The sequence below is a fragment of the Rathayibacter sp. PhB152 genome (assembly GCF_003751395.1).
In the GTDB taxonomy this organism is placed as follows: Bacteria; Actinomycetota; Actinomycetes; order Actinomycetales; family Microbacteriaceae; genus Rathayibacter; species Rathayibacter festucae.
Genome location: NZ_RJUT01000011.1, coordinates 1 through 57,170, shown reverse-complemented (window position 1 = coordinate 57,170; position 57,170 = coordinate 1). Strand labels below are relative to the sequence as shown.

The following is a 57,170-nucleotide window of genomic DNA, read 5'->3' as shown; positions in this document are numbered from 1 at the left end:
CGACACGTCGGTGAGGTCACCGGTGAGCAGCGTCACCTCAGGGACGGTGCGGCGGACGAGCTCGTACTTGGGGTTGTTCTGCCCTCGGACGAGCCCGAAGACCTCGTAGCCCTTCTCGAGCAGCAGCTCGGCGAGGTAGAGGCCGTCCTGGCCGGTGATTCCGGTGATCAAAGCGCGGGGCACGTGGTGGTCCGTTTCGTCGGGGTCGGTGACAGCGGGCTACATACTACCCACCGGCCTCCGCCGCGCCGCGGAGCACCCGCCGGGGGCGCTCCGCGGCGCCGAGGGCGGGCGCGGGTAGTCTGACCCGGCCCTCACCACGAGGGAGCCTCGATCCGATCGGACGCCATGCCGGAACGCCTCCCCGTCACGCTCGCCGTGCTCACCGTCGACCCCGGCGGGATGGGCGGCGGCGAGACCTACGCCCGCGCGCTCACCCGCCTCCTCGTGACGCGGCCGGGGGAGGAGGGGCTGCGCGTGCAGGCGCTCGTCCCCGAGAACGCCCGCGGCTTCAGCGAGGGCGTGCCCGAGATCGTCGCCGAGGGCGTCGTCAGCGGGGCCGGCCACCGGCGCCGGGCGATGGGCATGCTGCAGGCGCTGCTGCGCACCGTCCGGCTCCGGCACCTGCTCGGGCCGGACGAGATCCTCTACTTCCCCTTCACCGTCCCGCTGCCCTGGCCGTCGCGGCGGCAGGGGCACGTGCAGATGCTCTTCGACCTCCAGCACCGGGACCTCCCGCAGCTCTTCCCGCGCGTCGAGCGGGTCTTCCGGCGGATCGCCTACGAGGCCACTGCGCGCCGGGCCGACGCGATCATCACCATCAGCGCGTTCACCAAGGGGCGGATCGTCGAGCTGCTCGGCATCCCGGAGGAGCGGATCCACGTCTCCCACCTCGGCGTGGACACCGAGCGCTTCCGCCCGCACCTGGGCGCGCGCGAGGACTTCGTCTTCTACCCGGCGCGCGCCTGGCCGCACAAGAACCACGCGCGGCTGTTCGAGGCGATGCGCCTGCTCCGCGCCGAGGGCCACGATCTGCGGCTCGTCCTGACCGGTGGCGACCTGGAGAAGCTCGGCCCGCTGCCCGACTTCGTCGAGTGGCGCGGGCACGTGGGCACCGAGGAGCTGGCGGAGCTCTACCGGCGCGCCGCCGTCCTCGCCTTCCCGAGCCTCTACGAGGGCTTCGGCTTCCCGCCGATCGAGGCGATGGCCTCCGGCTGCCCGGTCGCGGCCGCCGACTCCGGCTCGCTGCCCGAGATCTGCGGCGACGCCGCGGTGCTCGTCGATCCGCTCGAGCCGCGCTCGATCGCGGACGGGATCCTCGAGGCGATCGAGCGCTCCGCCGAGCTCGGCGCGAAGGGCGTCGAGCGCGCGGCCCGGTTCAGCTGGGAGCGCTGCCGGGAGGAGCACCTGGCGGTGCTAGGGGCTGTCGCGGCAGCCCGCCGGGCCGGTCGCCGGGGTGCAGGAGCCGCCGCCAGCTGAGCCCCTGCGCGGCGCGCATCGCGCAGATCACCAGCAGCAGCCAGCCGGCGTCGACCAGGAGCGAGCTCTCCGCGAGCGAGGTGACGACGAGGACGCTGAGCACCAGCACCGGCCAGACGTGCACGACCGCCTTGCGCTCGGAGGCGATGAGCCACGAGCGCCAGAGGGCGAGGCCGACCAGCACGAGGAAGAGCGCGACCCCGACGACGCCCACCTGCAGCGCCAGGTCGAACACCGCGTTCAGGCTGGAGGAGTGCGGCCGGCCGGAGAGGAAGTCGATCGCGTTGAACGGGTAGAGGTCGGTGCGCCAGTAGCCCACCCAGCCCCAGCCGATGATCGGCGCCAGGTCGGTGAAGCGCCAGACCTGCTGCCAGAGCGTGACCCGGAACTCGAACTCGCTGCCCGCGTTGAGCAGGTCGACGATCCGGGAGCGGAAGAGCCCGGCGGTGAGCGCGGACGCCACGAGCACCGCGAGCGTCGTGTACTGCCGCCGTCGGCGCTGCTCGCCGGTGGCGCGGCGCACCCAGCGCAGGATCAGGGCGACGACCGCGGCGACGACGAGCACTCCGGCGCTGACCGCCGAGCGGGTGAGCACCAGCGTGACCGCGGCGAGAGCGAGGGAGGCGAGGGCCGGGCCGCGCGCCACGGACCGGGTCATCAGCTCGACCGAGAAGGTGACGACCGCCAGCAGGCAGACCAGCCCGAGCTGGTTGCGGGTGCCGACCAGGCCCTGGATCGGGCCGCCGGCGGCCAGGAGGCCCTCGACGCCGAGGAAGCGCAGCGGCCGGTCGATCAGGGCGCCGGAGAGCACCTCGACGGCCAGCGAGCCGATCAGCACGAACCGCATCACGTCGCCGACCGCTCGGATCACCTGGATGATGTCGCGGGTGAGGCCGATCGCGATCGCGAGGAAGGCGAGGGCGAGCTGGTAGAGCACGCTCGAGGCGGTGGCCCACTGGTAGCCGCTCCACAGCGTGCTGAGGGCGATCCAGCCGAGGAAGACCAGGATGCTGGTCGGCAGCAGCCCCTCCCAGTCGAGCAGCTCGCGCCGCAGCACGAGCATGACGGCCGCGAGGGCGGTGAGCGTCGCGATCGCCGCGATGTAGCCGGGCCAGCCGATCATCCCGCGCACGGCCGGCGCGCAGAGCACGACGACGAGGGAGGTCTGCGCGAGGGCCGCCGCGAACTGCGGGGACGCCAGGGCGTCCGCGAGGGCGGCCGGCAGCGCCGACGGCCGTCCGCCCCTCATCGGACGGCGCGCTGGCCGGCGAGGGGGATCGGCTCGGCGGTGAGCGCGTCCTCCTCCTCGTTCGCGGGCTGCTTGGTCAGGACCGCCAGGGCGGCCAGCAGGAGCCAGCCGCTCTCGATCAGGAGCCGGCTCTCGAACAGCGCCTGCGCGAGGAGGGCGGCGAGCAGCAGCAGCGGCGCGAGCGACACGGCAGAGTAGGGCAGCGCCGTCGTCGCGCTGCGGCGCGGCCGGTCGACGGCGCGGAACCAGGCGCGCCAGAGGGTGGAGACGACGAGGGCGGTGAAGAGCACGAGCCCGACGAGGCCGAGCTGGAACCAGACGTCGAGCCAGGCGTCGTGCGCCTGCAGGTAGAGGACGCCCTTGCGCTCGGCGAGGGTGTCGAACGGGGCGGCCCAGGGCGCCCAGTAGCTGACCCAGCCCCAGCCGAGGACGGGCCGCTCGGCGGCGAGCGCCCAGACCGAGCGCCAGATGTCGAGCCGGCCGGTCGCGTCCTCGCTCTTGCCGAGCAGGCCGAGCAGGGCGCCCCAGCCGGCGATCGCGCCGCCCGCGAGCACGACGGCGGTCGCCGCGGCCGTGACGTAGACGGGCCGCCGCTCCGACTCGCCGCGGCGCCGCGCCCAGAGCGCGAAGCCCGCGGCCGCCGCGACGGCGACGACGCAGAGCAGCACGGTGGCGGAGCGGGTGAGCAGGAGCGTCGCGGCGAACAGGACGATCCAGACGACGCCCCAGCGGGGACGGAGGCTGCGCGCGGCCAGCTCGATCAGCACGACGATCAGGCCGAGCAGCGCGAGGAAGCCGAGCAGGTTGCGGTTGCCGACGAGGCCCTGAATCGGCTCGCCGGTGAACAGGGCGGCCTGCGACCAGTAGAAGGCGTCCGGGATGCGGCCGGCGGGGAGGTCGATGACGAACGGCAGCACGGGCGCGCGGACGACGACCGCCACGACGAGCTCGAACAGGAGCGAGGCGCCGACGGTGATCCGCAGCGCGCGGCCGAGGGCGGTGACGAACTGCGCCGTGCTGAGCGTCAGGGCGAGGGCGACCGCGCCGAGCGAGGTGGCGAGCTGCGCGACGACGCCGATCGCGCTCGCCCCGGGGTACGCGGACCAGAGCAGCGAGAGCACGGCGAGGGCGAGGAAGGCGACGAGCGCCTTGGGCGTCCGGCTCCAGCGCAGCCGCGGCCGCACCCGGACCAGCAGCACGACGACGCCGACCAGCAGCGCCGCGACGACGACGCCCCAGCCCCACCAGCCCGCGAGGTTCCGCAGCGCCTGGCCGCCCAGCATCACCGTGAGCACGGCCACCGCGAGCGCTCGGGGAGCGGCGGGCGCGGCGCGTCGGATCATGGCGAACAGTCTAGGGAGCGGGCGGCCGGCGAGCGGGCGGGCTGCGCCTCAAACGAACGCCGCGCTGCCCGTGATCGCGCGTCCGACGATCAGGGTGTTCATCTCCCGGGTGCCCTCGTAGGAGTACAGGGCCTCCGCGTCGGCGAAGAACCGGGCGACGCCGTAGTCGAGGACGATGCCGTTGCCGCCCATCACCTCGCGGCACCAGGCGACCGTCTCGCGCATCCGCGCCGTCGTGTACGCCTTCGCGAGCGCGGAGTGCTCGTCGCGCTGCTCGCCCGCGTCGAGCATCTCGGAGACCCGGGTGGCCAGGGCGATGCTCGCGGTGATGTTGCCGATGCTCTTCACCAGCAGGTCCTGCACCAGCTGGTGCCCGACCAGCGGCTTGCCGAACTGGACGCGCTCGCGGGCGTAGCGCAGGGCGGCGTCGTAGGCGCCGATCGCGACGCCGATCGCCTGCCAGGCGACCTCGGCGCGGGTCAGGCGGAGGACCTTCGCCGTGTCGCGGAACGAGTTCGCGCCCTGCAGGCGCAGCGACTCCGGCACGCGGACGCCCTCGAGCACGATGTCGGCGTTCTGCACGGTGCGCAGGCTCTGCTTGCGGGCGATGGCCGTGGCGCGATAGCCCGGGGTGCTCGTGGGGACGAGGAAGCCCTTCACCTGGCCGTCGGCGACGTCCTTCGCCCAGATCACGGTGATGTCGCTGAAGGTCGCGTTCCCGATCCAGCGCTTCTCGCCGTCGAGGATCCAGGTGTCGCCTTCGCGGCGGGCCGTGGTGCGCAGGCCCTGCGCGGAGTCGGAGCCGGAGTGCGGCTCGGTGAGGCCGAAGGCGCCGATCACCTCGCCCGAGGCGAGCTTCGGCAGCCACTCGGCCCGCTGCTCCTCGGAGCCGGCGACGCCGACGGTCCCCATCACCAAGCCGTTCTGCACGCCGACGTAGGTGGCGATGCTCGCGTCGACCCGGCCGAACTCGAGGGCGACCCAGCCGCGGAACACCGACGAGTTCTCGATCGTCCGCGTCTCGGGCCAGGAGAGGCCGATCACGCCGGTGGCGTGGATCCCGGGGATGAGCTGCCGCGGGAACTCGGCGCGCTCCCAGTACTCGTCGGCGATCGGGCGGACCTGCTCCTCGAGGAACGCGCGGACGCCCACGAGGAGCTCCTTCTCGGCGGGGGTGAGCCGCGACTCGAAGCCGTAGAAGTCGGCGGTGAGCAGTTCGAAGGTCGTGCTGTCCATGGTTCATCGCTCCATCGCTCGGGCGCGCAGCGACTCGGCCCGCAGGAGCGGCGGCGGTGCGGCTTCCTCCAGCGTACGAAGGGGGCGGACGGCCGGCGCGGACGCTGGCGATCGGCGCCAAGCGGCGGCCGGTCCTCCGGGGCCGCTCTTGTAGATCCTGCTAGCGTCGGGCCCGGGCCGCCCCGGCAGGGTCCGGACGGCGCAGCCCCGCATCCCGCCTCGCAGCCCGCCCCGGAACGGAAGGCCTCCGCCGTGTTCATCCCGATCGGCAACACCCCCCGCGACTACGCCTGGGGCTCGCTCACCGGCATCTCGGACGCCCTCGGCACCGCGCCGTCCGGCCGACCCGAGGCGGAGCTCTGGCTCGGCGCGCACCCGGGCTCGCCGGCCCGCATCCTCGACCCCGCCTCCGTCGGCGCGTCGACCCTCGCCGAGTGGATCGCCCGCGAGCCGGAGACGGCGCTCGCCGGAGTCGCCGGCTCGGTCGACCCCGTGTCCGGTGCGCCGCGGCTGCCGTTCCTGCTGAAGATCCTCGCGGCGGGAGCGCCGTTGTCGCTGCAGGCGCACCCGTCGTCGGAGACGGCGCAGCGCCGCTTCGTCGAGGAGGACGAGGCCGGCGTCCCGCGCGACGCGGCCGAGCGCAACTACAAGGACCCGTTCCACAAGCCCGAGCTGATCTACGCGCTCACCGAGAGCTTCGACGCGCTCTGCGGCTTCCGCGAGCTCGACGGCACCCGGGCGCTGCTCGCGGAGCTGGCCGGCCGTGCCGCGGGGGAGGGGGCGGCGGCGATCGCGCGCTTCGCCGGCGAGCTCGAGGGCGAGCCGTCGGTCGTCCTGCGGCGGGCCGTCTCCTGGCTGCTCGCCGACGGCGACCGCGCGGAGGTCGCGGCCCTGATCGCCGCGGTGGTGGAAGCGTCGGAGGGCGACGACCGTCTCGAGACCGAGACGGTGCGCGCTCTCGCCGAGGCCTACCCGGGCGACCCGGGCGTCGTGCTCTCGCTGCTGCTCAACCGCGTGCGGCTCGCCCGCGGCGAGGTGCTCTACCTGCCCGCCGGCAACATCCACGCCTACCTCGCGGGGACGGGGGTCGAGCTGATGGCCGCCTCCGACAACGTCCTGCGCGGCGGGCTGACGCCCAAGCACATCGACGTGCCCGAGCTGGTCAGCGTGCTCGAGTTCTCACCGCTGCCGGTGCCGTATCTGCCGGCCGAGGAGCCCGCGCCCGGGCTGCGCGTCTACCGGCCGGACGTGCCGGACTTCCTGCTCGCCGTCGTCGAGCCGGCCTCGGACGAGCCGGTGCGCGTCGAGCTCGACGGTCCGGCCATCGCGATCGCCACGGCCGGCTCCTTCACCGTCCACGGCGCCGAGGGCTCGGTCGAGGTCGAGCGCGGCGGCAGCGTCTACGTGACGCCGTCGGAGCACGCCCTCTCGGTCACCGGCCGCGGCACCCTCTTCGTCGCCACGGTCTGACGGCCTGCCTGCCGTTCGAGCAGCCCGCGGGGCGCACCATGCTGGTCGAGTAGCGCGCAGCGCGTATCGAGACCCACCTCCGTCAGCCCGCCGTTCTTGCAGCGGTGGATCTCGATACGCCCGCTGCGCGGGCTACTCGATCAGCATGATTCCGCTCGGCGCGCGGAGCACACGCGCAGCACGGTGTACTCCGAGCAGGGAGACGTCGGCGATCGCGCCGGTCAGGAGGCGGCCGCGGCCGCCGTCGCGAAGGTGCGGCGGTAGGCGGCGGGCGTCGTCTGCAGCACGCGGGCGAAGTGGTGGCGGAGGACGGCGGCGGTGCCGAAGCCGACGCGGGCGGCGATCGCCTCGAGGGTGAGGTCGGACTCCTCCAGCAGCTGCTGGGCGCGGAGGAGCCGCTGGCGGTTCAGCCAGGCCAGCGGCGTGGTGCCCAGGTCGGCGCGGAAGCGGCGGGCGAAGGTGCGCGGCGACATCAGCGCTCGCCGCGCGAGGACGTCGACGCTGAGCTCCTCGTCGAGGTGGCGCAGCATCCACTCGGTGACGTCGGCGAGCGAGTCCGCGCGCGCCTCCGGGATCGGCGTCGGGATGAACTGCGCCTGGCCGCCGTCGCGCTGCGGCGGCACCACCATGCGGCGCGCGACGACGTTCGCGGCCGCGGCGCCGAGCTCCTCGCGGACGATGTGCAGGCACGCGTCGATCCCGGCCGCCGTCCCGGCGCCCGTGACGATCCGCCCCTCCTGCACGAACAGGACGTCCGGGTCGACCTCGACCGCCGGGTGGCGCCGGGCGAGCTCGTCGGCGTGCATCCAGTGCGTCGTCGCCCGCCGCCCGTCGAGCAGTCCCGCCTCGGCCAGCACGAAGGCGCCGCTGCAGACGCTCACGATCCACGCCCCGCGCTCGTGGGCGCGGCGCAGCAGGGCGAGCACGCGCTCGTCGGCGGGGCCGAGCGGATGCGCCGGCACCGCGATCAGGTCGGCGTCCTCGGCCGCCTCGAGGCCGTCGGCGATCATCAGCTCGAAGCCGAGCGAGGTGCGCACCGGCCCCGGATCCGCGGTCGCGATCCGGAAGTCGAACACCGGGCCGCCGTGGTCGCGACGGTCGACCCCGAACACCTCGCAGACCACGCCGAACTCGAACGGGGCGACCCCGGGCAGGGCGAGGACGGCGACGGAGCGGAGCACGACGGCAGGATATCGCGACACCGCGAGATCCCGCCACCTGCGCCGCGCCGCCCCGCCGCTAGGGTTGCGTCGGTGCGCGCGCGGCGCCCGTCATCGAGGAGGATCCACATGGCATGGCTGGTCACCGGGGGAGCCGGGTACATCGGAGCGCACGTGGTGCGCGCGTTCGCCGAGCAGGGCATCGACCCCGTCGTCCTCGACGATCTGTCGTCCGGCCACGAGGGCTTCGTCCCCGAGGGCGTGCCGTTCCACCGCGGCTCGATCCTCGACGAGGCGCTGCTGGACGAGGTCTTCGCGCAGCACGACATCGAGGGCGTCGTGCACGTCGCCGGCTTCAAGTACGCGGGAGTCTCGGTGCAGCGCCCGCTGCACACCTACGAGCAGAACGTCACCGGCACGATGCGCGTGCTCGCCGCGATGGAGCGCGCCGGCGTCCGCTCGATCGTCTTCTCCTCCAGCGCCGCGGTGTACGGCGCGGTCGACGTCGAGCTCGTCACCGAGAGCACCCCGAAGAGCCCCGAGTCGCCCTACGGCGAGTCGAAGCTGATCGGCGAGTGGCTGCTCGCCGACGCCGGCCGCGCGCACGGGGTGCGCCACGCGTCGCTCCGCTACTTCAACGTCGTCGGCTCCGGCTACCCGGACGTCTACGACACCAGCCCGCACAACCTCTTCCCGCTGGTGTTCGAGGCGCTCCTGGCCGGCCGGACGCCGCGCATCAACGGCGACGACTACCCCACTCCGGACGGCACCTGCGTCCGCGACTACATCCACGTCGCCGATCTCGCGCTCGCGCACGTCGCGGCGGCCCGCCGCCTGGCCGCCGGCGAGCCGATCGAGCCCGTCTACAACCTGGGCAGCGGAACCGGCGCCTCGGTCGGCGAGATCATGACCGCGATCGCCGACAGCACCGGCATCGCCTTCACCCCGGAGGTCGCGCCGCGCCGCCCGGGCGACCCGCCCCGCATCGTCGCGTCGGGGGAGACCGCCGCCCGCGACCTCGGCTGGGAGATGCGCCACACCGTCGCCGAGATGGTGGAGAGCGCCTGGCGCGCCCGGAGCGCCGCGGGGTCCTGACGCCGGCCGGGAGCTTCGACACGGTCGCGACACGCCGGTGTGTCGTGAACCCTCCACGGCGGGTTGAGGGTTTATGGTCCGCGACTTGACCTCAGCGAATGACACCGGTGTAATTACTGAGGCGGCCCACCCTCCGGGAGGAGCCGGTCGCCGATCATGTTCGCGGGCGGGGTAGGAGACGGTATGGCGATTCCCGACAGCGTCTCTGGCAGCGACAGAGGCTTCGGAACCGACAGAGGCTTCGGAGACGACGCAGGCCCCGGCAGCGACCGGGCCTCCGGCATGAGCGCGGTCCCCGAGGACTGGTTCGTCGATCCCGTCCGCCTCGGCGTCCCCGGCGTCCGCCAGGGCATCGACTCGGGCAGCGAGGCGCCCGGCGGCGCCCTCTCCTGGCAGGTCGACTCGCTCTGCGCGCAGACCGACCCGGAGGCGTTCTTCCCCGAGAAGGGCGGATCCACGCGCGACGCGAAGAAGATCTGCACCTCGTGCGAGGTCCGGGCGCAGTGCCTCGAGTACGCGCTCGAGAACGACGAGCGCTTCGGCATCTGGGGCGGCCTCTCCGAGCGCGAGCGCCGCAAGCTGCGCCGTCGGGCGTGACGACCGCCGCTCACCGGGGGCGGCGAGCCGCCGCGGGGCGCCGCGCGCCCATCGCTTAGGGTGGTCCGCGATGTATCCCCGAGTAACCGCCGTCCTGGTCGCCCACAACGGCGCGGCCTACCTGGAACGCACCCTCGCGGCGCTGCGGGCCCAGACCCGGCAGCCCGATGCGACCGTGTTCGTCGACGGCGGCTCGAAGGACGCGACCGGGGAGCTCCTCTCCGGCTGGGGTCCGACGCAGTTCGTCCAGGTCGCCGAGAACCTCCCGTTCGGCCAGGCCGTCGCCCGCGCCGTGCGCGTCATGCAGGCGCCGACGGGGGAGGACGAGTGGCTGTGGCTGCTCGCCGCCGACTCCGCCCCTGAGCCGGGTGCGCTCGCCGCGCTCCTCGGCGCGGTCGAGGTCGCGCCCTCCGTCGCGGTCGCCGGGCCGAAGGTCATGGACTGGACCCGCTCCGGCTACATCCGCAGCTACGGCGAGTCGATCACCAACTACGGCACCACCGTCCACCTCGTCGAGGACGAGCTCGACCAGGGCCAGCACGACGCCACGCCCGACGTGCTCGCCGTCGCCGCCGGCGGCATGCTGGTGCGGCACGCGCTCTGGGAGGAGCTGGGCGGCTTCGACCCCGGGCTGCCCGTGGTCGACGACGCCCTCGACTTCTCGATCCGCACCCGCCTCGCCGGCCACCGGGTCAGCCGCGTCCCCGACGCCCGGGTCACCACTGCGCGTATCGGCCTCCAGCGCCCCGACGGCCGCCGGATCGACAGCGGGGAGCGCCGCCGCGCCCGCCAGCACCGCACCGCGCAGCTGCACCGCCGCCTCGCCTACGCCCCGGTGGCGCTGCTCGTCCTGCACTGGCTCTCGCTCGTGCCGCTCGCCGTCGGCCGCGCGGCCGTCCGGCTCCTGCGCAAGCAGCCCGGCCTCGTCGGCGGCGAGCTGCTCGCGGCCTTCGTCGTCGCCTTCGGCGGCACCAAGGTCTTCCACGCCAGGCGCGTGCTCCGCTCGTCGAAGAACGTCGGCTGGAAGGCCATCGCGCCGCTGCGCATCCCGCTCGACGTGGTCCGCCAGCTCCGCTCGGTCCGGCACGACGCCGTCCGGGTGCAGGCCAGCCGCGAGCGCCACCCGCTGCACTTCTTCCAGGGCGGCGGCGTCTGGATCGTCCTGGTCGCCGCGATCGCCGGGCTGATCGTCTACGCGCGCCTGCTCGCGGCCACCGCCATGGGCGGCGGTGGTCTGCTCACCCTCTCGCCGTCGGTCGGCGAGCTGTGGCGGAACGCCGCGTACGGCTGGCGCGACCTCGGCTCCGGCTTCATCGGCGCCGCGGACCCGTTCGCCGCCGTGCTCGCCGTGCTCGGCTCGCTCACCTTCTGGGCGCCGAGCTTCTCGATCGTCCTCCTCTACCTCACGGCTCTGCCGCTCGCGACGATGGGCGCGTGGATGATGATCGCCCGCCTCACCGCGCGGCCGATCGCCCGCGGCGCCGGCGCCTTCGTCTACCTGCTCGCGCCGGCCTTCTTCGCCGCGCAGTCCGAGGGCCGCCCGGCCGCGATCCTGGTGCACGTCCTGCTGCCCTGGCTCTTCTTCGCCGGATTCGGCGCCTACCGCTCGTGGTCGTCCTCGGCGACCGCCTCGATCCTGGCCGCCGCCGTCGTCGCCTGCGCGCCGGTGCTCGCGATCCCGCTCGCCGTGATCTGGATCGTCGTGCTCGCCACGTCCGGTCGCCGGATCGGCCGCTTCGCCGGACTGCCGATCCCGGCTCTCGCGCTGCTCTTCCCGATCATCGTCGCGCACGCCCAGCGGGGCGAGTGGTTCGCGATCCTCGCCGACCCGGGCGTGCCGCTGCCGACCGGCGTGGTCGACTTCTTCTCGCTCGTCGCCGGCTTCCCCTCGGGCTTCACGACCGGCTGGCTGGAGCTCCTGGGCGGTCTGGGCGTCTCCGCTTCCGCGGCCGGTCTCGCGACCGCGGTGCTCGTGCTGCCGCTGGTCATCTCGGCGCTCGCGGCGCTGCTGCTGCCGAACAACCTCTCCGCCCTCGGCGGAGTGGGCGTGGCCGCCGCCGGTCTGCTGACCGCCGCGCTCGCCCAGGACGTCCAGGTGGTGACCACCGGGTCCGAGGCGGTCGCCGTCTGGAGCGGCACGGGCCTCAGCCTGTACTGGCTCGGCCTGGTCGTCGGCTTCTCGCTCTCGGTCGCCGCGCTGCCGTCCTACCGGGTCGTCCCGGCTCTGGTCGTCACGGCCGCCGCGGTCGTGGCGGTCGCTCCGCTGGCGGTGCTGTTCCCGATGGGCGGCGGGACCGTGACGACCGCCGGCTCCGATCGCTCGCTGCCGGCGTACGTCGCGGCGGAGGCGCAGAACGAGCCGCGGGTGGGCACGATCGTGCTCGTCCCGCAGTCGGACGGCGGGATCCTCGCGCGGCTCGAGCGCGGCGCGGGCGCGACCCTCGATCAGCAGTCGACCCTCGCCGCCACCGGCACCGAGCAGACCGACGCGATCGACGAGCTCGCGGGCAACCTCGTCTCGCGCACCGGCTACGAGGTCGGAACGGCGCTGCAGGACCTCGGCGTCCGCTTCGTCGTGCTCGCCCCGCCGGCCAGCGCCGACGCCGGCGACGCGGCCTCGGCCGTCAGTGCCCGCGCCGCGGTCTCGCTGGACGGGAACGCCGCGTTCTCCGCCGTCGGCGACACCCAGTACGGCCTGCTCTGGACCGCCGTCGACACCGAGGGCACCCGCATCGACGCGGCGCCGCAGGGCGTCGTCGGCCCGTTCGGCGTGGCCTACACGATCGCGCTGCTCATCGTCTTCCTGGTCGCGTTCCTGCTGGCCGTCCCCACCGGCCTCTCGCTCGAGCGCTCCCGCTCGGGAGCCGCGGTCGCGGGGATCGACGACGAGCCGGGCGAGGCCACCGGCCAGTTCGACGACGGGACCGACGATGCCTGATCCGTCCGTGCCCGATCCGTCCGTCCCCGATCGCTCCGTGCCCGATCCCGCGGTGCCCGCTCGCCCCGAGGCCGAGTCGCCCGCGCCCGGCCGCCCCGTGCCTGATCCCGCCGACCAGGAGAAGCGCATGACGCCGACCCCGCCCCGCCCCTCGCGTGCCGAGCGGCGTGCCGAGCGCTCCGCCGCGAAGCCCGGCCGGGACGCCCCCGCAGCCGCTCCGAAGCGCGACCGGGCCGTCTCGGCCGCTCGCCGCCGCAGGACCGCGCTCCGCACCGCCGCCGGCGTCGCGGGGCTCGCCCTCGCGGGCGCCGCGGTCGTCCTGCCCCAGATCCTCCCCGGGCCGCTCGCCAGCCGGGCCGCCGACGGCGTCGTGGTCACCCCCGTGGCGGCCGACGGAGCGCTCGTCTGCGCGGGCGACCTGATCGACGCGAGCGACCCCGAGGAGCTCAGCGCCCTCGGCGAGTCGGGCAGCTCGCTCTGGCCGCAGGACGCGACGGGCGACGCCTCGGCGCTCGAGGAGGCCGACGTGGCCTCCCCGGGCACCGGGATCACCCGGGTCGACGTCCCCGCCGAGTCCGATCCGACGCCCGGCGGCGTGACGACCCAGTCCATCGCGACGGAGGAGCTGTTCGGCCTCTCGGCACTCGGCTGCGCCGAGCCGTCCGCCGACAGCTGGCTCGTCGCCGGATCGACCGACGTCGGCCGGACCTCCACCCTCGTCCTCGCGAACGCCAGCGAGGTGGCGGCGACGGTCGACCTCGCCCTCTACGGCGAGAACGGCGTCGTCCCGGCGACCGGGGCGACCGGCATCGTCGTCCCCGCCGGCACCGTCCGAGCCCTCCCGCTGGCCGGGCTCGCCCCCGACGTGCTCCAGCCGGTCGTCCGGATGACCGCGCGCGGCGGCGAGATCGCGGCGAGCATCCAGAGCAGCGTCATCTCCGGCCTGACCCCGCAGGGTGTCGAGACGACCGGCCCCACGGCCGCGCCGTCCACGCTCGCCGTCATCTCCGGCTTCACCGTCGCGTCGCCCCCGGCCGACACGGCGGGCGACGACGGCACCGGAGGCGACGGCACCCCCGTCCTGCGCATCCTCGCCCCCGGCGAGGCGGACAGCACGGTCTCGATCGAGGTCGCGAACGAGGACCCGAGCGGCATCGGCACCTCGACCCAGGTCGTCGTCCCGGCCGGTCGCGTCGGCGAGGTCCCCCTCTCCGGCCTCGCGGACGGCTCCTACCGCGTCACGCTCACCTCCGATCAGCCCGTCGTCGTTGCCGGCCGCACGACGTCGACCGGCACCGCCGGCACCGACTTCGCCTGGTTCGTGTCGGGGACGGCGACCGACGTGCCCTTCGGCGTCGGCAACACCCGCGAGACCGGAGCCCTCCTGCACCTCGCGAACGGCAGCGACTCCTCGGCGTCGGTGCAGCTCGAGTCAGAGACCGGGACCCGCACCCTCGACATCGGCCCCTTCGCCTCGGTGTCCGCCGAGCTCGGCGTCGACCCCGTGGTCGTCACCAGCGACCAGCCGGTGCAGGCGTCCGTCTCGATCGCGAACGAGGGGCGCATCGCGGGCTACGCGATCGTGCCGCCCGGACCGCTGTCCTCCCCGGTCACCGTCTACTCGCACTGAGCGGCCGGCGGCGTCCCGGAGGCGCCGCCCGGCTCAGTGGGGCCGGACGCTCAGTGGTGCCGGAACCGGTCCGGCGAGATGTCCCACGGATCGCGGCCGAGCAGCTCGGCGACCGCGCGGAAGACGTAGCTCTCGATCATCATCCGCTGGTGCCACTCGTCGCGGCGGTGCAGCTTCGCCAGCCGCTCGATCGGGACGCGGTACAGCGTGATCCGTCGCGCGGCGTGGTCGACCCGCCAGCGGGCGATGCCCGTGCCCTCGAGCCGGGCCGGATCGACGTCGGGCGTGGAGGCGAGCTCCACCCGGATCCCCGCGAGCTCGTCCGGCCAGGCGTCGCGGAGGTAGTCGAAGGCGGAGCCGATGGTGGTCTCGAAGAAGTCGGCGCGGGTCTGCAGCGGCGGCAGGTGCGGGCCGGTCACGGCGCCGCGGATGCCCCGGCCGTGCCGGTCGCGCGAGCCGCCGCGCACCGAGCTCGACTGACGAGCGGTGGAACGGCGTGCGCGGGGCATTGGACCAGCTTATTGCCCCGGAGCCTCTTGCTACTGTGGCGCGATGGACCGACGGCAGTGCTCGCGCACCGGGTGCAGCCTCCCCGCGGTCGTGACGCTCACCTACGACTACCGGGACTCGCTCGTGGCGGTCGGGCCGCTCAGCCCGGAGCCCGATCCGCACGGCTACGACCTGTGCGCCGAGCACGACCGGCGGCTGCTGGTGCCCCGGGGCTGGGAGACCGTGCGCTACCTCGAGCCGCCGTCGGCCTGAGCGTCCTGCGGAGCCGGAGCGCCCGATGCAGCCGGAGCGCCCCGCGGAGCCCGAGGCGCCTCGCGCACCGGGAAGCCGCGCGGCGCGTCCGCGAGCACCGGCGCGAGCCGGCTCATCCGCCGGTCGACGAGCTCCAGCGCCCGCTCCTCGCGGCGGCGGCGCAGCGCGGCGACCGCGAGCAGGAAGTCCTCGGCGGGCGCAGCCGGCAGCGGCGAGACGAACGCGGCGGCCTCCTGCGCCAGCGAGCGGGCGAGCTGCGAGCGCGAGGGCTCGGTCATCCCGGTGCGCTGGCGGAGGAACTGCGCGAGCCGGCGCGCCAGGGCGTCGGGCAGCCGCGCCACGTCGGCGGTCGCCGCCCAGCCGGTGAGCGGGGCCGGGACCTCGACGACGAGCGGAGGCGCGGCGGGAACCCGCTCGAGCTGGCTGTGCGTGCCGGCGAGCACGTCGCCGAGCCGGCGCGAGCGGCGCGAGAGCAGGCCCACCACGGCGGCCAGCCCGCCTGCCGTCATCACGATCTCGAGCACGCCGGTGAGACCCCGGACGAGGGCGTGGCGGAAGCCGATCGCGCCGCCGTCGTCGCGGACGACCCGGGCGCCGACGGCGAGCTTGCCGAGCGAGCGCCCCCGTGTCGCGGTCTCGACGGCGACGGGCAGGAGCACGATCGAGACGACGAGCGCGGCGATCGCGACGGCGGCCGTGGCGGCGGGGTCGAGTCCGCCCTCCCCCGCCAGGACGAAGACCAGGTAGAAGAGACCGAGGGCGAGCAGGAACTCCGCGACGAGGTCGATGATCGCGCCGGCGGCCCGCAGGACGAACGAGGTGACGGGGATCTCGAGGGCGATCGCCTCGCCGGTGACCAGGCCCGCCGTGTCGAAGCCGGCGCTGTCGAAGCGGGCGTCGTCGCGGTCGTCGGACATGCAGCAGCTCCCTCGATCGTCGGCCCCGGCTATCATCTCAGCAGATGGACATCGATGCTCTCTCGGCCGCGCGCGGCGGCCAGTGGACCCGCCTGGACGAGCTCGCGCGCAAGCGCCGGCTGACCGGCGGCGAGGCCGACGAGCTCGTGGAGCGCTACCAGTCCGCCTCCGCCGATCTCGCGGCGATCTCCTCGACCGCGGGGTCGACCGCCGCGGGCACGCGCCTGGCCGTCTCGCTCTCGCGGGCGCGGGGCCGCCTGACCGGGACGCGCGAGGATCCGCTCGCCGCGGTCGCCCGCTTCGCCGTCGTCTCGTTCCCCGCCGCGCTGTACCGGATCCGCTGGCTGACCCTGGCTGTCGCGCTGGCGACCGTGCTGGTCGCCGGTCTCTTCGCGGTCTGGATCCTCGGCGACCCGCGCCTGCTCGCCGCGCTCGGCGACGACGAGCAGCTGCGCCGCTTCGCGCAGGAGGACTTCGTCGACTACTACTCCGAGAACCCGGCCGCGTCCTTCGCCGGCCAGGTGTGGACCAACAACGCCTGGATCGCGGCGCAGTGCGTCGCCTTCGGCATCGTCGGCGTCTACGTGCCGTACATCCTGCTGCAGAACGCGCAGAACCTCGGCACCTCGGTCGCCGTGATGTTCCACGTCGGCGAGGGCGACACCTTCTTCCTCTACATCCTCCCGCACGGCCTGCTCGAGCTGACGGCGGTCTTCGTCGCCGCGGCGGCCGGGCTGCGGATCTTCTGGGCCTGGATCGCGCCCGGGCCGCGCACCCGGGGGCAGGCGCTCGCGGAGGACGCGCGGAGCCTGTTCACGGTCGCGATCGGGCTGGTCTTCGTGCTGCTCGTCTCGGGCGTGATCGAGGGCTTCGTGACGCCTGCGCCGTGGCCGTGGTGGCTGAAGATCGGCATCGGCGCGCTCGCGCTCGGCGGCTTCATCGCCTACTTCCTGGTGCTCGGCGGGCGGGCCGTGCGGGCGGGGGAGACGGGCGACCTCGGCCGCTTCGACGCCGGCTCGCGGAGCATCAGCGAGGGCTGAGCGCGAGGTCCGGGCTCAGAGCCGGCCGGTGGCCTTCAGCGCGAGGTAGCGGTCGGCGAGGGCGGGCGGCAGCTTCTCCGGAGAGGCGAGCACCACGTCGCCGCCGAGCCGCCGCACCGCGGCCGCCAGCCTGTCCGCGTCGGCGAGCGAGCGCTCCGCCGCCGCGGCCGCGTAGACCGCGCCGCGGTCGCCGCGGTCGGCGGCCATCCGGGCCAGCTCGGGGTCGATCGCGCAGGCGACGACCACGGTGTGCCGCCTCGTGAGCTGCGGGAGCACCGCGAGCAGCCCCTCCGCCGCGCCGACGGAGTCGAGCGCCGTGAGCAGGACGACGAGCGAGCGCTGCGAGACCAGGGTGCGCACCTGGCCCGGCACGGCCGACCAGTCGGTCTCGATCAGCTGCGGCTGCACGGGGGCGAGCGCGTCGACCACGCGGCTCAGCACCTCCGTGCCGGTCGCGCCGTGCACGCGGGCGCGCCGGGCGCGGTCGAAGGCGAGGACGTCGATGCGGTCGCCGGCCGAGGCGGCCAGTGCCGACAGCAGCAGCGACGCCTCGATCGCCGTGTCCAGGCGCGGCTCGTCGTCGATCCGGGCGGCCGAGGTGCGGCCGGTGTCGAGCACGAGCACCACCCGCCGGTCCCGCTCGGGCCGCCAGGTGCGGACGACGGGCTCGCGGCGCCGGGCGGTGGCCCGCCAGTCGAGCGAGCGGACGTCGTCGCCGCGGACGTACTCGCGCAGGCTGTCGAACTCGGTGCCCTGACCGCGGATCATCACGCTGGTGCGCCCCTCCAGCTCGCGGAGGCGGGCGAGGCGCGAGGGGAGGTGGCGGCGGGAGCGGAACGGCGGCAGCACCCGGACGACCGCGGGCGCGGCGAGGGTCGCCTGCCGGCCGGCCAGCCCGAGCACGCCGTTCGAGCGGATCGTCGCGTGCAGCGCCCGGCGCTCTCCGCGGCGGCGCGGCTCGAGGACCGTGCGGACCGCGCGGCGCTCACCGGGCGGCAGGCGCAGCGGCGAGCGGGTCGCGAGAGCCCCGGCGGAAGGCTCCCAGGCGTCGCGGACGACGCCGGTGATGCGGCGCCGTCCCGTGTTCGTGATCAGCAGCGTCGCCTCCGCGCGCTCGCCGAGGCGGACCCGGTCGGGGGTCCGCCGCTCGAGCACGACCGCGCGCGCGGAGCCGGCCACCGCGAGGTCGACGCCCACCAGGATCAGCCAGACCAGCAGCCAGAGCCCGAGCACGGCGAAGGCGACCTCGGCCCGGCGTCCGAGCAGGACGACCGGCACGAGGCCGACGAGGAGGACGAGGACGGAGCGTCCGGTGAGGTGCACGGCTCAGACCGGGACGCGGACCTGCTGCAGGATGCCGCCGAGGACGGCCTCCGTGCGCACGCCCTCGAGCTCCGCCTCGGGCTGGAGCTGCATCCGGTGCCGCAGCACGGGCAGCACCATCGCCTGGACGTGGTCCGGGGTGATCGAGCCGTAGCCGTTCAGCCAGGCCCAGCTGCGGCTCGCGGCGAGCAGCGCCGTCGATCCGCGGGGGCTGACGCCGAGCTTCACACTCGGGCTCTCGCGGGTCGCGCGGGCGAGGTCGACGATGTAGCCGAGCACGTCCGGGCCGGCGCCGACGCGGCGGACGGAGGCCTGGGCCGCGCGCAGGCGCCCCGCGTCCAGCACCGGGTGGACGCCCGCGGCGGCGAGGTCGCGCGGGTCGAAGCCGGCCGCGTGCCGCGAGAGCACCTCGACCTCGACGTCGCGCGGCGGCACGTCCAGCACCAGCTTGAGCAGGAAGCGGTCGAGCTGCGCCTCGGGGAGCAGGTAGGTCCCCTCGTACTCGACCGGGTTCTGCGTCGCCGCGACGAGGAACGGGTCGGGGAGGCGGAGCGTGCGGCCGTCGACGCTGACCTGGCGCTCCTCCATCGCCTCGAGCAGCGCGGCCTGCGTCTTCGGAGGTGTGCGGTTGATCTCGTCCGCGAGCAGCAGGTTCGTGAAGACCGGGCCCTCGCGGAAGGCGAAGCCCGAGGTGGAGGCGTCGTAGACGAGCGAGCCGGTGATGTCGCCGGGCATCAGATCGGGGGTGAACTGCACGCGCCGGGTGTCCAGGCCCAGCGAGACCGAGAGCGCGCGCACGAGCAGCGTCTTCGCGACGCCCGGCACGCCCTCGAGCAGCACGTGTCCGCCGGCGAGCAGGGCGATCAGCAGCCCCGAGACGGCGCCGTCCTGGCCGACGACGGCGCGGCCGACCTCGGAGCGGACACGGTCGAGCTCGCGGCGGAGCTCGTCGTCCGCGATCGGGGGGAGGGAGGAGTCGCTCATCGGAGGGGGCCTTCCGGTCGTTCGTGGTCGGGCTGATCGTGGTCGAGGCGGTCGTGCGCGGGTCGGGCGGTGCCGGGTCCTGTGGTGCCCTGTCCGGCGGTGCCGGCCGCTGCGGTGCCCGTGCGGGGTGCGCGGGCGGCGCGGAGCGCGCTCTCGAAGCGCAGGAGCTCGTCGGAGGCGGCCACGAGAGCGGCGTCGTCCGCCGGCTCGTCGTCGACGAGGAGCCGGCGCAGGGCGCGCGGGTCGCGCTCGAGCAGGGCCGCGGCCGCCGCGACGACCTCGTCCACTCCGCTCGACGGGGCCACGCCGAGCAGGGCGGCGGAGCGGTGCAGCGTGCCGATCCGCAGGGCGTCCAGCGCGCGCACCCGGGTGGCACCGTGGGCGTAGAGGCGGGCCCGGCCGCGGGCGGTCTCGCTCGCGTGCACGACGACGGGCAGCGGCTCGACGGCGAGCGGGCCGAAGCGCCGCCCGCGCCAGACGGCGGAGGCGACGAACACCCCGACGAGCAGCAGCAGCGCAGGCGTGACCCAGCCCGGCGCGAGATCGGCCGGGTCGACGGAGGCGGAGGTCGCGTCGGCCGCGCCGGCGCGGTACCAGACCAGGCGGTCCTCGCCGCCGAGGAGGCCCAGCGCGAGGGCGGCGCGTCCCTCCTCGGCGACGGTGCCGTTGCGCAGCAGGTCGGCGTCGCCGACGGCGACCACGCCGGGGCCGCCGGCCGGGGAGTCGGCGACGAGTGCGAAGGCGTCGTCACCGGACGGGAAGCAGCCCACGGCCTCGCCCTCGAGGACGCGGAAGGTGCTGCCGCCCGCGGGGATCCCCTCGGCGCGCTCCGCGGCGGGCAGCGCGCAGGAGGCGGCGAGCACGCCGTCCTCCTGCGGAGCGCCGGCGAAGGCGACGTCGGGCAGCAGCGCGTCCAGGGCCGCGCCGGACGGCTCGACGAGGACGACCGCGGCGGGGTCCTCGGCGAGCCGGGCGTACTGCTCCTCGTCCAGGGCCGAGCCCGGATCGTCGATCAGCAGCGTGCTGCCCGGACCGACCGCGCGCAGGGCCTCGTCGAGCGAGTCGGCGCGGACGACGTCGACGCCCTGCTCGCGCAGGACCTGGGCGACCGCGCGGGCGCCGTCCGGTGCCGCGCTGTCGACGTCGAGGTCGGCGGCCGGCACCGGGGAGCCGGTCGCCACGGTCAGCAGGACCGTGCCGACGGCGACCATCGCCGCGAGGAGCGCCCAGATCCGGCCCCGGCGCAGCAGCGCGCCGAGCGTGGGGGAGGAGACGGTGTCGACGGGAGCGTCCGACGCGTTCGAGGCAGTGGGTGCCGTCATCGCAGCGCCTCGAGCGGGACCGGCGCGGCCGCGAGCGCGCGATCGAGCTCGGCGACCCGCTCGCAGTCCTCGCGCCCGCAGGGCAGGCCGAGGTAGCGGACCCGGTCGAAGGCCTCCGCCGAGCGCCGGAGCGCGTCGGCGGAGGCGGGGAAGACGGCGGCGGCCCTGCGGGAGAAGCCGTGCGCGGTGGTGCCGGGCGAGACGGTGAGGATCGTGCGCTCGTCCAGGGCGCGCACCAGGGCGCGGAACCGCTCCACCAGCGCCTCGTCCCAGTCGCCCCGGGCGGCCGCCGCCTCGGCGAGGGCGCGCAGCTCCGCGGCCGAGCGGCCGTCGTCGTCGGCGAGGACCGCCCCGGTCACGCGACTGCGCTGCCGCAGTCGCGGCCGTCCCGCGATGACGAGGGCGACCACGACGAGCACCACCAGCACGAGCACGCCGATCAGCGCCGCGAGCGGCACGCCGACCCCGTCGCCCGGCAGGGTGAGCGAGGTGAACCAGTCGCGCACGGCCTGCACCAGGCGGTCGAACCAGTTCGGCTCGGCGGCGCGGTAGCGCGGATCGGCGAGCTCCTCGAGGAGCAGGCGGCGGGCCTCCTGCGCATCGGGGTCGAGCGGCGCCGTGGCGAGCGCGAGGCGGATCACGGCGCGGTCCGCTCCGGAGCGGGGAAGGGATCGGGGGACTCGCGCCCGGCCGCGCGCTCCTCGACGTGCCGCATCAGCACGAGGTCGAAGCCCTCGCGCCGGATCCGGCGATCGAGGTAGACGAGACCGGTGACCGCCGACTGCAGCACCGTGCCCACCGCGCCGACGACGAGGCCGACGGCGACCGAGAGCAGTGCGACGACGATCGACGCGACGACCTGCGCGTCGGGATCGGTCGGCGCGACCAGCGCCCCGCCGATCGGGATCAGCAGGCTGAACGGCGTCGAGACCACCTGCCCGGCCGCCTGGATGATGACCGCCATCAGCGCGAGCGCGCCGAACGTCCGCCAGAACCCGCCGGTGACGAGCCGCCAGGAGCGCGCGACCGCCCGGCGCAGCGGGAGCCGCTCGAGCACCAGGAGGCTCGGCACCAGCGCGAGCTTCGTCGCGAGCCAGACACCCACCGCGGTCGCGGCGAGGCCGGCCAGCACGAGCACCAGGATCCCGCCGACGACGGCACTGGCCCCCGCGTCCTGGGAGCCGAGGAGGAAGAGCGGCACCGAGAGCGCCGCCGCGGCGAGGACCAGCACCAGGACGCCGACGCCCTGCAGCACGGTCCAGCCGACGAGCGCCCAGAAGCGGCCGCGGAGCCGCCGGAGCAGCGCGCGCAGCGTCGGCCGCTCGCCGAGGACGGCGCGCGACACCTCGAGCACGACGACGCCCTGCATGAGCGCGCCGGTGGCCAGGGTGACGGCGAGCGGGATCAGCGCCGCCAGCACGACGATCGCCAGCGACCCCGACGCGACGGCGTCACGATCGGCGACCTCGGCCTGGGTGATCCGGCCGACCGCGAGAAGCGCGACGGCGCCGTAGAGCACGAGGGCGAGCAGCGAGCCGAGGCCCTGCACGAGCAGCGCGACGCCGAGGGTGGTGCGCGGGCTGCGGCGGAGGACCGCGAAGGGCGCGCCGAGCAGGGTGCCGAAGCCGAGCGGCCGCAGCGGGATCAGCCCGGGCTTGGGCGGGGGAGTCCAGCCCTGCGGCGGGGGCGGGCCGGCGGGACCCGCCGTCGGAGTCCAGGACACGGGCGCGACCGGTGCGACGGGGGCGACGCGCGGCCGTGCGTCGCCGTCCTCCGGAGCCCCGGCGGGCGGTGGCCACTGAGCTGCGTCGGTCATCCCTCCCATGCTGTCACAGCCGCGCTCGGCCCTCGCGGTCGGGCGCGGCCGTGCTCCCACTCGCGTCGGTTAGCCTGACCCCATGAGCGCGCGAATCCTGGTGGTCGACGACGATGCGGCCCTGGCCGAGATGATCGGCATCGTCCTGCGCGCGGAGGACTGGGACGTCTCCTTCTGCGCCGACGGCACGGGCGCCCTCGAGGCCTTCCGCCGGGCCCGGCCGGACCTCGTCCTGCTCGACCTGATGCTGCCCGGCATCGACGGCATCGAGGTCTGCCGCCGCATCCGCGCGGAGTCCGGCGTCCCGATCATCATGCTGACCGCCAAGTCGGACACCTCCGACGTCGTGCAGGGCCTCGAGTCCGGCGCGGACGACTACATGGTCAAGCCGTTCGACCCGAAGGAGCTGGTCGCGCGGATCAAGACGCGCCTGCGCCCCTCCCAGGTCGCCGCCAACGCCGTCCTGCAGGTCGGCGACCTCAGCCTCGACGTCGCCGGGCACGAGGTCCGCCGCGGCGAGACCCGCATCGGCCTGACGCCGCTCGAGTTCGACCTCCTCCTCGCCCTCGCCTCCAAGCCGCAGCAGGTGTTCACCCGCGAGATGCTGCTGGAGCAGGTCTGGGGCTACCACTACAAGGCCGACACCCGGCTCGTGAACGTCCACGTGCAGCGCCTGCGCGCGAAGGTCGAGAAGGACCCGGACGATCCGCGCATCGTGATGACCGTGCGCGGCGTCGGCTACCGCGCCGGCTCCGTGCTGCCGAGCTGACGTGAGCCTCGCGCGCCGCTTCCGGGCGCCGGCGCTGCGGCGCTGGCCGCGGAGGGTGCTCCGAGCCTGGCGGAGCTCGCTGCAGTTCCGCGCCGTCGCCATCACCGTGCTGCTCAGCGGCATCGCGATCGGCTCGACGGGCGCCTACCTCTCCTACAGCATCAGCGACAACCTGTTCCAGTCGCGGCTCGACCAGGTCACCGGGGACACCTCGCGCGCCACCCGCGCCGCGCAGGGCTACCTCGACGCGGCGACGGTCTCGACCCGGCAGGACATGGAGGAGGTGATGAACTCGGTGCGCACCGCGGTGCGCGACGCCTCCTCCTCCGCCCTGATCGCGGTCGTGCGCGCGCCCGATCAGGAGGCGTCCTCGCTTGCCCCGCAGGACAGCTACAACCGCGAGCTGCAGAACGGCGTCATCAGCGACGACCTGCGCGCGCGGGTGCAGGCCGGCGCCGACGGCCAGTACTGGCAGTCGGTGAGCCTCGGCGCCTCGGGTCAGCAGCTCCCGGGCATCGTCGTCGGCTCGACGATCGAGCTGCCGAGCTCCGCGGGGCGCTACGAGCTCTACATCGGCTACTCGCTCGCGGACGCGGAGCGCACGCTGCAGTTCGTGCAGCAGGTCCTCAACATCGCGGGCATCCTGCTGATCCTCCTGATCGGCGCGGTCAGCTGGGTCGTCGTGCGGATCGTGGTCGCGCCCGTTCGGGTGGCGGCGGAGACCAGCCAGCGCCTCGCCGCGGGCGACTTCGATGTGCGCATCCCGGAGAGGGGACAGGACGTGATCGCCACCCTCGCCCGCTCATTCAACGGGATGGCCGACAGCCTCCAGGAGCAGATCAGCGAGCTCGCCACGCTCAGCCGGGTGCAGCAGCGCTTCGTCTCCGACGTCTCGCACGAGCTGCGCACCCCGCTGACCACGATGAAGCTCGCCGGTGACGTGCTCTACGACCAGCGCGAGGGCTTCCCGCCGGTCGCCGAGCGCACCGTCGAGCTGCTGCACGGCCAGATCGGCCGCTTCGAGAGCCTCCTCGCCGATCTGCTGGAGATCTCCCGGCACGACGCCGGCTCGGCCGAGCTCGAGCTGGAGCCGGTGAACCTGGTGCGGCTGGCCGGCGAGGAGATCGAGGGGATGCGCGGGATCGCCGAGGCGAACGGCTCGCGGCTCACGCTCTCCGCCCCCGGCGGCTACTTCGACGCCGAGATGGACGCCCGCCGCATCCGCCGCATCGTGCGCAACCTGCTCGGCAACGCGGTCGAGCACGGCGACGGCCGCGAGATCGTGGTCACGGTCGACAGCAACGCCACCGCGGTGGCGCTCGCCGTCCGCGACTACGGTCACGGCATGAGCTCGGAGGAGGTGGTCCGCGTCTTCGACCGCTTCTGGCGCGCCGATCCGTCCCGCCGCCGCACCCTCGGCGGCACCGGCCTCGGCCTCTCCATCGCGCAGGAGGACACCGCGCTGCACCACGGCTGGCTGCAGGTCTGGTCGATGCCCGGCCGCGGCGCGTGCTTCCGGCTCACCGTCCCGCGCCGGCGCGGCGAGCGGATCGATGCCTCCCCGCTGCCCCTGCCGCCCGTGGACGCGGGCGAGCAGGCCTACTCCGGCCCCATCGTCCTGCCGCCGCTGCCGCTCGGCGGCGTCCCCGAGCACGGGGTCGTCCAGTGAGGCGCGTGCGCTCCGCCGTCGCCGCGGTGCTGCTGCTGGCCGCGCTCGCCGGCTGCGCGGGCATCCCGCGCGGGGGCGACGTCGGCGTCGGCCGCCCGGACACGGCGCCGCAGGACCTGCAGTACGACTTCCTCCCCTCCGGCCCCGCCGAGGGCGCCGACCAGTTCGAGATCCTCACCGGCTTCATCGACGCGGCGTCGAGCCCGCAGAACAACTACAAGATCGCCCGCGAGTTCCTCTCCACCGGCGCGGACTGGACGCCGGGCGAGCACGTCACCGTCGACGAGGGCCAGCGCTCCTCGACCCAGCCCGGCGCGTCGACGCTCTCGCTCACCATCACCCCCGTGGCCGAGGTCGACGCCACCGGCGTCTACTCCGAGGTCGCGACGACCACCGCGCTGGAGCTGGACTACGGCTTCGTCCAGGAGAACGGCGAGTGGCGGATCAGCTCACCACCCAGCGGCGTCGTCATCGACCGGACCACCTTCGAGCAGGTGTTCTCCACCTACGCGCTCTACTTCTTCGACCCGAGCTACTCCTACCTGGTGCCGGACCTGCGCTGGTTCGCCTCGCGCGCGGACAGCTCGACCAGCACCACGATCGTCACCGAGCTGCTGCGCGGGCCGACGCCGTGGCTCCGCGACTCGTCCGCCGTCGTCTCGGCCTTCCCGACCGGGACGGCGCTCGCCGCCGAGACGGTGCCGGTCGAGGCGCAGCGGGCGGTCGTCGACCTGAACTCCGCGGCGCTCGAGGCCGACGAGCGGCAGTGGCGCCGGATGGCGCTGCAGCTCGGCAGGAGCCTGGCCAATGTCTCGAACGTCACCGGGGTCTCGCTCTCGGTGCAGCAGAACCCGATCGAGATCCCGACCGAGGTGACCGGGCTGCCGACCTCGCCGCGGGTGGACACCCGGCCGCTGGTGCTGACCGACGGCGACTTCGGCTTCCTCGGCTCCTCGGGACTCGCCGAGACCGCCGTCTCCGACCGGATCGCGGCCCTCTCGCCGCGGGCCGCGGTCCTGGGCGAGCAGCGGGGCGCCGACTCGAGCGCCTCGGCGGCCGTCCTCACCTCGGCCGGCGTCTCGCTGCTCACCCCCGGCGTCGACGACGTGCTGCTCGACGCCCGGAGCGGCCTCGCGGCCCCCGGCATGGACCCCTTCGGCTACGTCTGGTCGGTGCCCACGGCGGCGCCGGGCCAGCTGGTCGCCTACTCCTCCGACGGCTCCCGGTCGCTGCAGGTCGCGACCGCCTGGCCCGAGATCGAGTCGATCGCCTCGTTCGCGCTGTCCCGGGACGGCACGCGGATGCTCGCCCTCGCGCAGGACGGGCAGCAGGCGACCGTGCTCGTCGCCGGGGTCACCCGCTCGGCCAACGGCGATCCGATCGCGGTCGGCGAGCCGGTCGTGCTGCGCTCGACCCTCGGCACGGCGGTCGCCGCCGCCTGGACGGACGAGCTCGACGTCGTCTCGGTCGTCCGCGGCTCCACCGGCGAGGACACGGTGACGATGAACCAGCTCGGCGGAGGGGACACCCCGCTGGGGACGACCACCGGGACCGTGCAGATCGCGGCAGGCAACGCCTCGACGCAGATCCGCCTCCTCGCCGAGGGCGGCGAGCTGCGCCAGCAGCGCGGCTCGGCGTGGCAGACGGTCGCGACAGGCATCGAGCTCCTCGCGACGCAGACCGGCATGGGGTCCTGAACCCGGGCACACTCGCCCGATGCTGCGCGATCACCTCCTCGACGCCCTCGCCGTGCTGCTGCCGGTCGACTGCCCGGCCTGCGGCCGGCCGGCGACGCGGGTGCCCTGCCCGGACTGCGCAGCGGCGCTCGCCGCGCGGGCGCGACCGGACGTCCGCCGCCTGGGGTCCGCTGACGACCCGCTCGAGGTGCGCGTCGGCGCGGAGTACGCCGGCACGGTGCGGCGGCTCGTCCTCGCGCTCAAGGCGGAGGGGCGGGTGGCCGCGGCGCGACCGCTCGGCGCGCTGCTGCGGCCCGTGCTGCTCCAGGCGCTCGACGGCGCTCCGGCGCTGCTGGTCGCACCGCCCGGCTCGCGCCTGCGGCACCTGCGGCGCGGCTTCGATCCCGTCGACCTGCTGGTGCGCGCGGCGGGCGGGCGCCTCACCCGGCCGCTCACGAGGACCCGGCTCGCGCTCGACCAGGTCGGCCTCGCCCGGGCGGAGCGGCGCGCGAACCTCGACGGCGCGTTCCGCGCGAGGCGTCCGCTCGACGGCGAGCGGATCCTGCTGGTGGACGACGTGGTCACCTCGGGGGCGACCCTGCTCGAGCTGCGCCGGGCCGTCCGCGCGGGCGGGGGAGACGTGGCGGGTGCGGTCGCGCTCGCGGGGACCCCCGGCGGCCGCAGCGCGACTTCCTGATGAACTCCCGGGGACGATCCGGTGACCACGGGTCTACGCTCGGGGGACGGCGTGAACGGTCCGCCCGGAGAAAGGCGGCACGCCGTACTCGACTGGGAGGTTGTCATGGACATCGACATCACAGGCCGCAACATGGGCATCACCGATCGCTTCCGCGCCTACGCGACGGAGAAGTCGGAGAAGATCGCCCACCTCGCCGACCGGGCGCTCGCGCTCGAGATCAAGGCGAGCCGTCACAGCGAGGGCAAGGGCGCCGCCGGCGGCGACCGGGTCGAGCTCACGCTCATCGGCAAGGGGCCCGTGGTGCGGGCCGAGGCGAGCGGAGCCGACAAGTACGCGGCCTTCGACGTCGCCCTCGGGCGCCTGCTCGAACGGGTGCGTCGAGCCAAGGACCGCAAGAAGGTGCATCGCGGTCAGCATCGGCCGACCTCGCTGCGCGACGCGGCGGCCGACGACTTCAGCGTCGTCGCGATCCAGCCGGCGGACGCCGAGGTGCTCGAGCGCCTGAGCACGGGCGTGATCCCCGTGCAGGAGGAGCCGGCCCCGGAGCCGGTCGCCGCGGACGAGGACGACGCGGAGGAGCCGTACTGCCCCGTCGTCATCCGCAAGAAGGTCTTCCCCTCCGTCTCGATGAGCGTCGACGACGCCGTCGACTACATGGAGCTGGTCGGCCACGACTTCTACCTCTTCATCGACGCGGACACCGACCGCCCGAGCGTCGTCTACCGCCGCAAGGGCTGGGACTACGGCGTGATCGGCCTCGGCGACGAGGCGGACGCGCAGCCCGAGGCCGCCGCGGTCTGACCCGGGAACCCCCCGGAGGTCCGCCTCCGGGGGGTTCTTCGCGCCCTGTCGGACCGCGCACAGCCCGCCCCGGCTAGTGTGGTTCCGTCCGCGCCGTGCCGTCGGGCACCTGTCTTCTACGTTTTGGAGTACCCCGTGGCCTCAGTTCTCGAAAAGGTCCTTCGCGTCGGGGAGGGCCGGGTCCTCCGCCGCCTCGAGAACTACGCGAAAGCCGTCAACGCCCTCGAAGAGGACTTCACGCACCTCAGCGACGAAGAGCTGAAGAACGAGACCGTCGAGCTGCGCGAGCGCTACTCGAACGGCGAGTCGCTCGACGACCTGCTGCCGGAGGCCTTCGCGGCCGTCCGCGAGGCGTCGCGGCGCACCCTCGGCCTCCGCCACTTCGACGTCCAGCTGATGGGCGGCGCGGCACTGCACCTCGGCAACATCGCCGAGATGAAGACCGGTGAGGGCAAGACCCTCGTCGCGACCCTGCCGGCGTACCTCAACGCCATCGCGAGCCGCGGCGTGCACATCGTCACGGTGAACGACTTCCTCGCGAACTACCAGTCCGAGCTGATGGGGCGCGTGTTCCGCGCCCTCGGCATGACGACCGGCGTGATCCTCTCCGGCCAGACGCCCGAGCAGCGCCGCGAGCAGTACGCGGCCGACATCACCTACGGCACGAACAACGAGTTCGGCTTCGACTACCTCCGCGACAACATGGCCTGGCAGGCGCAGGACATGGTCCAGCGCGGCCACTTCTTCGCCGTGGTCGACGAGGTCGACTCGATCCTCATCGACGAGGCGCGCACCCCGCTGATCATCTCCGGCCCCGCCTCGGGCGAGGCGAACCGCTGGTTCGCCGAGTTCGCCGGCCTCGCCACGCGCCTGATCGAGGGCGAGGACTACGAGGTCGACGAGAAGAAGCGCACCGTCGGCGTGCTCGAGCCCGGCATCGAGAAGGTCGAGGACTACCTCGGCATCGACAACCTCTACGAGTCCGCGAACACCCCGCTGATCTCGTTCCTCAACAACTCGATCAAGGCCCGCGCCCTGTTCAAGAAGGACAAGGACTACGTCGTCCTCAACGGCGAGGTGATGATCGTCGACGAGCACACCGGCCGCATCCTGGCCGGCCGCCGCTACAACGAGGGCATCCACCAGGCGATCGAGGCGAAGGAGGGCGTGCAGGTCAAGGCCGAGAACCAGACCCTCGCCACCGTCACGCTGCAGAACTACTTCCGCCTCTACGGCAAGCTCTCCGGCATGACCGGAACGGCCGAGACCGAGGCCGCCGAGTTCATGTCGACCTACAAGCTCGGCGTGGTCTCCATCCCGACCAACCGCAAGATGCAGCGCATCGACAACGCCGACCTCGTCTACAAGAACGAGCAGGTCAAGTTCGAGCAGGTCGTCGAGGACATCGTCGAGCGCCACGCGGCGGGCCAGCCTGTGCTGGTCGGCACGACGAGCGTCGAGAAGAGCGAGTACCTCTCCCGCCTGCTCGCCAAGAAGGGCGTGCGGCACGAGGTGCTGAACGCCAAGAACCACGCGCGCGAGGCCGCGATCGTCGCCCAGGCCGGCCGCCTCGGCGCCGTCACCGTCGCGACCAACATGGCCGGCCGCGGCACCGACATCATGCTCGGCGGCAACGCCGAGTTCCTCGCGGTCACCGAGATGTCGACCAAGGGCCTCAGCCCCGTCGACACCCCCGAGGAGTACGAGTCCGCGTGGGACGACGTCTTCGCGGGCGTCAAGGCCAAGGTCGCCGAGGAGGCCGAGAAGGTCCAGGCCGCCGGCGGCCTCTACGTGCTCGGCACCGAGCGCCACGAGTCGCGCCGCATCGACAACCAGCTCCGCGGCCGCTCCGGCCGACAGGGCGACCCGGGCGAGAGCCGCTTCTACCTCTCGCTCACCGACGACCTGATGCGCCTGTTCAACTCCGGTGCGGCCGAGGCCCTGATGGGCCGCGGCAACGTGCCGGACGACATGGCGATCGAGTCGAAGGTCGTCTCGCGCGCCATCCGCAGCGCGCAGTCGCAGGTCGAGGCGCGCAACGCCGAGATCCGCAAGAACGTCCTCAAGTACGACGACGTCCTCAACCGCCAGCGCGAGGCGATCTACTCCGACCGCCGCCACATCCTCGAGGGCGACGACCTGCACGAGCGCACCCAGAAGTTCCTCGTCGACGTGATCGACGAGATCCTCGAGGTGCACACCGGCGAGGGCAACGGCGACGACTGGGACTTCGACGCGCTCTGGACCGAGCTGAAGACCCTCTACCCGGTCAGCCTGTCGATCGACGAGGTCGTCCAGGAGGCCGGCAGCCGCGGCCGGATCAACAAGGAGTTCATGCGCCGCGAGATCCTCTCGGACGCGAAGCTCGCCTACCAGGGCCGCGAGGAGCAGCTCGGCTCCCCCGCCATGCGCGAGCTCGAGCGCCGCGTCGTGCTCTCGGTGATCGACCGCCGCTGGCGCGACCACCTCTACGAGATGGACTACCTCAAGGACGGCATCGGCCTGCGCGCGATGGCCCAGCGCGACCCGCTGGTCGAGTACCAGCGCGAGGGCTTCACCCTGTTCCAGCAGATGATGGGCCAGATCCGCGAGGAGACCGTCGGCTTCCTCTTCAACCTCGAGGTCGAGGTCACCCAGAAGCAGGGCGAGGTCGCCGGCGTCGCCGCGAAGGGCCTCTCCGAGCCGGTCGCTCCGGTCGAGAAGCTCAGCTACTCCGCGCCGAGCGACTCGGGCGGCGTCGAGGTCCGCGACCAGCGCGGCCGGGTGCAGCAGGCGGCGACGGCGAAGGCCAGCGCCGCGGCGGCCCGCGAGGCGCGTCCCGACGACGCGGAGGACGCCGCGACCACCGGCGCCTTCGGCCAGCAGACCGGCGGCTCCGACGAGACGCCGAACAACCGCCAGGAGCGCCGCGCGCAGACCAAGCGCCGCTGATCCCGGCCCTGCCGACCGGCACGACGAAGGCCCCGGTCCCGACTCCGCTCGAGCGGAGCGCGGGATGCGGGGCCTTCGTCGTCGACAGCGCGGGCGCGTGGTCGGCGGCGTCAGGCGCGGTGCCGCACCAGCGCCGAGACGAAGCCGCCGGCGAAGGTGTCGCCGAGGCCGATCGTGGTGGGGCGGTCGGTCTCGAGCACGAGGCCGGGCGTGCAGACGGCTTGCAGCCGAGCCGTGACCGCGGTGCAGACCGCGACGCCGCCGGGCTGCGCCGGCAGCTGCGCGACGCGGTCGTAGTCCGCGGCGGTGATGCCGTCGCCGAGCAGGTAGCGGGTGCTCGCCATCGTCACTCCGCCGAGGAGCGCCGCGCGGTAGCGCTCGGCCTCCGCTCCGACGGCCGCCGACCAGTGCCGGGTGTGCACGACGAGCACCGGGCCGGGGAGCAGCGCCGCGGCCGCGCCCAGCGCCTCGACCACGGCATCCGGGTCGAGCAGGTCGAGCCGGTGCCCGAGCAGCGCCTGCAGCTCGTCCTCGTTCATGCTGACGACGTCGACGCAGCCGAGCAGGGCGGAGCGGGCCCGGTCCTGCAGAGCGGGCAGGTGGAAGCCCGCGTCCTCGTAGATCACGTCCGCGGAGGCGGGCAGCGCCGCGAGGTGGCGCTGCAACGTCTCCAGCCGGTCCGTCAGCACCGCCTCGTCCTGGATGCTGTTGAAGCCGGAGACGAGGAAGACGCCCGCGTCGGCCAGCACGCCGCCGAGTCCTTCCGCCAGCAGCAGCTCGCGGTTGGGCGGGTCGTTCGCGAAGATCACCCGGTTCGGATGCGGCGCCACCAGCACGCGGTCGCCGAGGAGCACCCGGGCGCCGCGGGGGAACTGCACGATCAGGTGCGGGTCGGTGCTGTCGGTGGTCGCGCTCGAGACGTACTCCGTGCCCGCGGGCAGGAGCCGGCGGACGTGGTCGTCGATGCTCACCAGGTGCTGCACCGCGGCGAGGCCGTGCACGGCGAGCGCGTAGCCCGCCCGCACTCCGGTGCCGCCGAGGGTGATGCGCCGGGGGAAGCGCTGCGCGAACTCCTCGACGATGCGGGAGGAGGAGGCGAATCTCTCCCCTCCCGCACCGTCGGCGAGGAACGCGAGGAGCGCCACGACGAGCTCGCGCTCGGTGGTGACCGGCGCCGTCCTCGTCAGCTCGTCCGCGCGGATCCCGTACTCCTCCGCGACTGCCTGGACGACGTGGTCGTCCCAGTCGATCTCGTAGTCGACGGTCCCGCCCAGTCCGAGCACGATCCTCTCGTTCACCGCGCTGCTCTCCTGCGTCTCGCCGGGCCTAGTAGAGCTCGGCCTTGCCGGCGGAGCCGAACAGGTCGATCTTCTCGGCGGCCGTCTCCTTCATCGCGGCGATGGAGGGCGGCTGGATCGTGTTGGGCTCGCGGACGGAGGGGTCGGCCAGCACCTCGCGCATCTTCTTGTGGTACGCGGCCTTGATGTCGCTGGAGATGTTGATCTTGTTGACCCCGCGCTTCACCGACTCCGCGATCTCGGCGTCGGGGTTGTTCGAGCCGCCGTGCAGGACGAGCGGCACGGCGACGCGCTTCTTGATCTCGGCGAGCAGGTCGAGCTTCAGGGCGGGCTTCATCGACGCCGGGTAGAGGCCGTGGCTGGTGCCGATGGCGATCGCGAGGCTGTCGACCCCGGTGGCGGCGACGAAGTCGACCGCCTCGTCGGGCTCGGTGTAGATGATGTTCGCGGCGCCGTCCTCGGCCTCGTTGTCGGTCTTGCCGATCGTGCCCAGCTCGCCCTCGACCGAGACGCCGACGGCGTGCGCTGCGTCGACGACGCGCTTGGTGATCGCGACGTTCTCGTCGTAGGGGAGCATCGAGCCGTCGATCATCACCGAGGTGAAGCCCGACTTGATCGCGAGCAGGACCTGCTCGTAGGTGGCGCCGTGGTCGAGGTGGATGGTCACCGGCACGCTGGAGCGGTGGGCGCGGGCGATGATCGCGTGCAGGATGTCCACTCCGGTGTGGCTCAGCTCGTCGGGGTGGATCGCGATGAGCAGCGGGGAGTCCTTCTCCTCGCTGATCTCGAAGAGGCCGTTCATCATGGCGTAGTCGCTGACGTTGAACGCCGGGACGGCGAAGCCGTTCGCATTGGCGACGTCCAGCAGGTCTTTTCCGGAAACAAGCATTCTCTGACTGTCCTTCTCGTGGTGGTGGTGGTGTTCCGGACGCGCGGACGCGCGCCTCAGCTCTTGACGGCCCCGGCGGTCATGCCGCCGATGAAGTACCGCTGGAAGAAGAGGAAGAGGAGGAGGACGGGAACGCATCCGAGGATGCTCATCGCCATCATCTCGTTCCACTCGTAGGAGTTCTGGCCCATCAGCAGCTGGATGCCGATCGGCACCGTGCGCATGTCGTCGGTGCGGGTCAGGGTGAGCGCGAAGAGGTACTCGTTCCACGCGATCATGAAGGTGTAGACGCCGACCGAGACGATCCCGGGGATCGCGATCGGCACCAGGATCCGCCAGAGCACCGTCATCGGGCCGGCCCCGTCCATCCGCGCCGCCTCGTCGAGATCGCGGGGGAGGGTGTTGAAGTAGCCGGTCAGCATGATGATCGCGTAGGGCAGCGTGAAGACCAGATAGGTGAGGATCAGCCCCTGATAGGTGTTGTAGAGCCGCAGCGTCACCATCAGCCCGAAGAACGGGATCAGCAGGGTGATCGGCGGCACCGCCTGCACGCTGACGATGATGATGTTGATCGGCCGCTTGAAGCGGAACTCGTAGCGGCTGAACGCGTAGGACGCGAGGATCGCGACGACCAGCGTCAGCGCGACGACCGCGAGGGCGACGACGTAGCTGTTGATGAAGAAGCGGACCTTCGTCGGGTCGCCCAGGATCCCGGCGTACGCCGAGAACGAGAACGTGTCGGTGATCAGCCGGGGCGGGTACTCGAAGATCTCGGTGTTCGACTTGAACGAGCTGGCGGCCATCCAGACGATCGGCAGGCCCGCGAAGGCGGCGCCGATGAGGAGGAGGACCCAGACCCCGGCCTTCGCGGCGAGGAGCCGCGGCGTGCGGACGGCCGGGCGGGTGGCGGTGGCGGTCACGTCAGTCCCTGGCTTTCTGGTTCCGCACGTAGAAGAACGCGAGGACCATGGTGAGGAGGAGGATCAGGACGGCGCTCGCCGAGGCCACCGAGAACTCGTAGCGGCTGAACGCGAGCTTGTAGGTGTAGGTGCTGAGCATCTCGGTCGCGTCGATCGGGCCGCCGCCGGTCGTCATCCAGATCAGCGCGAACTGCTGCGAGGTCCAGATGATGTCGAGCACCGACATGCTGATGATGATCGGCTTGAGCTGCGGGATCGTGACGTTCCAGAACCGCTGCCAGGCGCTCGCCCCGTCGACCTTCGCCGCCTCGTAGAGGTCGTGCGGGATGCCCTGCAGACCCGCCAGCAGAGTGATCATGTAGAACGAGTAGCCGGCCCAGATGTTGATGAAGGTCACCGAGAGCAGCGCGGTCGCGGGGGAGGCGAGCCACTCGATGCCCTTGTCGGTCAGCCCGAGCGAGATCAGCGCGTAGTTGATCACGCCGTTCGGGTTCAGCAGCAGCCGCCAGAGCACGGCGATGATCGCGACGGTGAACAGCCACGGCAGGACGTAGACCACGCGGAAGAGCGACTTGGCGACGGTCGGCACGAGCGGCGAGTTCAGCAGCATCGCGAAGCCGAGGCCGAGCACCAGGTGGGCGGCGACGCTGACGCCGACGAAGACGATCGTGTTGCCGGTGGCCGTGCGGAACTTCGGATCGCCGAGGACCTCGAGGTAGTTGGCGAGTCCGACGAAGGCGGGCTTCGGGTTCGTGATGACGTTGTCGAAGAACGAGTACCCGATCACCAGCAGCACCGGCACGAGCATCAGGACGAGCATCACGATCGCCGTGGGGGAGAGGTAGAGGTAGGGCGCGAGGTCGCGGCGCTTCCGGCGGCCCGCGGGGGCGGGGGCGGGCGTCCCGGAGGCGGGACGCTGGGGGGCGCTCAGCAGGGAGACCACGGCGCTCCTCCTTCGATCGGGGACGGGGTGAGGGGGGACCGCGCCGCGGGAGAGGACTCCCGCGGCGCGATCGGGGACGGACGCGTCACGGCTCAGAACTCGCCGAGCCAGGCTTCCTGGGACTTCTCCAGCGCCTCGTCGACGCTCTGGTCGCCGTTGAGGGCCGCCTGCAGCTGCTCGTCGAAGTCGCGCATCAGCTGCTCGGCGACGGGCAGGCCGACGAACTCGTTCGCCGGGTAGCCGGCCGAGTAGATGTCGAAGGCCTGCTGGTACAGCGGGTCGCTGTCCGAGAAGTCCGGCGTCGAGGCGGTGTTGCCGGGGAAGGCGTTCGCCAGCGTGGACAGCTTCGAGTTCGTGTCGGCGCTCATCAGGAACGACACGAGCTTCGCGGCCTCGGCCGGGTGCTCGCTGCTGGCCGAGACCCCGATGCCCCAGGAGGCGAAGGGGATGCCGCGCTCGCCGCTGAAGCCGTCCTCGGCCGGGATGGCCGAGATGCTGAACTTCAGATCGGGGTTGGACTCCCGGATCGTGGCGATGTGCGAGAGGGAGTCGATCATCATGCCGACGCGGCCGTTGGTGAACTCCTCGACCTTGTCCTGCTCCTTCATCGTCGCGGCGCCGGGGGCGATCACGCCGTCGGCGTCGAGCTGTGCGATGTAGTCGACCGCGCTGGTGACGGCGTCGTTGGTGAGGTCGGGCTTGCCGTCGGCGAGCATGCTGCCGCCGGAGGCCCAGACCCAGGACATGACGTCGTTCTGGATCCCGTTGGGCGCGTCGCTCGAGAGCGGGAGCACCCAGCCGCTGGTGTTGTCGCCGAGCGCCGTGATCGCCTTCGCCGCGGACTCGAACTCGCTGCGGGTCGACGGCGGAGCGCTGACGCCCGCCTCGGAGAGCAGGGCGTCGTTGGTGAAGAGCGGGTAGACGAAGTTGACGACGGGGACCATCGCGGTCTTGCCGTCGACGACGACGGTCGAGGAGAGCTGGCTCTCGTCGAAGCCGGCGTCCGAGAGCAGAGGACCGAGGTCGGCCAGCGCGCCCTGCTTGGCGAAGTCGCTGATCCAGGCGCCGTCGAGACCGACGACGTCGGACATCGTGCCGGCCGCGGCGCCGGCGAAGAGCTGCTCCTTGGTCGAGGCGTAGGGGCCGCTGAGGAGGTCGACCGTGATGCCGGGGTTCGCGGCCTCGAAGTCGTCCATCAGGCCGCGGAGGGCGCCGTCCGAGAGCTCGGGCTCCCACCACTGCGCGAATTCGAGGGTGACGTCTCCGCCTGCCGCGGAGTCGCCGCCACCCTGGCTGCAGCCGGTCAGCATCGTCGCGGCGAACGCCGCGCTGACGGTGAAGACGACGGCTCTCTTGATGCGAGCACCTTTGCTCATGTCACTCCCTGCAACTCTGCAGTTATCTGCTGTTGTGTGCGCATTCTTGCGCTTGTGTTCTGCGAATGTACCTGGCAGTGCGTGGTCCTGCAAGAACCAGCAGGAAATTGCCGAGATGTGCGACAAACGCGGTCCAGATCGCAGGATCCACCGCGATCCGAGTGCGACAAGTTGCAGGATCCGGCGCGGCGGTGTTAGACAACGCACATGCCCGACACCGACGACGCCCCCGCTGCGAACGACGTCCCGCTCCGTCTGCCGGCCGGCCGGAAGGCCGATCTGGCCGCCTACGTCGCCGAGGCGGGCGAGGTCACGGTGACCACGCTCGCCCGCCGCTTCGCCGTCTCGGCCGACACCGTGCGCCGCGACCTCGACCAGCTCGACGCGGACGGCTACCTCGTCCGCACCCACGGCGGCGCGGTGAGCCTCTCGGTGATGCCCGCGACGGAGAAGCGCCTGGACGTGCGCCTCGGCATCCAGCGCGGCGCGAAGGAGAAGATCGGCGCGCTCGCCGCCGGCCTCGTCGAGAACGGGGCGGTGGTGATGCTGAACGCGGGCACCACCTCGCTGGCGGTCGTCCGCCACCTCAACGACCACCGCGAGCTGACCATCGCGACGAACAACCTGCGCGTTCCCGCCGAGATCGGCTCGAAGACCTGCCGCGAGCTCTTCGTCTTCGGCGGCGCCGTCCGCCTCGGCGGCCAGTCGACGGTCGGGCCGGTGGGCTTCGCCGCTGCGGAGCCGGGCGGCGCCGTCGACCTGCACTGCGACATCGGCCTGATCTCCGTCGGCGCCGTGTCGGCCGAGAACGGCTACTCGACCAGCAACCTGGCGGAGGGCGTGATGATGAGCGAGATGATCGCGCGCTGCGAGCGGGTGGCGATCCTGGCCGATCAGACCAAGTTCGGCCGGACCCTCTTCGCGCAGGTGGCGGAGCTCGGCCGGGCCGACTACCTCGTCACCGACGCGCCGCCGCCGCCGGAGCTCGAGGAGGCGCTGCGCGAGAAGGGCGTCCAGGTGGTGCTGCCGCCGGCGGCTCCCGTCCGCGACCGCTGACGCGTGCGTATCGGCGGGCGAGCGCTGAGCCGCGGGTGCTGACCGGTCTCAGAGCACGTTGATCGCGGTCGCGCGCCAGCGGGCGTCCGTGCCCTCCAGCCGGATGGCGACCGCTCGGGTGCGCACCCGGTTGTGCACGAGGACGACCGCCTCGACGATCCCGTCCCGCGGCTCCGTGACGACGACCCGGCCGACCGTGGACGGGAGGCGCTGCGTCGACCGCCCCTTGAGGCTGCGGGCGCGGGCGGCCATCACCACCCGCTTCTGCAGATGCCGGTAGACGTCGTCGCTCAGCCAGCGGGCCAGCTGGTCGATCTCACGGGAGCCGGCCAGGACCTCGACCACCTGCAGCGTCAGGCAGGCGAGGATCGGCTCGGGATCGGGCAGCTCCGCCCGCGTGGCCGGCTGCGGGGCGAAGAACGCGGCGGCCGACGTCGCGGGGGCCGCTGCGTCCGCGTCGAGCGGCAGGGTGCGGTAGTCGAACGCGTTGGTGGGGTGGATCATGCGGCGTGCTCCAAAGGCAGGACGAGCGACTCACGGTTCGGATCTCCTCTCGGCTCGGGCGGTGCGTGCCGCAGCAGGACGAGCGCGACGGGGTGCCCTCATCGAAGCAGCCGAGCGATGCTCACGTCAGGATCAGCGCCGGACTGTGGATAACCGGGCGCGGGGCACCGCAGGTGCGGTGCGCGCGAAGACGGGACCTAGGCTTGTCGGGTGTCGACCCTCAGTGATCTCGTCCTCTCCCACGGCCGCTCCACGGACGCGGACGTCGAATGGCTGCACCTCCTCGTCGGCGATCTCCAGCTCCTCGCCGACCTCGCCTTCGCCGACATCGTGCTCTGGGTGCCGACCGCCGAGGGCGGCTTCGTCGCGGTCGCGCACGCCCGGCCCTCGAGTGCGGCGACCCTCTTCTACCGCGACTTCGTCGGGCAGAAGATCAAGGCGGAGTGGCGCGCCCAGGTCGCCGAGGCCTTCGAGAGCGCCCGCATCGTCGACACCTCGGCCCCGGACTGGTTCGAGGAGACGCCCACCCGGGTTCGCGCCGTGCCGGTCATCCGGCGCCTCGGCGGGTCCGACAGCGCGACCATGGATCAGCCGATCGCGGTCGTCACCCGGCACACCAACCTCAGCGAGACGCGCACGCCCAGCCGCCAGGAGCTGACCTTCAACGACTGCGCGAACGACCTCTTCTCGATGATCGCCTCGGGCGACTTCCCCGACCTGGGCGCGCCGACCGGCCCGCGGCGCGGTGCCCCGCGCGCCTCCGACGGCCTGATCCGCCTCGACGTCGACGGGATCACGACCTTCGCCAGCCCGAACGCGCTGTCGGCGTTCAACCGCATCGGCTTCGCGGACGAGCTCGAGGGCGAGTCGCTCGCCGAGGTCACCACGGGCCTGGTCGCCGGCAAGGTCGTCATCGACGAGTCTCTGCCGCTGGTCGTGACCGGCCGCGCGCCCTGGCGCACCGACATCGAGGCCCGCGGCGTCACCGTCTCGCTGCGCGCGATCCCGATCCGCGACCGCGGCGAGCGCGTCGGCGCCGTCGTGCTCTGCCGCGACGTGACCGAGCTGCGCCACCAGGAGCGGGAGCTGATCACCAAGGACGCGACGATCCGCGAGATCCACCACCGGGTGAAGAACAACCTGCAGACCGTCGCGTCGCTGCTGCGGATCCAGGCCCGGCGCACCCACTCCGACCTTGCCCGCGAGGCGCTGACGCAGGCCATGCGGCGCGTCGCGGCGATCGCGGTCGTGCACGACACCCTCTCCGAGGGGCTCGCGCAGAACGTCGACTTCGACGCGGTGTTCGACCGGGTGCTGCTGCTGATCGCCGAGGTCGCCTCGACGCACAACACCACCGTGCACCCCACGTTCACCGGCAGCTTCGGCGACCTGCCGAGCGAGTACGCCACTCCGCTCGCCCTCGCGCTGACCGAGCTGGTCACCAACGCGGTCGAGCACGGGCTCGCCGGCCGGGAGGGCGACGTCGAGATCGTCGCGACCCGCGGCGACGACGAGCTCACGGTCAAGGTGCGCGACACCGGCGTCGGACTGCCGGAGGGCAAGGTCGGCTCGGGTCTGGGCACGCAGATCGTGCGCACCCTGATCCAGGGCGAGCTCGGCGGCACGATCGACTGGCACACGCTGGTCGGCCGAGGCACCGAGGTGACCATCGAGGTGCCGCTGCGCTGGCTGAAGGGCCCGCGGGTCTGAGCCGGACGGGTCCGAGCCGGACCGGTCCGCGCCGCGCGGGCCCGGCTCCCGCCGGGCGTCCCCGGGGACGACGCGACCCCCGCTGCCGGAGGGCGAGCGGGGGTCGGGGTCGTGCGGTGCCGGGCGGTCCCGGTGCGGGTGCTACGAGGCGCGGCGGGCGCGGGCGGCGCGGCGCTTGAGGGCGCGGCGCTCGTCCTCGCTGAGGCCGCCCCAGACGCCCGAGTCCTGACCGGTCTCGAGGGCGTACTGCAGGCAGACCTCGGTGACGGTGCAGCGACCGCAGACCGTCTTCGCCTTCTCGATCTGGTCGACCGCGGGTCCGGTGTTGCCGACCGGGAAGAAAAGCTCGGGGTCAGCGGTGAGGCAAGCGGCCTTGTCGCGCCAGTCCATGCGGGTGCTCCTTGTGTGACAGCGTGCGTGGAGGAACCACGCAGTGTTCGGGTGGGATGATCGAGTCACACCGACGGCCTGGACCATCGGTATGCACCGGGCGCCCGAACCGGCGCACGCCACGAGACCCTGCGCAGCTGCGCAAGGCGGTTCGGGTGCGGGACCGGACGGTGCTCGGTTCTTCCCGAGAGATCGCCCCGCTCGCACGCATGCCCCTCGGCACGGCAGGATCGGGGTGTTCACATCGGCGGTTACCCACGACCCTGTGAGCGGTGAAACGAACTGCACTAGCCTGTCACGGAGGCAGGCTCGAATCAAGAGTGCTGGATGGGATGCAGCTGTGATCATGGACGGGAACCGGCCTCCGACCAGGCCGGGAAGCGCCCGGCGGCCCCTCGGCCTGCTCCTCCTGGTCGCCGTTCTGGCGCTGGAGACCGCTGCCGTGGCGTGCATCACAGGGTGGCTCGTGATCGAGCTCGTCACCACCCGGGCAGGCTCGATCGGCGGCGGGATCGCGATCGTCGTGCTCTCCTTCATCGCCCTGGCCTGGGTCGCCGCGACGACCGTGGGCACTGCCCGGCGTCGCAGCTGGATCCGCGCCTCCGCCCTGACGATCCAGCTGGTGATGATGGCCGTCGCCCTCGGCGCGTTCCAGGGGCAGTACGCCGTGCCGGACATCGGCTGGGCGCTGCTGGCCCCGGCCCTGCTGGCCGTGGTGCTGCTCTTCCTGCCGAGCACGGTCGCCGCCACCCGCCGCGATCCCGGGCTGGGCTAGCCTCACGGAGCCGGCGGCCCCGGGCGGGCGCCACTGGGCTAGCGTCGGAGGATGGACTCCACCCGACTCGGCCTCAGCGGCCTCCAGGTCTCCTCGATCATCCTCGGCTGCATGAGCTTCGGCGCCCCCGACCGCGGCGCGCACGGCTGGAGCATGGGGGAGGAGGAGTCGCGGCCCTTCCTCCGCCGGGCGCTCGAGCTCGGCATCACCACCTTCGACACCGCCGACGTCTACTCCGACGGCACGAGTGAGGAGTTCGTCGGCCGGGCGCTGGCGGACTTCGCCGTCCGCGAGGAGGTCGTCATCGCGACCAAGGTGCACGGCACCATGCGTCCCGGAGCCAACGGGGGCGGGCTCTCGCGCCGGCACATCCTCAGCGCGATCGACGACAGCCTCCGCCGCCTCGGCACCGACTACGTCGACCTCTACCAGATCCACCGCTGGGACCCGCAGGTGCCGATCGAGGAGACGATGGAGACCCTGCACGACGTCGTCCGCTCCGGCAAGGCGCGCTACATCGGCGCGTCGAGCATGTGGGCGTGGCAGTTCGCGAAGGGGCAGTACACCGCCGACCTCGGCGGCTGGACCCGCTTCGTCTCGATGCAGGATCAGTACAACCTGATCCAGCGCGAGGACGAGCGCGAGCTGCACCCGTTCTGCCTCGACCAGGGCGTCGGAGTGATCCCGTGGTCGCCGCTGGCCCGCGGACGCCTCACCCGTGAGTGGGACGCGACCACGTCGCGCACCGAGACCGACCTCTACGGCAAGACGCTCTACCACCAGCAGGAGGAGGCCGACCGCCGGACGGCGGGCACCGTCGAGCGGATCGCGACCGAGCGCGGTGTCCCGCGCGCGCAGGTCGCCCTCGCCTGGGTGCGCCAGCAGGAGGCGGTGACCGCGCCGATCGTCGGCGCGACGAAGATGCAGCACCTCGAGGACGCGGTCGCCTCCGTCGACCTCGAGCTGACGGCCGAGGAGCTCGACGCGCTCGGCGCCGACTACGCCCCGCGCTTCAACGAGGGCTTCTAGCCGCCGTCGGGCGGCCGCGGTCGCGCCAGGCATCGGCCGAGCTCGTCACGCTGCCAGCATGGCCGGATGAGCGCACCCGACCTGACTGCTGCCGTCATGGCCTCGCTCCGAGGCTGCGGTGCCGAGAAGCACACGACCCTTCTTCTCGGCGCCGGAGCCTCGACCACGTCAGGACTTCCCGGCTGGGACGAACTCGTCGTCCGTCTCCTCGTCGACAGCGGAGTCGTGCCGGACGGCGAGGCAGGTGCTCTCGTCGTGAGCAGGCAGGATCCGCTGATCGCCGTCGCAGCGGCGCGCGAAGCGTACGGTGCGACGTGGGATCGGAAGCTCCGCGCGGCCCTCTACGACGGGATCCCCTCCGTCGAGATCTCGCCCCTGCACTACGCCGCCGTTGCTCACGCGCTCGGCGGTGCCCCGGCCGAGACGAGTCTGGCGACGCTCAACTTCGACACGCTTCTGGAACACGCCCTCCGCGCCGAGACCGAGTACCCGGTCATCGCCGCGACCGGCGAGGACGTGCCTCCTGGTCTCCCGACCTACGTCGTCCGGCATCTCCACGGGATCGTCAGTCCGACGCAGACGAGAGACGTCGTCCTCACCCTGACCGACTTCCTCGATCTGGTCGCCGAGCGCGACTCCTGGCAGTCAGTCTTCCTCCGGCAGGCTGTCGGCCGGGGAGCCCTGATCATTGCCGGGACGTCCTATCGCGACCCGGACGTGCGCCAATGGCTTCATGCCGCCCTCGCCGAGGCGCCGCAGGAACACGCCGCCGTTGTTCTGCTCGCTCGGCAGGGTTTCGACGTCACGAAGGCGCAGTTCGCGGAACTCGCGAAGGCGTTGAGCGGACAGTGGACTGCCATCGGCCTCCGACCGGTGCTCCTCGACGACTTCTCGGACGCAGCGCAGGTGATACGTGAACTCCGACACGTCGATTCCCCGGGCTACCGCGCTCCACAGGAGCGGATCGCGCAGATCTGGGACCACCACCTCGAGGGGTTCCTGCCTCTTCAGCAGGAGTACGTCGAGCAGTTGCGGGTCGATGCTGACGACCTCAGGTCAGCGTTCGACGTCGATGTGCTCAACCTCAGTCTGTGGTTGTCGGACGGTCGCGTCATGCTCGCGCGCTGGGCGGCGCAGGACAGGGTGTTCCTCGACCGGCACGGTCTTCGGCGGGTGGAGACCGGCTTCGACAGCCCGTGGATCGCCGGGCAGGCCCTCGGCTCCGACACTCTGCTGCACAAGGATCTCCCGCGGGACGGTGTCCACCGCTGGACGTCGGTGCTCGCTCTCCCTCTGCCCGCACCCCATCCGGTCCTCCCGACGGCGACCGCCGGGGTCCTCACCATCGGGCTGCCCGAGGCTGCAGCCCGGTACGAAGGATCGAAGCTGCTCTGGGGGGAGACGCTGGCGCGGGTCGGTGACGCGTGGAGTTCACGCCTGACCAGACCGGTGTTCGCCGAGGCGGCGACTACCATCGAGACTGTCGACGAGGAGGACTGATGGCGAAGAACGTGAAGCGGTCGTCGTACCAGAGCCTGGGCAACGGTGTCTATCGGGTCGGGGCCGTGCGTCGTAGTGCGGTGACCGGACGATACGTCGTCAGTCCCGAGCCCGCACCGGCATCGCCGTCTCCCACGCCGTCCGCGAGCGGCGACCGACGGAGTTGATTCCGCCGGTCACCGGCGTGCGTCGGCGGGTCAGGCCAGCTTGAGCTTCTTGCGCAGGGCCTGCACGTGGCCGGTGGCGCGCACGTTGTACTGCGCGAACTCGAGGGCGCCCTCGGGGCCGACGACGAAGGTCGACCGGAGGACGCCGATGACCGTCTTGCCGTAGCTGTTCTTCTCGCCCCAGACGCCGTAGGCGCGGTGCACGGCCATGTCCGGGTCGCTCAGCAGGGGGTAGGCGAGACCGTGCTCGTCCGCCCAGCGGCGCAGCGCCTCCGGGGTGTCGCGCGAGACGCCGAGCACCTCGTAGCCGGCGGCCTGCAGGGCCGCGGTGCTGTCGCGGAAGTCGCACGCCTCGGTCGTGCAGCCGGGGGTGTCGGCCTGCGGATAGAAGAAGAGGATGACGCGGCGGCCGCGCAGGCCCTCGAGGGTGACCGGGGTGCCGTCCTGGTCGGAGAGCGTGAAGTCCGGGGCGGTGTCGCCCGCGGCGAGGCGCTCGTCGGCGGGGATCGGGGGGAGGGCGGTGTCGGTCATCGTCTGCTTCCGTCGGTGGTGGCGAAGGTGGTCAGGAGGCGCTGGAGCGAGTCGAGGCGCTCCGGCCCGCTCGCGCCGAGCAGCCCGCCCTCGACGGCCTCGATGATCGCGCAGTCGGGGGAGTCGGGGAGGTGCGTGCAGCCGCGCGGACAGTCCTCGGCGAGCACGGCGAGCGTGGTGAAGGCGCCGAGGATGTTGTCGGTGTTCACGTGGCCGAGGCCGAAGGAGCGCACGCCCGGGGTGTCGATCACCCAGCCGTGCCGGTCGCCGCGCTCGACGCGCAGCGAGACGGTGGAGGAGGAGGTGTGCCGGCCGCGCCCGGTCACCGTGTTGACCCGGCCGATCGCCCGGTGCGCGTCGGGGACGAGCTTGTTCACGAGCGTCGACTTGCCGACTCCGGAGTGGCCGACCACGACGGTCTCGTGGCCGAGCAGCGCCTCGGCGATCTCGTCGACGGGCGGCTCGTCCTGGCTGGAGAGGAAGACGCGGAGGTCGAGGCCCTCGAAGTTGCGCAGGAACGGCGCCGGGTCGGCGAGGTCGGTCTTGGTGATGCAGAGCATCGGCGTGATGCCGGCATCGAAGGCGGCGACCAGGTAGCGGTCGACCAGCCGGGTGCGCGGCTCCGGGTCGGCGGCGGCCACCACGCAGACCATCTGGTCGGCGTTGGCGACGATCACCCGCTCGATCGCGTCGGTGTCGTCGGCACTGCGGCGCAGCAGCGTCGACCGCTCGCGGATCCGGACGATGCGGGCGAGCGTGCCCTCGTCGCCGCTGGAGTCGCCGACCACGTCGACGCGGTCACCGGGGACGATCGCCTGCTTGCGCAGTTCGCGGGCGCGCGCCGCCGTGAACTCGTGCTCCTCCGGGGTGCCGTCGCCGATCATCACCGTGTAGCGGCCGCGGTCGACGCCGAGGACCATCGCGATCTCGGCGTCCTCGTAGGCCGGCCGGTTCTTCGTCCGCGGCTTGGTGCCCTTGGGATTCGGCCGCACCCGGGCGTCCGACTCGTCGTAGCCGTCGAAGTCGTCGAGCACTCCGTCGGCGTCGAGGCCGCTGTCCGTCCACCACGACACGGGTCAGACCCCGCCCGCGAGTGCGGTCCAGAGCTCGGGGAACTGCGGCAGGGTCTTCGACGTCGTCGCGATGTCCTCGATCGCGACGCCGGGGACGACCAGGCCGATCAGCGCACCGGCGTGGGCCATGCGGTGATCGGAGTAGGTGCGCCAGCGGCCGCCGTGCAGCGGCGCGGGCTCGATCCGCAGGCCGTCCTCCAGCTCGGTGACGGAGCCGCCGAGGCCGTTGATCTCGGCGGCGAGGGCGGCGAGGCGGTCGGTCTCGTGGTGGCGGATGTGGCCGATGCCGGTCAGCGTGCTCGGTCCGCTCGCGAGCGCGGCGAGGGCCGCGAGGGCGGGGGCGAGCTCGCCGCCCTCCGAGAGGTCGAGCTCGACGCCGAGGATCTCGTCCCCGCCGCGGACGACGAGGTCCTCGCCGTCGCGCTCGACGCTCGCGCCGAACAGCGGCAGGATCCGCTCGAGGTGCGCGCCGACCTGGGTGGTCTCGGCCGGCCAGTGCCGGAGCCGTACGGTGCCGCCGGTGACGAGCGCGGCGGCCAGGAACGGCGCGGCGTTGGAGAGGTCGGGCTCGATCAGGACCTCGGCACCGGTGATCCGCTGCGGCGCGATCGTCCAGGCGCCGGGGGTCGACGCGTCGACGCTCACGCCGCGGGCCGCGAGAGCGGCGATCGTCATGTCGATGTGCGGCTGGCTCGGCAGGGCGCCGCCCTCGTGCGTCAGGCGCAGCCCCTCGTCGAACCGGGCCCCCGCGAGGAGGAGGGCCGAGACGAACTGGCTCGAGCGGGTGGCGTCGACCACGGCGTCGCCGCCGCGGATCGAGCCGGAGCCGTGCACGGTGAAGGGGAGCGAGCCGCGCCCGTCGTCCGCCACGTCGACGCCGAGCGAGCGGAGGGAGGCGATGGTCGCACCCATCGGCCGCTTGTAGGCGTAGGCGTCGCCGTCGAAGGTGGTCGGCCCGAGCGCGAGCCCGGCGAGCGGCGGCAGGAAGCGCATCACGGTGCCGGCCAGTCCGCAGTCGATCGTCGTGGAGCCGAAGAGCTCCTCGGCCGGCTCGACGACGAGGTCGGCGCCGAAGGAGCCGGTGGCGCCCTCCTCGCGGATCGTCGTGCCGAGCGAGCGCAGGCCCTCGATCATCAGGGCGCTGTCGCGCGAGTGCAGCGGTGCGCGCAGCACGGACGGAGCGTCGGCCAGAGCGGCGAGGACGAGCTCGCGGTTGGTCAGCGACTTGGAGCCGGGCAGCTCGACCACGGCGTCGAGGGCGCCGGCGGCGGACGGCGCGGACCAGTCCTCCTCGCCGGGGAGCGCGCGGGCGTCGCCGTACGGATCGAACTCGGGAGCGGAATAACGCGAGAAGACCATCGGTTGTCAGAGTAGTCGGCGAACGGACCGACGGCAGGATCAGGCGGGAGGCGAGGCATGACGGCGACGATCGACCTCGTGCGACCCCGGCCGGCCCGACCGGCCGCCTCCCGGCGCCGCGGCCTAGAATCGCGTGTGATGACTCGCGACGACAGCACACGCCCCAGCACCGCCGATGAGGCGACCGCGACGGAGGAGGCCGAGACGATCGAGGAGGCTCTCGACGACGCCGCTCCCGCCGCTCCGGTCGATCTCCGCGCGCTGTTCGAGCAGCAGGCGCTGCCCTTCATCGACCAGCTCTACGCGGCCGGCCTGCGGATGACCAAGAACCCCTCCGACGCCCAGGACCTCGTCCAGGAGACCTTCGCGAAGGCGTTCGGCGCGTTCAAGCAGTTCGAGCAGGGCACGAACCTCAAGGCGTGGCTCTACCGCATCCTCACCAACACCTTCATCAACTCGTACCGCAAGAAGCAGCGCGAGCCGTACCAGAGCGCGATCGACGAGCTCGAGGACTGGCAGCTGGGCGGCGCCGAGTCGACCACCGCCACCTCGAGCCGCTCGGCCGAGGCCGAGGCGATCGACCACCTCCCCGACACCGCCGTCAAGGAGGCCCTGCAGGCGATCCCGGAGGACTTCCGGCTCGCCGTCTACTTCGCCGATGTCGAAGGCTTCTCGTACCAGGAGATCGCCGACATCATGAAGACCCCCGTCGGGACCGTGATGAGCCGGCTGCACCGCGGCCGGCGCATGTTGCGCGAACGACTCACCGACTACGCACGCGAGCGCGGGATCCGCGCCGCTTTCACCACCGGGAGCACGAAATGACCGACTGCGGCTGCACGAAGGCGAAGGCCGAGCTCGAGGAGTACCTCCACAACGAGCTGTGCAAGGAGGACGCCGCCGACATCCGCGAGCACATGGCGAACTGCCCCGACTGCTCCGGTGAGGCGAAGGTCGGCGTCGTGCTGACCGTCGCCGTGCAGCGCGCGTGCAAGGAGACGGCGCCGGAGGACCTCCGCGCTCAGGTGCTCGGCATGCTGCGCGACGCGCAGGCGAGCCACGCGGCGGCTCCGGCGCGGGTCTAGCGCTCAGCACTCCCTGCTCGACGACCTCCGGCTCGCCGGAACGTGCCCGGCTCGCAGGAGCCGCCCGTTCCGGCGAGCCGGAGGTCTTTCCGCGTGCCGGAGCCGCCGCCGAGGGGGCGGCTCCGGCCGGGCGGTCAGCGCTGCAGTGCGCGGCCCAGCAGGTCGGCCTGCTCGGAGGCGTGCCGCTTCGCCGAGCCCGCGGCGGGGGAGGCCGCCGCCGGACGCGAGACGACGCGGATCGGCCGGTCCAGCTGCGGAGCGACGTTCAGCGCGATGAACGGCCAGGCGCCCTGGTTCTCGGGCTCGTCCTGCACCCAGACGAACTCCGCGTTCGGGTAGCGCGCGGCGATCGCGCGCAGCTCCTCGATCGGCGCCGGGTAGTACTGCTCGACGCGCACCAGCGCGATGCCGACGTCCGGCTTCTTCTCCAGCTCGGCCTTGAGGTCGTAGTGCACCTTGCCGGCGTGCAGGAGCACCCGGGTCACGGCCGACGCGTCCTGGATGCGGGCGTCGTCGATCACGGGCTCGAAGCGGCCCGAGGTGAAGTCCTCGACCGGGCTCGACGCCCCGCGCAGGCGCAGCATGGCCTTCGGCGTGAAGACCACCAGCGGGCGGCGCGGCCGCGAGTACGCCTGGCGGCGCAGCAGGTGGAAGTACGACGCCGGGGTCGACGGACGCGCGACGGTCATGTTCCGCTCCGCGCACATCTGCAGGTAGCGCTCGATGCGGGCGGAGGAGTGGTCCGGGCCCTGGCCCTCGTAGCCGTGCGGGAGCAGGAGCACGAGCGACGAGCGCTGGCCCCACTTCTGCTCGGCGGAGGAGATGAACTCGTCGATGACGATCTGGGCGCCGTTCGCGAAGTCGCCGAACTGCGCCTCCCAGAGCACGAGCGAGTCGGGCCGCTCGACCGAGTAGCCGTACTCGAACGCCATCGCGGCGTACTCCGAGAGCAGCGAATCGTAGATCCACAGGCGGGCCTGCGAGTCCGACAGGTTCATCAGCGGCAGCCACTCCTGGCCGTTCTCGCGGTCGTGCAGCACCGCGTGGCGCTGGACGAACGTGCCGCGGCGGGTGTCCTGGCCGACGAGGCGCACCGGGGTGTCCTCGAGCAGCAGCGAGCCCAGCGCGAGCAGCTCGCCGAACGCCCAGTCGATCGAGCCGGAGCGGCTCATCTCCTGGCGCTTGGTGAGGAGCTGCTGCAGCTTCGGGTGCACGGTGAAGCCCTCGGGCGGCGAGGTGAACGCGTCGCCGATGCGGGTGATCACCTCGGCCTTGACGCCGGTCACCTCGGGCTCGCCGGGGTAGTCCTCGCCCTGCTGCGCGTCCGGCAGCTCGAGGTCGGCCACGGAGTCGCCGTCGGCGCTGATCACGGGGATCGCGCCGGTCTGCGCGGCGTGCGTCTCGGCGAAGGCGCGCTCGAGGCGGTCCTGGAAGTCCTGGTGCGCCCGGTCGTACTCCTCCTCGGTGATGTCGCCGCGACCGACGAGTGCCTCGGTGTAGAGCTTGCGCACCGAGCGCTTGGCCTCGATCAGGCTGTACATCAGCGGCTGGGTCATCGAGGGGTCGTCGCCCTCGTTGTGGCCGCGGCGGCGGTAGCAGATCAGGTCGATGACCACGTCGCGGTTGAACCGCTGGCGGTACTCGAACGCGAGCTGGCCGACGTGCACGACGGCCTCGGGGTCGTCGCCGTTCACGTGGAAGATCGGCGCCTGGATCGTCTTCGCCATGTCGGTCGAGTAGATCGAGGTGCGCGCCTCGTGCGGCGGGGTCGTGAAGCCGACCTGGTTGTTGATGTTGATGTGGATCGTGCCGCCGGTGCGGTAGGCCCGCAGCTGGGACATCTGCAGCCCCTCGACGACCACGCCCTGGCCCGCCATCGCGGCGTCGCCGTGGACGAGGATCGGCAGGGTGGTGAAGGTGCCGATCGGCTTGCGGTCCTGCTTGGCGCGGACGATGCCCTCGAGCACGCCGTTGACGGCCTCGAGGTGCGAGGGGTTCGCCGCGAGGTAGACGGGGATCTCCTCGCCGCCGGCGCCGCGGAAGGTGCCCTCGGTGCCGAGGTGGTACTTCACGTCGCCCGAGCCCTGGACCGTCTTGGGGTCCTGGGTGCCCTCGAACTCGCGGAAGATCTGGCCGTAGGTCTTGCCGGCGATGTTGGTCAGCACGTTGAGGCGGCCGCGGTGGGCCATGCCGATGGCGACCTCGTCGAGGTCCGCGTCCGCCGCGCCCTGCAGGACGGCGTCCAGCAGCGCGATCAGCGACTCGCCGCCCTCGAGCGAGAAGCGCTTCTGGCCGACGTACTTGGTCTGCAGGAAGGTCTCGAACGCCTCGGCCTCGTTGAGGCGGCCGAGGATCCGCAGCTGCTCGTCGTGGCCCGGCTTCTCGTAGCCGCGCTCGAGCTTCTGCTGCATCCAGGCGCGCTGCTCGGGGTCCTGGATGTGCATGTACTCGACGCCGACGGTGCGGCAGTAGGAGTCGCGCAGGATGCCGAGGATGTCGCGCAGCTTCAGCTGGCGGGAGCCACCGAAGCCGTCGGTGACGAACTCGCGGTCGAGGTCCCAGAAGGTGAGGCCGTGGCTCTCGATGGCGAGGTCCGGGTGCGAGCGCTGGACGTACTCCAGCGGGTCGACGTCGGCCATCAGGTGGCCGCGGACGCGGAAGGAGTTGATCAGCTCCTGCACCCGCGAGGTCTTCGAGACGCGCTCGGCGAGGTCGACGGCGATGTCGGTCGACCAGTGGATCGGGTCGTAGGGGATGCGCAGCGCGGAGAAGATGTCCTCGTAGAAGCCGCGCTTGCCGAGCAGCAGCTCGTGCACGATCTTGAGGAACTCGCCCGAGCCGGCGCCCTGGATGACGCGGTGGTCGTAGGTCGAGGTCAGCGTGATCGTCTTGCCGATGCCGAGCTCGACGAGAGTCTTCTCGGACGCGCCCTGGAACTCGGCCGGGTACTCGAGGGCGCCGGCGCCGATGATGCAGCCCTGGCCCTTCATCAGGCGGGGCACGGAGTGCACGGTGCCGATGCCGCCCGGGTTGGTCAGCGAGAGGGTGGTCCCGGCGAAGTCGCCGGCCGCGAGCTTGTTGCCGCGGGCGCGCTTGACGAGGTCCTCGTAGGCGGCGAGGTAGGCGGTGAAGCTCAGCGTGTCGGCGCGCTTGATGCTCGGGACGAGCAGGGCGCGGGTGCCGTCGGGCTTGGGCATGTCGATCGCGATGCCGAGGTTGATGTGCGCCGGGGCGACGACCGAGGGCTTGCCGTCCGGCTCGTCGTAGTAGACGTTCTGGCTCGGGAAGTCCTTGAGCGCGCGGATCAGCGCCCAGCCGATCAGGTGGGTGAACGACACCTTGCCGCCGCGGGTGCGCCGCAGGTGGTTGTTGATGACGATGCGGTTGTCGATCATCAGCTTCGCCGGGATGGTGCGGACGCTGGTGGCGGTCGGGATCGACAGGCTCGCGTCCATGTTCGTGGCGAGGCTCTTGGCCATGCCGCGCAGGGGGGAGACGACGTCCTCCTCCACGGCGGCGGCGGGCTCGGCCGGCTTGCTCACGGGCGCGTCGGCCGGGATGGGCTGCGCCTTCGGCTGCTTCGAGGTGGTCTTCGCCGTGCTGGTCGCCGAGGTGGCCGGGTGGCTCACCGCTCCGCCCGCGCTCGTCGACACGCGCTCGGCGACGGGCGCCTTCGCCGGGGCGGCGGGGGCGGCGGCCGAGGGGGCCTCCGCGCCGGCGGGTGCGGCACCGCCGAGCTGCTTGCCGTAGCGCTCGAGGATCGGCCACCAGGACTCGTCCACCGAGGCCTTGTCGGCGCTGTACTGCTCGTACAGCTCCTCCACCAGCCACTCGTTGGCCCCGAAGTCCTCCGAGCCCTGATCTGTTCCCGCTCCGGTCAACTGGCTCGACACAGCCGATCGCCCACTCTCTCCGTTGATTCGTTCTCGATCATCCGGACGGCACCGTCGCATCCGACACGCATCTGGGCGTCGTCGCCCGGTCCCGTCCCGGTCGTCAAGCCTAGCCCGGATCCTCCGGCGAAGGTCCCCAGCCGGGCCGGAGTAGCGTCGTCTCCATGCGCTTCTACGGTGGAACACCCTCCGGCGACCTCACCTACTCGGACGTCTTCCTCGTTCCCGGCCGGTCCTCCGTGACCAGCCGGCTCGACGTGTCGCTCGCTCCCGGTGACGGCACCGGAGCCAGCATCCCGATCGTCTCCTCGAACATGAACTCGGTCACCGGGCCCCGGCTCGCGGCGACGCTCGCCCGGCGCGGCGGGCTCGGCGTCCTGCCGCAGGACATGCCGCTGCAGCACCTCGACGCGGCCATCCGCTGGGTGAAGGACCAGCCGGTCGCCTTCTCCGGCGCGCTCACCGCCTCGCCGTCGACGACGGTCGAGGAGGCGCTCGCGATCCTCCCGGCCGTCGCGGGCCACGGCTTCGTGGTGCAGGAGGAGGACGGCACGATCCTCGGCTGCGTCCCCGCCGCGCGGCTCGCCACCGCCCTGGAGGACGCCCGGCTCGGGGACCTCGTGCACGGAGCCTCCGCCTCGATCGACGCCGACGACGTCACCACCGCGCGCGCCGCCTTCGACCTGATGGTCGCGGCCGACCTCGACTTCGCCCCGGTGCTGCACCACGGCGCGCTGGTCGGCACGCTCTCGCGCACCGGCGCGCTGCGCTCGACCATCTACGACCCCGCGCTGGACGCCGACGGGCGGCTGCGGATCGCCGCGGCGGTCGGCATCAACGGGGACGTCGCGGCCAAAGCGCGCGCCCTCGTCGCCGCGGGCGTCGACGTGCTCGTCCTCGACACGGCGCACGGCCACCAGGAGGGGATGCTGCGCGCGCTGCGCACCGTCTCGGCGCTGAAGCTCGGCGTGCCGATCGCGGCCGGCAACATCGTCACCGCCGACGCGGTGCACGACCTCGTCGACGCGGGCGCGGACATCCTCAAAGTCGGCGTCGGCCCGGGCGCGATGTGCACCACGCGGATGATGACCGCTGTCGGGCGGCCGCAGTTCTCCGCGGTGCTGGAGACGGCGGAGCGGGCCCGCGAGCTCGGCGCGCACGTCTGGGCCGACGGCGGCGTGCGCTACCCGCGCGACGTGGCGCTCGCGCTCGCGGCCGGTGCGGCCTCGGTGATGATCGGCTCCTGGTTCGCCGGCACGATCGAGGCGCCGGGGGAGCTGCGCAGCGACGCGGCCGGGCGGATCTACAAGGAGAGCTGGGGGATGGCCTCGGCCAAGGCCGTGCAGGAGCGCTTCGACCGCCTCGACGCCTACGAACTCGCCCGCAAGCGGCTCTTCGCGGAGGGCATCTCCTCGTCGAAGATCTACCTCGACCCGCTGCGCCCCTCGCTCGAGGACCTGCTCGACATGATCACCTCGGGCGTGCGCTCCTCCTTCACCTATGCGGGGGCGCGCAGCGTCGCCGAGTTCCACGAGCGCGCGCTGGTCGGGCTGCAGTCGGCGGCGGGCTACGAGGAGGGCAAGGCGCTGCCGGTCAGCTGGTGACCGCTCGCCGGTGACCGTCAGCCGGTGCCCGGCGCGCGCGTGCTAGAACCGAGCCCATGACGATCGTCGACAACGCCGTGTACGTCGGCGGTCACCGCATCCGGAACCCCGACTCGCTCGAGGACACCTTCGAGCTGATGCGCGACGAGCACGGCATGGCCTGGATCGGGCTCTACCGCCCGAGCCGCGAGGAGGTCGAGGCGGTCGCCCAGGAGTTCGGGCTGCACCCGCTCGCCGTCGAGGACGCGCTGAGCGGCCACCAGCGGGCGAAGCTCGAGCGCTACGACGACGGGCTCTTCGTGGTGCTCCGGCCGGCGCACTACGTGGACTCCGCGGAGACGGTCGTCTTCGGCGAGCTGCACGTGTTCGTCGGCCCGGACTTCGTGGTCACCATCCGGCACGCCGACTCGCCGGACCTGGCGGCGGTGCGCAAGCGGCTCGAGGGGGATCCGTCGCTGCTCTCCCGCGGGCCGGAGGCGGTGCTGTACGCGATCCTCGACCAGGTCGTCGACGAGTACGCGCCGGTGGTGCACGGCGTCCAGGGCGACGTCGACGAGATCGAGGACCAGCTCTTCGGCGACGGCTCGGACGACGGGCTCTCGGAGCGCATTTACCGGCTCTCCCGCGAGGTCATCCACTTCCAGCGCTCGGTGCAGCCGCTGACGGCGCTGCTGCACGAGCTCGCCGAGGCGCCGGACGCGGCCCCGGGCGCCGACGCGACGCTCGACCACGTCGAGCTGCACCGCTCGCTCCGCGACGTGCTCGACCACACCATCCGGGTGACCGAGGCGGTCGACGCGCTGCGGGCGATCCTGGACAAGGCGCTGACCGTGCACTCGACGCTGGTCTCGCGGCGGCAGACCGAGACCGGGCTGGCCCAGAACGACGTGGTGCGGAAGATCTCGTCCTGGGCCGCGATCCTCTTCGCGCCGACGCTCGTCGCGGGCATCTACGGCATGAACTTCGACGACATGCCGGAGCTGCACTGGCGGCTCGGCTACCCGTGGGCGATCGGGCTGATGCTGGTCTTCGGCTTCGTGCTCTACGCCGTGTTCAAGCGCAAGAAGTGGCTCTGAGCGGGGCCCTGCCGGAGCCGGGCTGCCGCTAGACTCGACGCCACAATGGACGACCCCCCTTCTGCGCATCCGCCCTCGCACCGGCTCGTTCGGATCTCCCCGATCCCCTCGGGCTCGATCCTGCAGCCGCTCCCGCTTCCGCTGACCGGGGGTGACCCCCGTGGGCACTGAATGGCTCCTGCTCGGCGTCGGCCTGCTGCTGACGCTCGGCACCGGCGTGTTCGTCGCCAGCGAGTTCGCGCTGGTCAACCTCGACCGCGCCGATCTCGAGGCCCGCCGCGACCGCGGCGAGACCCGCCTCGGCATGACGATCGCCGCCCTCCGCGTCACCTCGACGCACCTCTCCAGCGCGCAGCTCGGCATCACGCTGACGACGCTGCTCACCGGCTACACGATGGAGCCGGCGCTGTCGTCGCTGCTGCGGGTGCCGTTCGGCGGCCTCGGCATCCCGGACGAGGTGCTGACGCCGATCATGACGGTGCTCGCGATCGTCATCGCGACGCTGCTGTCGATGATCCTCGGCGAGCTGGTGCCGAAGAACTTCGCGCTGGCGCTGCCGCGGGCGACGGCGAAGCTGGTCGTGCCGATCCAGACCGCGTTCACCACCGTCTTCCGCCCCGCCGTCGCACTGCTCAACGGCAGCGCCAACGCCCTGCTCCGCCTGGCCGGCATCGAGCCGAAGGAGGAGCTCTCGGGCGCCCGCAGCGCCGAGGAGCTCTCGAGCCTGGTGCGGCACTCCGCGAGCGCCGGACTGCTCGAGGAGGACACGGCCGACCTGCTCGGGCGCACCCTCCGCTTCTCCGCGCTCTCCGCGGGCGACGTGATGACCCCGCGGCTGCGGCTGTCCACGCTCGAGCGCTCCAGCACCGCGCAGGACGTCCTCGACCTCGCGCGGACCACCGGCCTCTCGCGCTTCCCGATCACGGACGACGACATCGACGACATCGTCGGCGTCGTGCACGTCAAGCAGGCGGTCGCGGTGCCGCGCGGCAAGCGCTCCGAGGTGCCCGTCACCGCGCTGCGCTCGGAGCCGCTCCGCGTGCCCGAGACGATGAAGCTCGACGTGCTGCTCACCGAGCTGCGCGGCCGCGGCTTCCAGCTCGCCGTCGTCGTCGACGAGTACGGCGGAACGGCGGGCGTCGCGACGCTCGAGGACCTCGTGGAGGAGCTCGTCGGCGAGGTGGCGGACGAGCACGACCGCTCGCGCCCCGACGTCGTGAAGCTGCCCGGCTCGACCACCTTCCCCGGCATGCTGCGGCCCGACGAGGTCCGCGACCGCGCCGGCGTCGTCATCCCCGAGGAGGGGCCGTACGAGACGGTCGCCGGGTTCGTGATGAGCGAGCTCGGCCGCCTGCCCGCCGTCGGCGACGAGGTGCCCGTCGAGGGCGGCTCGCTCCGCGTCGAGCGGCTCGACGGCCGGCGCATCGACCGGCTCCGCTTCACCCCGGACCCCGACGCGGCGGGCGAGGGCATCCCCGACCCGCTCGCCGACGTGGGCCGGCCGCACCGAGGACGCCAGGAGGCCGACCATGAGTGACTGGGCAGGTATCGCCTGGCTCGTGGTGCTGCTCGCCGCGAACGCCTTCTTCGTCGGAGCGGAGTTCGCGGTCATCTCCGCGCGCCGCTCCCAGATCGAGCCCCTCGCCGAGAGCGGACGCCGCAGCGCGATCACCGCGCTCGCCGCGATGGAGCACGCCACCCTGATGCTGGCGACGACCCAGCTCGGCATCACCGTCTGCTCACTGCTGATCCTCAACGTCAGCGAGCCGGCGATCCACCACCTGCTCGAGGTGCCGCTGCACGCGGTCGGCATCCCGGACGAGTTCTCGGGCACGGTCGCGTTCGTGATCACCCTGGTGATCGTCTCGTTCCTGCACGTCGTGCTCGGCGAGATGGTGCCGAAGAACATCTCCTTCTCGATGCCGGACCGCGCCGTGCTGCTGCTCGCGCCGCCGCTCGTCGCGATCGCCCGCGTGATCAGCCCGATCATCGTCGCGCTCAACGCGATCTCGAACGGGGTGCTGCGGCTCTTCCGGGTCGAGCCGAAGGACGAGGCGAACAGCACCTTCACGCTCGAGGAGGTGCAGACGATCGTCGACCAGTCGACCCGCGAGGGCACCCTGCGCAGCAACGGCACCCTCCTCGCCGCGTTCGAGTTCACCGAGAAGAAGGTGCACGACGTGGCGCTGCCGCTCGACGGCATCGTCAGCCTCCCCGCCGGAGCCTCGCCCGCCGACGTCGAGCGCGCCGTCGCGAAGCACGGCTTCTCGCGCTACGTCGTGCTCGGCGAGGACGGGCAGCCCGAGGGCTACATCCACCTCAAGGACGTCCTCGACCTCGACGGCGACACCGAAGGGCCCAAGTTCCGCCTGCCCATCCCGGCCAAGCGGATCCGCCAGCTCGCCTCGATCTTCGAGGCCACCGACCTCGAGGACGCCCTCGCGATCATGCGCCGCACCGGCGCCCACCTCGCGCGCGCCTTCGACGAGCAGGGCCGCGCGACTGGCGTCCTGTTCCTCGAGGACATCATCGAGGAGTTGGTCGGCGAAGTCGACGACGCCACCCGCCGCTGAGGCGCGGGCCGGGGAGGCGGCGCTCGCGGCGTTGTCGTCGGTCGCGATACCGCCGGTATCGCTCCCTCCTCCGCCTTGCGATCACCACCTCCCCGGCCCGCGCCTCGACTCGAGGCGGGGTGGCAGCGGCTTCGCCGACTGTGGTGGGGCAGCGGCTTCGCCGACTGTGGTGGGGCAGCGGCTTCGCCGGCTGTGGTGGGGCAGCGGCTTCGCCGGCTGTGGTGGGGCAGCGGCTTCGCCGGCTGTGCGGGTGGCAGCGGCTTCGCCGGCCGTGCGGGTGACAGTGGCTTCGCCCGCCGTGCGGGTGTGAGCGGCTTCGCCGGCTGCGGCGGGGCAGCGGCTTCGCCGGCTGCGGCGGGTAATAGAGGCCTCGCTGAACGCTGGGGTGGCGGTGGCGGTGGCGGTGGCGGAACATGTTGGTCGAGTAGCCCCGCAGGGGCGTATCGAGACCCCTTGTGGTCAAGTGGTTGTTGCAACGAGGAGTTGGTCGAGGCGTTGGGCGGGGGTGGCCC

48 protein-coding genes (1 of these 48 running past the window's edge) are annotated in these 57,170 nt (G+C 72.9%); 25 read left to right on the top strand and 23 right to left on the bottom strand.

Annotated elements, in window-relative coordinates; genetic code table 11:
* On the bottom strand, positions 1-183 hold the beginning of the coding sequence (locus EDF36_RS19880; RefSeq protein ID WP_123444375.1) for a GDP-mannose 4,6-dehydratase. Its footprint begins 801 nt before the window's first position; only the first 183 of its 984 coding nucleotides appear in the window; its start codon is at positions 181-183; the stop codon falls past the left edge of the window.
* 165 nt (positions 184-348) lie between these two features.
* On the opposite strand from EDF36_RS19880, the gene EDF36_RS19875 reads away from it, so the two are divergent.
* Positions 349-1,479, top strand: coding sequence for a glycosyltransferase family 1 protein (locus EDF36_RS19875; RefSeq protein ID WP_123734343.1), 1,131 nt, complete (start codon positions 349-351; stop codon positions 1,477-1,479).
* Here the strand turns inward: EDF36_RS19875 and EDF36_RS19870 are convergent.
* Genes EDF36_RS19870 through EDF36_RS19860 form a run of 3 tightly spaced genes read right to left on the bottom strand, consistent with a single transcriptional unit; the run spans position 1,379 to position 5,307 of the window.
* On the bottom strand, positions 1,379-2,728 hold the full coding sequence (locus EDF36_RS19870) for an O-antigen ligase (RefSeq protein ID WP_123734342.1): 1,350 nt from the start codon (positions 2,726-2,728) through the stop codon (positions 1,379-1,381). The two genes, EDF36_RS19875 and EDF36_RS19870, sit on opposite strands and share 101 nt — an antisense overlap.
* The gene (locus EDF36_RS19865; protein WP_123734341.1) at positions 2,725-4,071 is read right to left on the bottom strand and encodes an O-antigen ligase; all 1,347 of its coding nucleotides are present in this window, start codon (positions 4,069-4,071) and stop codon (positions 2,725-2,727) included. The genes EDF36_RS19870 and EDF36_RS19865 overlap by 4 nt, the downstream gene beginning before the upstream one ends.
* Before the next feature lie 48 nt (positions 4,072-4,119).
* A complete protein-coding gene (locus EDF36_RS19860; RefSeq protein WP_123734340.1) occupies positions 4,120-5,307 on the bottom strand; it encodes an acyl-CoA dehydrogenase family protein in 1,188 nt (395 codons plus the stop codon).
* Between the two features lie 252 nt (positions 5,308-5,559).
* On the opposite strand from EDF36_RS19860, the gene manA reads away from it, so the two are divergent.
* On the top strand, positions 5,560-6,777 hold the full coding sequence (gene manA / locus EDF36_RS19855; RefSeq protein WP_123734339.1) for a mannose-6-phosphate isomerase, class I: 1,218 nt from the start codon (positions 5,560-5,562) through the stop codon (positions 6,775-6,777).
* A gap of 221 nt (positions 6,778-6,998) precedes the next feature.
* Here the strand turns inward: manA and EDF36_RS19850 are convergent, their stop codons facing one another.
* Complete coding sequence (locus EDF36_RS19850) at positions 6,999-7,958, bottom strand: GlxA family transcriptional regulator (protein WP_123734338.1); 960 nt, start codon at positions 7,956-7,958, stop codon at positions 6,999-7,001.
* A gap of 108 nt (positions 7,959-8,066) precedes the next feature.
* Here EDF36_RS19850 and galE point away from each other — a divergent pair, with 108 nt between their 5' ends.
* The 4 genes from galE to EDF36_RS19830 all read left to right on the top strand — a co-directional run bounded on the left by galE (position 8,067) and on the right by EDF36_RS19830 (position 14,197).
* Positions 8,067-9,032 carry a UDP-glucose 4-epimerase GalE gene (gene galE / locus EDF36_RS19845; protein ID WP_123444382.1) on the top strand — a complete coding sequence of 322 codons (966 nt, stop codon included), beginning with the start codon at positions 8,067-8,069 and terminating at the stop codon, positions 9,030-9,032.
* Between the two features lie 282 nt (positions 9,033-9,314).
* On the top strand, positions 9,315-9,629 hold the full coding sequence (locus EDF36_RS19840) for a WhiB family transcriptional regulator (RefSeq protein WP_123444423.1): 315 nt from the start codon (positions 9,315-9,317) through the stop codon (positions 9,627-9,629).
* A gap of 70 nt (positions 9,630-9,699) precedes the next feature.
* A complete protein-coding gene (locus EDF36_RS19835; protein WP_123734337.1) occupies positions 9,700-12,567 on the top strand; it encodes a glycosyltransferase family 2 protein in 2,868 nt (955 codons plus the stop codon).
* Positions 12,568-12,694: 127 nt separating this feature from the next.
* Complete coding sequence (locus EDF36_RS19830; protein WP_148060108.1) at positions 12,695-14,197, top strand: DUF5719 family protein; 1,503 nt, start codon at positions 12,695-12,697, stop codon at positions 14,195-14,197.
* A gap of 50 nt (positions 14,198-14,247) precedes the next feature.
* Here EDF36_RS19830 and EDF36_RS19825 read toward each other — a convergent pair whose 3' ends face one another.
* The gene (locus EDF36_RS19825; protein WP_123734335.1) at positions 14,248-14,706 is read right to left on the bottom strand and encodes a metallopeptidase family protein; all 459 of its coding nucleotides are present in this window, start codon (positions 14,704-14,706) and stop codon (positions 14,248-14,250) included.
* A gap of 43 nt (positions 14,707-14,749) precedes the next feature.
* On the opposite strand from EDF36_RS19825, the gene EDF36_RS19820 reads away from it, so the two are divergent.
* A complete protein-coding gene (locus EDF36_RS19820; protein ID WP_123734334.1) occupies positions 14,750-14,959 on the top strand; it encodes a DUF3499 family protein in 210 nt (69 codons plus the stop codon).
* Here EDF36_RS19820 and EDF36_RS19815 read toward each other — a convergent pair.
* Positions 14,935-15,876 (bottom strand): RDD family protein, encoded by a 942-nt coding sequence (locus tag EDF36_RS19815; RefSeq protein ID WP_123734333.1) that lies wholly within the window; start codon positions 15,874-15,876, stop codon positions 14,935-14,937. The genes EDF36_RS19820 and EDF36_RS19815 overlap by 25 nt on opposite strands.
* Positions 15,877-15,920: 44 nt before the next feature.
* Between EDF36_RS19815 and EDF36_RS19810 the strand changes: the two genes are divergently transcribed.
* Entirely contained in the window at positions 15,921-16,916 is a 996-nt protein-coding gene (locus EDF36_RS19810) for a stage II sporulation protein M (protein ID WP_123734332.1), read from the top strand.
* A gap of 15 nt (positions 16,917-16,931) precedes the next feature.
* Here EDF36_RS19810 and EDF36_RS19805 read toward each other — a convergent pair whose 3' ends face one another.
* Genes EDF36_RS19805 through EDF36_RS19785 form a run of 5 tightly spaced genes read right to left on the bottom strand, consistent with a single transcriptional unit; the run spans position 16,932 to position 22,361 of the window.
* Complete coding sequence (locus EDF36_RS19805; protein ID WP_123734331.1) at positions 16,932-18,239, bottom strand: DUF58 domain-containing protein; 1,308 nt, start codon at positions 18,237-18,239, stop codon at positions 16,932-16,934.
* A gap of 3 nt (positions 18,240-18,242) precedes the next feature.
* Complete coding sequence (locus EDF36_RS19800; protein WP_123734330.1) at positions 18,243-19,223, bottom strand: MoxR family ATPase; 981 nt, start codon at positions 19,221-19,223, stop codon at positions 18,243-18,245.
* Positions 19,220-20,545 (bottom strand): DUF4350 domain-containing protein, encoded by a 1,326-nt coding sequence (locus EDF36_RS19795; RefSeq protein WP_123734329.1) that lies wholly within the window; start codon positions 20,543-20,545, stop codon positions 19,220-19,222. The genes EDF36_RS19800 and EDF36_RS19795 overlap by 4 nt, the downstream gene beginning before the upstream one ends.
* Complete coding sequence (locus EDF36_RS19790; RefSeq protein WP_123734328.1) at positions 20,542-21,186, bottom strand: DUF4129 domain-containing protein; 645 nt, start codon at positions 21,184-21,186, stop codon at positions 20,542-20,544. The genes EDF36_RS19795 and EDF36_RS19790 overlap by 4 nt, the downstream gene beginning before the upstream one ends.
* Positions 21,183-22,361 (bottom strand): hypothetical protein, encoded by a 1,179-nt coding sequence (locus tag EDF36_RS19785; protein WP_123734327.1) that lies wholly within the window; start codon positions 22,359-22,361, stop codon positions 21,183-21,185. Before EDF36_RS19785 ends, EDF36_RS19790 begins: the two co-directional genes overlap by 4 nt.
* An 82-nt stretch (positions 22,362-22,443) precedes the next feature.
* Between EDF36_RS19785 and mtrA the strand changes: the two genes are divergently transcribed.
* The 6 genes from mtrA to secA all read left to right on the top strand — a co-directional run bounded on the left by mtrA (position 22,444) and on the right by secA (position 30,907).
* Positions 22,444-23,130, top strand: coding sequence for an MtrAB system response regulator MtrA (gene mtrA, locus EDF36_RS19780; RefSeq protein ID WP_123444394.1), 687 nt, complete (start codon positions 22,444-22,446; stop codon positions 23,128-23,130).
* A 1-nt stretch (position 23,131) separates the two neighbouring features.
* Positions 23,132-24,799, top strand: a complete 1,668-nt coding sequence (gene mtrB / locus EDF36_RS19775) for an MtrAB system histidine kinase MtrB (RefSeq protein ID WP_132435837.1) — start codon at positions 23,132-23,134, stop codon at positions 24,797-24,799.
* 5 nt (positions 24,800-24,804) lie between these two features.
* Positions 24,805-26,496, top strand: coding sequence for a GerMN domain-containing protein (locus EDF36_RS19770; protein WP_185020577.1), 1,692 nt, complete (start codon positions 24,805-24,807; stop codon positions 26,494-26,496).
* A gap of 19 nt (positions 26,497-26,515) precedes the next feature.
* The gene (locus EDF36_RS19765; protein ID WP_123734325.1) at positions 26,516-27,172 is read left to right on the top strand and encodes a ComF family protein; all 657 of its coding nucleotides are present in this window, start codon (positions 26,516-26,518) and stop codon (positions 27,170-27,172) included.
* 105 nt (positions 27,173-27,277) lie between these two features.
* Positions 27,278-27,976, top strand: a complete 699-nt coding sequence (hpf, locus tag EDF36_RS19760) for a ribosome hibernation-promoting factor, HPF/YfiA family (RefSeq protein WP_123444397.1) — start codon at positions 27,278-27,280, stop codon at positions 27,974-27,976.
* A gap of 135 nt (positions 27,977-28,111) precedes the next feature.
* Entirely contained in the window at positions 28,112-30,907 is a 2,796-nt protein-coding gene (secA, locus tag EDF36_RS19755) for a preprotein translocase subunit SecA (RefSeq protein ID WP_123702673.1), read from the top strand.
* A gap of 110 nt (positions 30,908-31,017) precedes the next feature.
* On the opposite strand, the gene EDF36_RS19750 is transcribed toward secA, so the two are convergent.
* The 5 genes from EDF36_RS19750 to EDF36_RS19730 all read right to left on the bottom strand — a co-directional run bounded on the left by EDF36_RS19750 (position 31,018) and on the right by EDF36_RS19730 (position 36,333).
* Positions 31,018-32,205 carry an ADP-dependent glucokinase/phosphofructokinase gene (locus EDF36_RS19750; RefSeq protein WP_123734324.1) on the bottom strand — a complete coding sequence of 396 codons (1,188 nt, stop codon included), beginning with the start codon at positions 32,203-32,205 and terminating at the stop codon, positions 31,018-31,020.
* Positions 32,206-32,233: 28 nt separating this feature from the next.
* Complete coding sequence (locus tag EDF36_RS19745) at positions 32,234-33,094, bottom strand: ketose-bisphosphate aldolase (RefSeq protein WP_123702677.1); 861 nt, start codon at positions 33,092-33,094, stop codon at positions 32,234-32,236.
* A 56-nt stretch (positions 33,095-33,150) separates the two neighbouring features.
* A complete protein-coding gene (locus EDF36_RS19740; RefSeq protein ID WP_207901631.1) occupies positions 33,151-34,014 on the bottom strand; it encodes a carbohydrate ABC transporter permease in 864 nt (287 codons plus the stop codon).
* A 1-nt stretch (position 34,015) separates the two neighbouring features.
* Positions 34,016-34,957, bottom strand: a complete 942-nt coding sequence (locus tag EDF36_RS19735; RefSeq protein WP_243840061.1) for a carbohydrate ABC transporter permease — start codon at positions 34,955-34,957, stop codon at positions 34,016-34,018.
* Positions 34,958-35,049: 92 nt separating this feature from the next.
* On the bottom strand, positions 35,050-36,333 hold the full coding sequence (locus EDF36_RS19730; protein ID WP_123734323.1) for a sugar ABC transporter substrate-binding protein: 1,284 nt from the start codon (positions 36,331-36,333) through the stop codon (positions 35,050-35,052).
* A gap of 207 nt (positions 36,334-36,540) precedes the next feature.
* Between EDF36_RS19730 and EDF36_RS19725 the strand changes: the two genes are divergently transcribed.
* Positions 36,541-37,389 carry a DeoR/GlpR family DNA-binding transcription regulator gene (locus tag EDF36_RS19725; RefSeq protein WP_123734322.1) on the top strand — a complete coding sequence of 283 codons (849 nt, stop codon included), beginning with the start codon at positions 36,541-36,543 and terminating at the stop codon, positions 37,387-37,389.
* Between the two features lie 48 nt (positions 37,390-37,437).
* Here the strand turns inward: EDF36_RS19725 and EDF36_RS19720 are convergent, their stop codons facing one another.
* Positions 37,438-37,893 carry an Rv3235 family protein gene (locus EDF36_RS19720; RefSeq protein ID WP_221180885.1) on the bottom strand — a complete coding sequence of 152 codons (456 nt, stop codon included), beginning with the start codon at positions 37,891-37,893 and terminating at the stop codon, positions 37,438-37,440.
* A gap of 210 nt (positions 37,894-38,103) precedes the next feature.
* Here EDF36_RS19720 and EDF36_RS19715 point away from each other — a divergent pair, with 210 nt between their 5' ends.
* Complete coding sequence (locus EDF36_RS19715) at positions 38,104-39,603, top strand: sensor histidine kinase (RefSeq protein ID WP_123444403.1); 1,500 nt, start codon at positions 38,104-38,106, stop codon at positions 39,601-39,603.
* A 141-nt stretch (positions 39,604-39,744) separates the two neighbouring features.
* On the opposite strand, the gene EDF36_RS19710 is transcribed toward EDF36_RS19715, so the two are convergent.
* Positions 39,745-39,993 (bottom strand): WhiB family transcriptional regulator, encoded by a 249-nt coding sequence (locus EDF36_RS19710; RefSeq protein WP_056045195.1) that lies wholly within the window; start codon positions 39,991-39,993, stop codon positions 39,745-39,747.
* A 466-nt stretch (positions 39,994-40,459) separates the two neighbouring features.
* On the opposite strand from EDF36_RS19710, the gene EDF36_RS19705 reads away from it, so the two are divergent.
* The 3 genes from EDF36_RS19705 (at position 40,460) to EDF36_RS19695 (ending at position 43,297) form a co-directional block, all read left to right on the top strand.
* Positions 40,460-40,768: a hypothetical protein gene (locus EDF36_RS19705; RefSeq protein WP_260300820.1), complete on the top strand. Its 309-nt coding sequence runs from the start codon at positions 40,460-40,462 to the stop codon at positions 40,766-40,768.
* Between the two features lie 51 nt (positions 40,769-40,819).
* Positions 40,820-41,797, top strand: coding sequence for an aldo/keto reductase (locus tag EDF36_RS19700; protein WP_123734321.1), 978 nt, complete (start codon positions 40,820-40,822; stop codon positions 41,795-41,797).
* A 225-nt stretch (positions 41,798-42,022) separates the two neighbouring features.
* Positions 42,023-43,297 (top strand): SIR2 family protein, encoded by a 1,275-nt coding sequence (locus EDF36_RS19695; RefSeq protein ID WP_260300818.1) that lies wholly within the window; start codon positions 42,023-42,025, stop codon positions 43,295-43,297.
* A 197-nt stretch (positions 43,298-43,494) separates the two neighbouring features.
* Here EDF36_RS19695 and bcp read toward each other — a convergent pair whose 3' ends face one another.
* Genes bcp through aroA form a run of 3 tightly spaced genes read right to left on the bottom strand, consistent with a single transcriptional unit; the run spans position 43,495 to position 46,427 of the window.
* Positions 43,495-43,995, bottom strand: coding sequence for a thioredoxin-dependent thiol peroxidase (gene bcp / locus EDF36_RS19690; protein ID WP_123734319.1), 501 nt, complete (start codon positions 43,993-43,995; stop codon positions 43,495-43,497).
* Complete coding sequence (gene rsgA, locus EDF36_RS19685) at positions 43,992-45,068, bottom strand: ribosome small subunit-dependent GTPase A (protein WP_173250401.1); 1,077 nt, start codon at positions 45,066-45,068, stop codon at positions 43,992-43,994. Before rsgA ends, bcp begins: the two co-directional genes overlap by 4 nt.
* A 3-nt stretch (positions 45,069-45,071) precedes the next feature.
* Positions 45,072-46,427 (bottom strand): 3-phosphoshikimate 1-carboxyvinyltransferase, encoded by a 1,356-nt coding sequence (gene aroA, locus EDF36_RS19680; protein ID WP_123734318.1) that lies wholly within the window; start codon positions 46,425-46,427, stop codon positions 45,072-45,074.
* Positions 46,428-46,565: 138 nt separating this feature from the next.
* Between aroA and EDF36_RS19675 the strand changes: the two genes are divergently transcribed.
* Entirely contained in the window at positions 46,566-47,252 is a 687-nt protein-coding gene (locus tag EDF36_RS19675; protein ID WP_123734317.1) for a sigma-70 family RNA polymerase sigma factor, read from the top strand.
* Positions 47,249-47,512, top strand: a complete 264-nt coding sequence (locus EDF36_RS19670; protein ID WP_123444408.1) for a zf-HC2 domain-containing protein — start codon at positions 47,249-47,251, stop codon at positions 47,510-47,512. Before EDF36_RS19675 ends, EDF36_RS19670 begins: the two co-directional genes overlap by 4 nt.
* A gap of 134 nt (positions 47,513-47,646) precedes the next feature.
* Here the strand turns inward: EDF36_RS19670 and EDF36_RS19665 are convergent, their stop codons facing one another.
* On the bottom strand, positions 47,647-51,405 hold the full coding sequence (locus EDF36_RS19665; protein ID WP_185020576.1) for a multifunctional oxoglutarate decarboxylase/oxoglutarate dehydrogenase thiamine pyrophosphate-binding subunit/dihydrolipoyllysine-residue succinyltransferase subunit: 3,759 nt from the start codon (positions 51,403-51,405) through the stop codon (positions 47,647-47,649).
* 164 nt (positions 51,406-51,569) lie between these two features.
* On the opposite strand from EDF36_RS19665, the gene EDF36_RS19660 reads away from it, so the two are divergent.
* From EDF36_RS19660 to EDF36_RS19645, 4 genes are all read left to right on the top strand, one after another.
* Complete coding sequence (locus tag EDF36_RS19660; RefSeq protein WP_123734315.1) at positions 51,570-53,009, top strand: GuaB1 family IMP dehydrogenase-related protein; 1,440 nt, start codon at positions 51,570-51,572, stop codon at positions 53,007-53,009.
* Between the two features lie 56 nt (positions 53,010-53,065).
* The gene (corA, locus tag EDF36_RS19655) at positions 53,066-54,085 is read left to right on the top strand and encodes a magnesium/cobalt transporter CorA (protein ID WP_123734314.1); all 1,020 of its coding nucleotides are present in this window, start codon (positions 53,066-53,068) and stop codon (positions 54,083-54,085) included.
* A gap of 151 nt (positions 54,086-54,236) precedes the next feature.
* Positions 54,237-55,622, top strand: coding sequence for a hemolysin family protein (locus EDF36_RS19650; protein ID WP_123734313.1), 1,386 nt, complete (start codon positions 54,237-54,239; stop codon positions 55,620-55,622).
* Entirely contained in the window at positions 55,615-56,658 is a 1,044-nt protein-coding gene (locus tag EDF36_RS19645; protein WP_123444413.1) for a hemolysin family protein, read from the top strand. Before EDF36_RS19650 ends, EDF36_RS19645 begins: the two co-directional genes overlap by 8 nt.
* Positions 56,659-57,170: the final 512 nt, after the last annotated feature.

Bases quoted from the DNA above. Each gene is read 5' to 3' on its own strand.
- EDF36_RS19710 (WP_056045195.1), bottom strand. From the start codon at position 39,993: ATGGACTGGCGCGACAAGGCCGCTTGCCTCACCGCTGACCCCGAGCTT.
- EDF36_RS19795 (WP_123734329.1), bottom strand. From the start codon at position 20,545: ATGACGGCACCCACTGCCTCGAACGCGTCGGACGCTCCCGTCGACACC.
- mtrA (WP_123444394.1), top strand. From the start codon at position 22,444: ATGAGCGCGCGAATCCTGGTGGTCGACGACGATGCGGCCCTGGCCGAG.
- EDF36_RS19720 (WP_221180885.1), bottom strand. From the start codon at position 37,893: ATGATCCACCCCACCAACGCGTTCGACTACCGCACCCTGCCGCTCGAC.
- EDF36_RS19800 (WP_123734330.1), bottom strand. From the start codon at position 19,223: ATGAGCGACTCCTCCCTCCCCCCGATCGCGGACGACGAGCTCCGCCGC.
- EDF36_RS19730 (WP_123734323.1), bottom strand. From the start codon at position 36,333: ATGAGCAAAGGTGCTCGCATCAAGAGAGCCGTCGTCTTCACCGTCAGC.
- EDF36_RS19820 (WP_123734334.1), top strand. From the start codon at position 14,750: ATGGACCGACGGCAGTGCTCGCGCACCGGGTGCAGCCTCCCCGCGGTC.
- EDF36_RS19865 (WP_123734341.1), bottom strand. From the start codon at position 4,071: ATGATCCGACGCGCCGCGCCCGCCGCTCCCCGAGCGCTCGCGGTGGCC.
- EDF36_RS19875 (WP_123734343.1), top strand. From the start codon at position 349: ATGCCGGAACGCCTCCCCGTCACGCTCGCCGTGCTCACCGTCGACCCC.
- hpf (WP_123444397.1), top strand. From the start codon at position 27,278: ATGGACATCGACATCACAGGCCGCAACATGGGCATCACCGATCGCTTC.
- galE (WP_123444382.1), top strand. From the start codon at position 8,067: ATGGCATGGCTGGTCACCGGGGGAGCCGGGTACATCGGAGCGCACGTG.
- corA (WP_123734314.1), top strand. From the start codon at position 53,066: ATGACGATCGTCGACAACGCCGTGTACGTCGGCGGTCACCGCATCCGG.
- EDF36_RS19785 (WP_123734327.1), bottom strand. From the start codon at position 22,361: ATGACCGACGCAGCTCAGTGGCCACCGCCCGCCGGGGCTCCGGAGGAC.
- aroA (WP_123734318.1), bottom strand. From the start codon at position 46,427: ATGGTCTTCTCGCGTTATTCCGCTCCCGAGTTCGATCCGTACGGCGAC.
- EDF36_RS19645 (WP_123444413.1), top strand. From the start codon at position 55,615: ATGAGTGACTGGGCAGGTATCGCCTGGCTCGTGGTGCTGCTCGCCGCG.
- EDF36_RS19815 (WP_123734333.1), bottom strand. From the start codon at position 15,876: ATGTCCGACGACCGCGACGACGCCCGCTTCGACAGCGCCGGCTTCGAC.
- EDF36_RS19870 (WP_123734342.1), bottom strand. From the start codon at position 2,728: ATGAGGGGCGGACGGCCGTCGGCGCTGCCGGCCGCCCTCGCGGACGCC.
- EDF36_RS19745 (WP_123702677.1), bottom strand. From the start codon at position 33,094: ATGCTTGTTTCCGGAAAAGACCTGCTGGACGTCGCCAATGCGAACGGC.
- EDF36_RS19660 (WP_123734315.1), top strand. From the start codon at position 51,570: ATGCGCTTCTACGGTGGAACACCCTCCGGCGACCTCACCTACTCGGAC.
- EDF36_RS19840 (WP_123444423.1), top strand. From the start codon at position 9,315: ATGAGCGCGGTCCCCGAGGACTGGTTCGTCGATCCCGTCCGCCTCGGC.
- bcp (WP_123734319.1), bottom strand. From the start codon at position 43,995: ATGACCGACACCGCCCTCCCCCCGATCCCCGCCGACGAGCGCCTCGCC.
- EDF36_RS19700 (WP_123734321.1), top strand. From the start codon at position 40,820: ATGGACTCCACCCGACTCGGCCTCAGCGGCCTCCAGGTCTCCTCGATC.
- EDF36_RS19670 (WP_123444408.1), top strand. From the start codon at position 47,249: ATGACCGACTGCGGCTGCACGAAGGCGAAGGCCGAGCTCGAGGAGTAC.
- EDF36_RS19810 (WP_123734332.1), top strand. From the start codon at position 15,921: ATGGACATCGATGCTCTCTCGGCCGCGCGCGGCGGCCAGTGGACCCGC.
- EDF36_RS19835 (WP_123734337.1), top strand. From the start codon at position 9,700: ATGTATCCCCGAGTAACCGCCGTCCTGGTCGCCCACAACGGCGCGGCC.
- EDF36_RS19725 (WP_123734322.1), top strand. From the start codon at position 36,541: ATGCCCGACACCGACGACGCCCCCGCTGCGAACGACGTCCCGCTCCGT.
- EDF36_RS19830 (WP_148060108.1), top strand. From the start codon at position 12,695: ATGACGCCGACCCCGCCCCGCCCCTCGCGTGCCGAGCGGCGTGCCGAG.
- EDF36_RS19675 (WP_123734317.1), top strand. From the start codon at position 46,566: ATGACTCGCGACGACAGCACACGCCCCAGCACCGCCGATGAGGCGACC.
- EDF36_RS19860 (WP_123734340.1), bottom strand. From the start codon at position 5,307: ATGGACAGCACGACCTTCGAACTGCTCACCGCCGACTTCTACGGCTTC.
- EDF36_RS19765 (WP_123734325.1), top strand. From the start codon at position 26,516: ATGCTGCGCGATCACCTCCTCGACGCCCTCGCCGTGCTGCTGCCGGTC.
- EDF36_RS19825 (WP_123734335.1), bottom strand. From the start codon at position 14,706: ATGCCCCGCGCACGCCGTTCCACCGCTCGTCAGTCGAGCTCGGTGCGC.